At 40.0% G+C, this 57671-nt stretch carries 38 protein-coding genes, 1 tRNA gene and 5 pseudogenes (2 of these 44 cut by a window edge); 20 read left to right on the top strand and 24 right to left on the bottom strand.

Annotation, left to right across the window (positions count from 1 at the left end; translation table 11 throughout):
- The 3 genes in view from pulA to TY03_RS19290 are tightly spaced (at most 40 nt apart) and all read right to left on the bottom strand, a layout consistent with a single transcriptional unit that may run on beyond the window.
- A protein-coding gene (gene pulA, locus TY03_RS19300) for a type I pullulanase (RefSeq protein WP_042373077.1) crosses the window boundary here: on the bottom strand, positions 1-487 show its 5' portion. It extends 1514 nt beyond the left edge of the window; only the first 487 of its 2001 coding nucleotides appear in the window; the start codon lies at positions 485-487; its stop codon lies beyond the left edge, outside the window.
- Positions 488-527: 40 nt separating this feature from the next.
- A complete protein-coding gene (gene ruvC / locus TY03_RS19295; protein ID WP_042372970.1) occupies positions 528-1094 on the bottom strand; it encodes a crossover junction endodeoxyribonuclease RuvC in 567 nt (188 codons plus the stop codon).
- Positions 1091-1393, bottom strand: coding sequence for a DUF4286 family protein (locus TY03_RS19290; RefSeq protein ID WP_042372968.1), 303 nt, complete (start codon positions 1391-1393; stop codon positions 1091-1093). The genes ruvC and TY03_RS19290 overlap by 4 nt, the downstream gene beginning before the upstream one ends.
- Positions 1394-1502: 109 nt before the next feature.
- Between TY03_RS19290 and TY03_RS19285 the strand changes: the two genes are divergently transcribed.
- The 5 genes and pseudogenes from TY03_RS19285 (at position 1503) to istB (TY03_RS19265) (ending at position 5757) form a co-directional block, all read left to right on the top strand.
- Positions 1503-1576, top strand: a tRNA-Ala gene (locus TY03_RS19285).
- A 161-nt stretch (positions 1577-1737) separates the two neighbouring features.
- Positions 1738-2931 (top strand): tyrosine-type recombinase/integrase, encoded by a 1194-nt coding sequence (locus TY03_RS19280; RefSeq protein WP_042372966.1) that lies wholly within the window; start codon positions 1738-1740, stop codon positions 2929-2931.
- A 23-nt stretch (positions 2932-2954) separates the two neighbouring features.
- Positions 2955-3149: pseudogene (locus tag TY03_RS19275) on the top strand (DUF5712 family protein); the annotation flags it as partial.
- A 320-nt stretch (positions 3150-3469) separates the two neighbouring features.
- Positions 3470-5005 carry an IS21 family transposase gene (gene istA / locus TY03_RS19270; RefSeq protein WP_074434213.1) on the top strand — a complete coding sequence of 512 codons (1536 nt, stop codon included), beginning with the start codon at positions 3470-3472 and terminating at the stop codon, positions 5003-5005.
- A 14-nt stretch (positions 5006-5019) separates the two neighbouring features.
- Positions 5020-5757: an IS21-like element helper ATPase IstB gene (gene istB, locus TY03_RS19265; protein ID WP_042373075.1), complete on the top strand. Its 738-nt coding sequence runs from the start codon at positions 5020-5022 to the stop codon at positions 5755-5757.
- A gap of 115 nt (positions 5758-5872) precedes the next feature.
- On the opposite strand, the gene TY03_RS19260 is transcribed toward istB (TY03_RS19265), so the two are convergent.
- The 13 genes and pseudogenes from TY03_RS19260 to TY03_RS19200 all read right to left on the bottom strand — a co-directional run bounded on the left by TY03_RS19260 (position 5873) and on the right by TY03_RS19200 (position 23095).
- On the bottom strand, positions 5873-6589 hold the full coding sequence (locus TY03_RS19260; RefSeq protein WP_042372960.1) for a hypothetical protein: 717 nt from the start codon (positions 6587-6589) through the stop codon (positions 5873-5875).
- Entirely contained in the window at positions 6586-6891 is a 306-nt protein-coding gene (locus TY03_RS19255; protein WP_042372958.1) for a hypothetical protein, read from the bottom strand. Before TY03_RS19255 ends, TY03_RS19260 begins: the two co-directional genes overlap by 4 nt.
- 25 nt (positions 6892-6916) lie before the next feature.
- The gene (locus TY03_RS19250; RefSeq protein WP_148335725.1) at positions 6917-7627 is read right to left on the bottom strand and encodes a hypothetical protein; all 711 of its coding nucleotides are present in this window, start codon (positions 7625-7627) and stop codon (positions 6917-6919) included.
- Positions 7628-7839: 212 nt separating this feature from the next.
- Positions 7840-8224: pseudogene (locus TY03_RS19245) on the bottom strand (UDP-GlcNAc--UDP-phosphate GlcNAc-1-phosphate transferase); the annotation flags it as partial.
- A 361-nt stretch (positions 8225-8585) separates the two neighbouring features.
- On the bottom strand, positions 8586-10010 hold the full coding sequence (locus tag TY03_RS19240) for an MAC/perforin domain-containing protein (protein WP_042372954.1): 1425 nt from the start codon (positions 10008-10010) through the stop codon (positions 8586-8588).
- A 176-nt stretch (positions 10011-10186) separates the two neighbouring features.
- A complete protein-coding gene (locus tag TY03_RS22590) occupies positions 10187-10360 on the bottom strand; it encodes a hypothetical protein (protein WP_154663610.1) in 174 nt (57 codons plus the stop codon).
- A gap of 293 nt (positions 10361-10653) precedes the next feature.
- Positions 10654-11351 (bottom strand): annotated as a pseudogene (gene istB, locus TY03_RS19235) (IS21-like element helper ATPase IstB).
- Positions 11352-11443: 92 nt separating this feature from the next.
- Entirely contained in the window at positions 11444-12856 is a 1413-nt protein-coding gene (locus TY03_RS19230; RefSeq protein WP_042372952.1) for a Mu transposase domain-containing protein, read from the bottom strand.
- 662 nt (positions 12857-13518) lie between these two features.
- On the bottom strand, positions 13519-15831 hold the full coding sequence (locus tag TY03_RS19220; protein WP_042372948.1) for an alpha-amylase family glycosyl hydrolase: 2313 nt from the start codon (positions 15829-15831) through the stop codon (positions 13519-13521).
- A 91-nt stretch (positions 15832-15922) separates the two neighbouring features.
- The gene (locus tag TY03_RS19215) at positions 15923-17362 is read right to left on the bottom strand and encodes an Outer membrane protein SusF domain-containing protein (RefSeq protein WP_042372946.1); all 1440 of its coding nucleotides are present in this window, start codon (positions 17360-17362) and stop codon (positions 15923-15925) included.
- A 31-nt stretch (positions 17363-17393) separates the two neighbouring features.
- A complete protein-coding gene (locus TY03_RS19210; RefSeq protein WP_042372944.1) occupies positions 17394-18530 on the bottom strand; it encodes a SusF/SusE family outer membrane protein in 1137 nt (378 codons plus the stop codon).
- Between the two features lie 35 nt (positions 18531-18565).
- Entirely contained in the window at positions 18566-20113 is a 1548-nt protein-coding gene (locus TY03_RS19205) for a RagB/SusD family nutrient uptake outer membrane protein (RefSeq protein ID WP_042372942.1), read from the bottom strand.
- 12 nt (positions 20114-20125) lie between these two features.
- A complete protein-coding gene (locus TY03_RS19200) occupies positions 20126-23095 on the bottom strand; it encodes a SusC/RagA family TonB-linked outer membrane protein (protein ID WP_042372940.1) in 2970 nt (989 codons plus the stop codon).
- Between the two features lie 385 nt (positions 23096-23480).
- Between TY03_RS19200 and TY03_RS19195 the strand changes: the two genes are divergently transcribed.
- The 6 genes and pseudogenes from TY03_RS19195 to TY03_RS19170 all read left to right on the top strand — a co-directional run.
- Complete coding sequence (locus tag TY03_RS19195) at positions 23481-24491, top strand: LacI family DNA-binding transcriptional regulator (protein WP_042372938.1); 1011 nt, start codon at positions 23481-23483, stop codon at positions 24489-24491.
- A 149-nt stretch (positions 24492-24640) separates the two neighbouring features.
- Positions 24641-26080: an IS4 family transposase gene (locus TY03_RS19190; RefSeq protein ID WP_042366734.1), complete on the top strand. Its 1440-nt coding sequence runs from the start codon at positions 24641-24643 to the stop codon at positions 26078-26080.
- Positions 26081-26136: 56 nt separating this feature from the next.
- A complete protein-coding gene (locus tag TY03_RS19185; RefSeq protein ID WP_042372936.1) occupies positions 26137-27453 on the top strand; it encodes an SLC45 family MFS transporter in 1317 nt (438 codons plus the stop codon).
- A 199-nt stretch (positions 27454-27652) separates the two neighbouring features.
- Positions 27653-28237: a DNA-3-methyladenine glycosylase I gene (locus tag TY03_RS19180; RefSeq protein WP_042372934.1), complete on the top strand. Its 585-nt coding sequence runs from the start codon at positions 27653-27655 to the stop codon at positions 28235-28237.
- Positions 28238-28411: 174 nt separating this feature from the next.
- Complete coding sequence (locus tag TY03_RS19175) at positions 28412-28669, top strand: ATP-binding protein (protein ID WP_262482541.1); 258 nt, start codon at positions 28412-28414, stop codon at positions 28667-28669.
- Between the two features lie 84 nt (positions 28670-28753).
- Positions 28754-29229 (top strand): annotated as a pseudogene (locus TY03_RS19170) (transposase); the annotation flags it as partial.
- A gap of 31 nt (positions 29230-29260) precedes the next feature.
- On the opposite strand, the gene TY03_RS23075 reads toward TY03_RS19170, so the two are convergent.
- The 4 genes from TY03_RS23075 to TY03_RS19155 form a co-directional block, all read right to left on the bottom strand.
- The gene (locus TY03_RS23075) at positions 29261-29395 is read right to left on the bottom strand and encodes a hypothetical protein (RefSeq protein ID WP_262482538.1); all 135 of its coding nucleotides are present in this window, start codon (positions 29393-29395) and stop codon (positions 29261-29263) included.
- Positions 29396-29619: 224 nt separating this feature from the next.
- Positions 29620-33558 (bottom strand): DUF3883 domain-containing protein, encoded by a 3939-nt coding sequence (locus TY03_RS19165; RefSeq protein ID WP_042372931.1) that lies wholly within the window; start codon positions 33556-33558, stop codon positions 29620-29622.
- A gap of 222 nt (positions 33559-33780) precedes the next feature.
- On the bottom strand, positions 33781-35958 hold the full coding sequence (locus tag TY03_RS19160; RefSeq protein ID WP_042372929.1) for a DEAD/DEAH box helicase: 2178 nt from the start codon (positions 35956-35958) through the stop codon (positions 33781-33783).
- Complete coding sequence (locus TY03_RS19155; RefSeq protein WP_042372927.1) at positions 35958-36896, bottom strand: HamA C-terminal domain-containing protein; 939 nt, start codon at positions 36894-36896, stop codon at positions 35958-35960. Before TY03_RS19155 ends, TY03_RS19160 begins: the two co-directional genes overlap by 1 nt.
- 217 nt (positions 36897-37113) lie before the next feature.
- Between TY03_RS19155 and xerA the strand changes: the two genes are divergently transcribed.
- From xerA to TY03_RS19120, 7 genes and pseudogenes are all read left to right on the top strand, one after another.
- The gene (xerA, locus tag TY03_RS19150) at positions 37114-37956 is read left to right on the top strand and encodes a site-specific tyrosine recombinase/integron integrase (protein ID WP_042372925.1); all 843 of its coding nucleotides are present in this window, start codon (positions 37114-37116) and stop codon (positions 37954-37956) included.
- Between the two features lie 107 nt (positions 37957-38063).
- Positions 38064-38297, top strand: coding sequence for an ISAs1 family transposase (locus tag TY03_RS23270; protein ID WP_042372922.1), 234 nt, complete (start codon positions 38064-38066; stop codon positions 38295-38297).
- A 124-nt stretch (positions 38298-38421) separates the two neighbouring features.
- Positions 38422-38868, top strand: a pseudogene (locus tag TY03_RS23265) (ISAs1 family transposase); the annotation flags it as partial.
- An 89-nt stretch (positions 38869-38957) separates the two neighbouring features.
- Positions 38958-41270 carry a family 65 glycosyl hydrolase domain-containing protein gene (locus TY03_RS19135; protein ID WP_042372918.1) on the top strand — a complete coding sequence of 771 codons (2313 nt, stop codon included), beginning with the start codon at positions 38958-38960 and terminating at the stop codon, positions 41268-41270.
- 103 nt (positions 41271-41373) lie between these two features.
- A complete protein-coding gene (locus TY03_RS19130) occupies positions 41374-42426 on the top strand; it encodes an efflux RND transporter periplasmic adaptor subunit (RefSeq protein ID WP_042372916.1) in 1053 nt (350 codons plus the stop codon).
- 33 nt (positions 42427-42459) lie between these two features.
- Positions 42460-45492 (top strand): efflux RND transporter permease subunit, encoded by a 3033-nt coding sequence (locus tag TY03_RS19125; RefSeq protein ID WP_042372913.1) that lies wholly within the window; start codon positions 42460-42462, stop codon positions 45490-45492.
- A gap of 19 nt (positions 45493-45511) precedes the next feature.
- Complete coding sequence (locus TY03_RS19120; RefSeq protein WP_042372911.1) at positions 45512-46783, top strand: TolC family protein; 1272 nt, start codon at positions 45512-45514, stop codon at positions 46781-46783.
- A 99-nt stretch (positions 46784-46882) separates the two neighbouring features.
- Here TY03_RS19120 and TY03_RS19115 read toward each other — a convergent pair whose 3' ends face one another.
- From TY03_RS19115 to TY03_RS19100, 4 genes are read right to left on the bottom strand one after another with little or no spacing between them, the layout of a single operon-like run.
- Entirely contained in the window at positions 46883-48457 is a 1575-nt protein-coding gene (locus TY03_RS19115; RefSeq protein WP_148335729.1) for a peptide chain release factor 3, read from the bottom strand.
- Entirely contained in the window at positions 48451-49311 is an 861-nt protein-coding gene (rfbD, locus tag TY03_RS19110; RefSeq protein WP_042372907.1) for a dTDP-4-dehydrorhamnose reductase, read from the bottom strand. Before rfbD ends, TY03_RS19115 begins: the two co-directional genes overlap by 7 nt.
- Position 49312: 1 nt before the next feature.
- Positions 49313-49852, bottom strand: coding sequence for a DUF4924 family protein (locus tag TY03_RS19105; RefSeq protein ID WP_042372905.1), 540 nt, complete (start codon positions 49850-49852; stop codon positions 49313-49315).
- 29 nt (positions 49853-49881) lie between these two features.
- Positions 49882-50535 (bottom strand): LysE family translocator, encoded by a 654-nt coding sequence (locus tag TY03_RS19100; protein WP_042372903.1) that lies wholly within the window; start codon positions 50533-50535, stop codon positions 49882-49884.
- 327 nt (positions 50536-50862) lie between these two features.
- On the opposite strand from TY03_RS19100, the gene purL reads away from it, so the two are divergent.
- Together purL and TY03_RS19090 are read left to right on the top strand one after the other, a co-directional pair.
- A complete protein-coding gene (gene purL, locus TY03_RS19095) occupies positions 50863-54567 on the top strand; it encodes a phosphoribosylformylglycinamidine synthase (RefSeq protein WP_042372901.1) in 3705 nt (1234 codons plus the stop codon).
- A 223-nt stretch (positions 54568-54790) separates the two neighbouring features.
- A protein-coding gene (locus TY03_RS19090; RefSeq protein WP_042372899.1) for a hybrid sensor histidine kinase/response regulator transcription factor crosses the window boundary here: on the top strand, positions 54791-57671 show its 5' portion. The gene runs 1136 nt beyond the window's last position; 2881 of the gene's 4017 nt are visible here — the first part of the coding sequence; it begins with the start codon at positions 54791-54793; its stop codon lies beyond the right edge, outside the window.

The following is a 57671-nucleotide window of genomic DNA, read 5'->3' as shown; positions in this document are numbered from 1 at the left end:
TTTCATACAATACGATATCCGCTGCCGACTTCAAGGGCGGACGCGGATCTTGATCCCATCCTTCGGGATTGGTTGCTTTCATATCAATGATGGCCGCACGCTTTCCGTTGACTCCTACCGCACGGGCATTGATACCCGGCGTATCGCCCAACCATTTATCGTTGATCTTTACATTAAACGTGTAGAACTTGCCCAAGAGGTCTTTATCCACCTTCACCGACCAGGTTCCATTCTCACCGGGTTGCAGTGCTACGGTTTCGTAAGCATGTCCTTCGTTTCCTGTGTCGAATAACATCAGACGTACCTCATCAGCTGTTGGTGACCAAAGCGAGAATGTAGTACTCTCGGGGGTGTACTCCATTTCTGTTAAGCTTCCAGTCCGCACCGGATACAACTCATAAGACGCATACTCCTTCTTTACTGGTGCACAACTAACCATCATTGTAGCCGTTGTCACTCCTATCACCGACAGATAATTTAGTTTCATCATTTGTTATTTTAACGATTGGTATTCATAGTTTCTTGTTTTACTTTACTCTCTCGGGGTTCTTTGCAATGAAATCTTTCCACCCGTTATATCCTTTCTCTACAACGGGTCTTCCCATTTGCAGAAAGTGACAATAGGCTGCTGCCAATCCGTCGGTAGCATCCATAAAGGTGGGCATCTCTTCTTTAGACAGTTTCAACATGCGTTGCAGCATATCGGCTACCTGTTCTTTGGTGGCTTGCCCCTTACCCGTAATGGCCATTTTTATTTTGAGCGGAGCATATTCGGTTATGGGTATGTCGCGGCTCAATGCAGCAGCCATGGCTACCCCTTGTGCACGTCCTAACTTCAGCATCGATTGCACATTCTTTCCAAAAAAAGGAGCTTCAATGGCCACCTCGTCGGGCAGATAACTATCAATGATACCGAGTATCCGTTCGTGTATATGCTTTAACTTCATATAATGATTGGCCAATTTGCGTAAATCAATCACCCCCATGGCTACCATCTCGGGTTTGGTGCCTACTACGCGCAGTACACCATATCCCATAATGGTTGTTCCGGGGTCAATTCCGAGAATTATTTTTTCTTTTACCGGTTGAATCACGCTATTACCTCCATTAATGTAGGAAAACCGATCACTTTATTTTCAAATAGCTTCATTAACTCTTCATTGAGCTTTGTGCCCTGTTCCATGTGCCAACGATGCAGTAAGCTGCTGTTTTCTACTTCCCACTGTAATGAGAACGAGCTTCCTTCCGACCTATGGCTCAATATCTTACAAAACCGACTGTGCTTCAATGTCCCTTGTTTTTCTACTTCGGGAATGTATGATTCTTTGATCCAAATTACGAAGTTGTCGCAAACTTCATCATCTACCTGAAAGGTTGTATTATAGATTAGCATATTTTTTTGATTATTATTTTTGCAAACTTAGCAATTATTTCAGAATAATGCATTATATTTGCAGCACGAAAACGGAACAACTATTGCAAACGTTATCGAGGTTCTTTATGGGGGGTTAGCTCATCTGGCTAGAGCGCGACACTGGCAGTGTCGAGGTGATCGGTTCGAGTCCGATACTCTCCACTAATAGCAAAAAGCTGATTATTAGCATATTAAGTCTAAAAAAAAGATTTAATATGCTTTTTTTATTTTAATATCTCTACAAAATCACCTACACCCCAAGCACTTTCTTGCGTAGCTTGACGGTGGATGTTTACACATTGTTTACAGTAGAAATTCCAGCTATGGCACTATTTAAAACTTGCGTCAGAAACCAAAGAGCAGACAAATGCTATGTCATTTACATACGAGTGACACACAATAGAAAAGTTGCATACATCAAAACAGACAAGGTCGTTTCCTCTAAAGGAGTTAAAAAGGGAGAGATTATTGATTCTATAGTCGTTTCCGATTGTGCAATCAAAATCCGCAAATACATAGATATACTCAATTTTGAGAAGACAGAAGAGCTAACTGTACAAGAAGTGTTTAGCCTATTGGTAAATCGAAAGGAAGATATATCATTTACCGCATTTACACAGATATTTATCAATAAGATGATTAATGCCGGTAGAGAACGGCCTTCTGTTAACTATCGAAATGCGATAAGAAGTCTTTGTGCATTCAAAGGAGCCGATCAATTTTCATTTAGCGAGCTAAATTCAAAATTATTGAATGATTGGATATACAGCTTAAGAGAAACCAATAGTGCAAAAAATCAATACCCAAAATGTATCAAGACAATGTTTGATGCTGGTTGTAATGAGTATAATGATTATGATAGAGATATTATTCGGATAAAAAATCAGCCATTCAGGAATGTCAAAATACCTAGTGTCACTGTACCTGAAAAGCGCTCAATAGATAAAGAAAGTTTATTAAAGTTTTTCTCTTGCAAAGATGAAACATTGAATGAAAGAGAGCTCTTCGCCCAAGATGTATGCATGCTTTCTTTTTGTTTAGTTGGGATGAATACTGCTGACCTATTTGATGTTGACAAAGATTGTTTAAAGGATGACTGGAAACTATGTTATAATCGCAAAAAAACAAGAGACAAAAGAGGAAATGGAGCATATATAGAAATACACGTTCCTCAATTCATCAGACCAATATTTGAGAAATACAGAGGCACGAATAAACTGTTCTCATTTTCTGATAGATATAAGACTTCGGATAACTTTAATAAATATATAGACATTAGTTGCAAAAAGATTACCCAACAAGCTAAGATAGGCAAGGTAACAACTTACACATTTCGTCATAGCTGGGCAACTATAGCTCAAAACGACTGCAATGGCACGACGGAAGATGTTGCATTTTCCTTAAATCATGCTTCAGCACACAGAATAACTGAAGGGTATATAAAAACCGACTACACAAGGATTGACAGATTAAATGAGAAGGTACTAATATATGTCTTTGGATATGTGAAATTTTAAACAAAGCACAAATGTCTCCAACAAAAAAAGAAAACAAGATTTCTTGCAATCTTGATAGCAAGGCAGATAATAAGTACTCTTACAATCAGCAAAATAACGGTAGTGGGGACTCTCTATTATCTATCTTCTCATTTGGAGATAGTAATAATAATGATGCAACACTGGCAAAAGAATTGCAAACAAAGAAACTTAGGAAGAAAAAAAGACGTAGACTATAACTTCTTATGTATATCCAGTATTTTGATATTACATTAATGCAGACGAAAGCGACTGGAACAAAGTGTAAACAACAAACTGTGGGCTCTGTCCATAAAATTGTGTAAATGATAACTCGGGTCTTATTGGAAAATCCACCCCTACTTGCCCCCCTTGCTCCAAATCAAAGTGATCCCCTAAATCCAATTTAAATTGCCCCCATCTGTCCAATTCAAATTGCCCCCCTAAAACAAGATCAAAGAGTTGCTTTATAGATTTGTAAAACGTATCTTATCTGTTAAATAAGTCAAAAACAGGAAGTATGCCTAACAAATCAATTAGTATGAATAAGATTCGTCAAGTCTTACGGTGCTATGCCTCGGGAAGTGGCACTAAAAGTATCAGCAGTATGTTGAACATGTCCCGCAATACAGTCAAAAAGTACTTACATCTTTATCAAAAGAGCGGTCTTTCTCTATCGGAAGTATTATCTTTGGACGACTCATCTCTTTACTCTCTTTTTCAGGAGAAGAATCAAGCGTGTGATAACCAATCTCCACGGTATCAGGAGTTGCAATCATTGCTTCCTGATTATGCTAAACGACTTAAGAAAAAAGGAGTTACCCGTCAGCAACTTTTTTGGGAATACCAACGTACTCATCCTGATGGATATGCCCGCAGTCGATTCGGTACTTATTTCCAGGCATATTTAGCTTTATCTCATCCCATGGCCCGTCTGGAGCATAAAGCCGGTGATAAGATGTTTATCGATTACGCTGGTGATAAACTCTCCATAATAGACCATGAAACGGGTGAAATTCTTCCCGTAGAGGTTTTTGTAGCCATTCTCCCTTGTAGCCAGCTCACCTATGTTGAAGCTGTTATGAGCCAACGCAAAGAAGACTTTATCCATGCGTGTGAAGCAGCACTTCTATTCTATGAAGGAACTCCTGCAGCCATCGTCCCGGATAATCTGAAGGCGGCAGTAACCAAGCCGAGTCGTTATGAGGCCGAACTGAATGAGGACTTTGCTGCTTTTGCCGAACATTACGGATGTGCTGTCATCCCTGCCCGTGTGCGCAAGCCACGTGATAAAGCGTTGGTTGAAGGAGCAGTAAAGTTGATTTATCGCAGTATTTATACCAAACTGGAAGATCGTGAGTTTTATGATCTCCACTCTTTAAACGTTGCTATCAGGGTGGCTCTGGAATTGCACAATAACGCATTGCTCAGTGGACGTACTTACAGCCGACGTGAACAGTTTGAAGAACTAGAAAGAGATTGCATGGGACCATTGAATCCCATTCGTTTTGAGCTTAAGCAACGGCATACGGCTACTGTACAGAAGAATGGATATGTGCGTTTGGAGAGACATTATTACAGCGTACCTTATAGATACATTGGTAAGAAAGTCAATATTCTCTATACCGGCACCACGGTGGATATATACATAAAGTACGAGAAGATTGCTTCTTATGCAAGAAACCACAAACCCTATGGTTATACTTATCAGGAGGAACACCTAGCTTCCAGCCAAAGGGTTCTGACTGATTGGAACCCTGAGAAGTTCCTGCGGGAGGCAGCATCCATACACGGTGATGTAGAGAACTATATCCGCCATGTAATAGAAGCCAAGCCGCATCCTGAACAAGCTTACAAATCGTGCAGAGGCATCCTCAGCTTCGCTTCGAGAGTTGGCAATAAACGGCTTATAAACGCTTGCAGATGGGCATCCAGTTCCGGGCTTTATAATTATCCGGCGATAGAGAAAATACTCAAAAACAGGCAAGACGAACTCCCTTTGGAAGAAAGTATAGAATCGGCAGAACAACAGATGCCCACGCATGAAAATATCCGTGGAAAAGAATATTATAACTAATAATTGAAACAATGATGGAAATGAATCAGGAAACACTCGAAAAGATGCGCCAAATGCGCCTTCTTGGCATGTATAATGCCTTTAAAACAAGTATGGACAGCTTCAAGGCTGAAACAATGACCACAGACCAGTTTGTCTCATGGTTGGTTAGCAATGAATGGGACGACCGCTGTAATCGGATGATTGAAAGACTTATTAAGCAAGCCTCGTTCCGCTATAAGGCCTCTCTGGAGGAAGTCGACTATAGTCTGGATAGAGGATTAGACCGTAACCAATTACAACGCCTGGCAGAACTCTCTTTTGTTAAGGAGGCCAAAGATCTCTTTGTTACCGGAAGTGCCGGAACGGGGAAAAGCTATATAGCCACTGCACTAGGTTACAGAGCCTGTCAGAAAGGACTGAAGGTGCTGTATGCAAATACAGCCAGGCTAATGGGACAGCTAAAAGTGGCCAAAGCAAAGGGAACAATCTTACAGGAACTTAAGAAAATAGAACGAACGGACCTGCTGATATTGGATGACTTCGGTATACAGCCTTTTGATGCCGGAGGCCGAAGTAATCTGATGGATATTATAGAGGATAGGCATGGTAAGAGTTCTACACTTATAACCTCCCAAGTTCCGGTTAAGGGCTGGTATGATATTATAGGGGAAAGGACAATAGCGGATGCAGTGCTGGACAGAATTGTTCACCAAGCTGTCAGAGTAGAATTGCATGGGGACTCCCTGAGGAAGATGCAAAGTAAAAAATAAAAGAAGTATATTTGTGAAATAAACATAATGGAAACCCCGGCATACTGATAGCGTTCAGACAAGGCTATAGAGTGAAAAACTTAGCTGTTTTAGAAAATAATTTTAGGGGGGCAATTTAGATTGGACACTGGGGGGCAGTTACGTTGGAATTTCCAATATAAGCATATATCTTCTCAACATCTTCTTTGTACCCATCCGACTCCCATGAGTTTAAAGCGTTACGGACTTGTTTCTCATAAATATGGCCATTTGTCGCAAAATCTTGAACAGCCTTTGGTGTTTCAGCATTGATAGCCGAAAGTCGTTTGTTATTATAAACCATAACGGCAGCAATATACTCAGCACATTTTGCATTGTAAGCCTTAACCATTGCGCTTTCTTGAATATACTCTTTCGGCCTTTCCCTATCAAAATCATCGATATCGTACTTCACGAATTTAGATGTCAGTAGACTACGAAGTTTAACCAAATTCTTTTCTTCCTTTTCTGTCAAGTCATCCTTGGGTACCTTCGAAAAGCGAAGCACATCCTTATATACATTCCATAATACGCTTCCATGATTGTCAAATAAACCGTTAATCGTACCATTGTTTGGAATATTATTAACCACACGAGAGAATTCAAAAGCATTTCTATTCAACTCGGCAGTTTCCGCACCGTCTGCTCCATTAAGACCCTTAACAGCGAATTGCAAATCCTTTGCCTGAAAAGGTATACCTGGCAGACACCAAGCCAAATAATCACTTTCATTACCCGATACTGTGTTTTCTCCGGAAAGCACATCTTGAATCTTACCAAGAAGAGCTACTAGCAATTTGTCTTCCATAATCATTCTCCTTCTAATTTAATTTTATAAGTCAAAGTCGCACCTGTAGTGCGATAAACAGCCGTACTCTCAGACAGAGGGTTGTAAACAACTTTGGATTCAGCCTCTTTGGTAGAACCTAAAATTGCTTTTACCTCCACCCAAACTTCAGTTCCGAAATCAAGGTTATACTTGTTCAAATCAATGGTAGCCGATTGAGGATTTGGATAAGTATCAGACCAATCCGAACATTCACCTTCCCATTTCACACGAAATTCCTGAACGAACCCCGCAGAGTTCACACACGTAATTTTTTGTACTTCTTGCATAGCATTCTTTTTAAAATTAACAATATTATATCACAGTGCAAATAAATCCAATTATAGTCATATTATCATTTTTCATTTTTTCGATCAAAGATCCTTCCTTATATAAATTCAATTGAAGCTTATTTGTCAAAATCAGACCCGTAATAATAGAGCTTCCCTTCGGGAGATTTGCGTCCTGAAGATCAGTCATATTCAACCACCCACGGTCAAAATTCAACTGTCCCAAAGAAAAGTTTAATGCATATCTTATTTCTCCTTTTTGCACTTTACTGATATTTTTCCAGGAGATAGATCCAGGTGAGGGAATCATTCCTATCAAACCAAACAAATTGGCATAAGTAGCACTATAAAGCAGCTTACTTTGATTTCCAAATTTTTCTAATATTCCTCCTTGCGTATAAGAATTACCTTTAAAGATCAGAATATCGTTCATCATACGAGAAAATAGATATCCATCATCTATAACCGAGCGATTCATTGAAATTTTCTCAAAAGACAAGTCATTAAAAGTCAAAGCTTTTAAATCCAAAGCATATCCAAGTGACAATATATAGACAAACTGATCTCCCGATTGAAGTTCTGAATTGTAAGCAGGCAAATTTATTGCAGTAGTGACATTTTCTTTTAAAATACTATTGGCAGTAACATTCAACTCTTGTGCCGAAGCAATCTGTATTTGCATAGTACAAAGACAGAAAAGCACGAATCCGAATACAACATGATTAATTTTTCTCATACGTTAGTCCCTATGTTTAAAATAAAAGTTTAAAAAGGTTTCCATCTCTGACAAAAGATAGCTTTATTTGAAGTGACCAAACTTTTAATAAAGATGTATCTGACAGATGTAATGAAAACCGATTGGAAATATACAATAAAAATCTTGAACTTACAAGTAAAAAAATAAAATAAAAAAATAATTTGCGTTTAAGTACGCCAGATGTCTTTTTGGAGTGCTACAAGTATCACAAGTGAGTATCCTCCCGTTATCCCGTTTATACCATCCATAAAGTTGTATACATTGAATCCCTGTGCAAACAATCAAGGCTACCACTATCCAGTACCACGATACAGAAAACAGCCCCCATTGATAAAACATCATCGCCATCGCCGAGAAGTGAAATATCAACCGTAGCTTCTGCGACGTAGAGCAAATATCATCAACAAAGCTGATCACAGTAATCAATGTAAGTGCCAACATAAACCAAGGATATGCATAATCACTCGTCAAGAAATAAGCCAATGCACCGAAATAGAAGATAATTCCCCCACCCCGTAGCGTGATGCGTGTATGCGAGCTGCGCTCATTCGGCTTATCGATAATGTTGAACTTATCGTAAGCATCCGAGAACGTTATAGAACTAATCTCCCCAGCCATGGTCTAGACTCATGACTGGGGAGATTGTTCTTCTTAGCTTTGTTCAGGAGATAGATTGCTTTACTCTTCCATGGCATAGACTCTTTAATTCAGACGCAAAAGTAAGAAAAAGACAATACACTACGTTTAGTTATTAAAGGATTTTCTTGAAAGCTTGATAAATCTCCAGAAAGGTAGTATTTATTTCTGGATTAGATATAATTCGCTTCAAATATTGTATTTTTCAGCATATAACTTCCGGTGAATATTGTATAATGAAAAAGCCCCATTTCTCTTGGAAGTAGAGCCTTCTCGGATTACATTATCTCAATTTCTTAGATTAATCTGCTGGGTAGACATAGCCAGATATACGATGTAGCTCCCAACCAGGATAATTTTGTGGAATAGATCCGTCCGGAGTAGTATAATGGTCAAAAGCATCTTTATGGAAATAATCAAATAATGGAATAGTTTCAAAAGTGGAGTTTTTATATACATAACCTGTAACTCCTAAATTAGCCCATCCTTGTATCGTGAGAGTAGTTGTGTAATGATCGAACCCCCACTCATGGAACCATTGATTTAAGGCTATAGTTCCAGGAAGCTGATTCTTCAGAACATAGCATTCAATTCTATTTAATTCCCAACCGGGAAATTCATTAGCAATGTTTGGGGAAGTGGTAGAGTAATGATTAGCCCTATCCTTCTCGTAATACATATACAATGGAAGTAATTCTAGTATATTAATTTTAGATAATTCAATATACCTTTTTACTGCAGCTTTTATTTGCTCCTTTTTAATTGGATCAGAAATAAAATCATAAATTGGATATGTTTCTTTCCATGTAATTTCATTTAAACAGGAGTTTTGCAACGAGATCGAATTTTCCCAGTTCTGAATATCAACTCCTGTCGGTATTCCTTTTTCCAAGTCGTATTTCAAATGAGTACCATTACCGCCATAAAAGAGCACATATAACTCCTTGCTTTTATTTTCTTTCACAAGCGATTCGTCCGTAGTCTCCGTATTCTCCAGATTATAATCAAACCCAATTTTACCTAAAGACGCTTTGAATCCAGCATGTACAGTTTCTTTCTTGGTTGTAGCATTTCTACTATTTGTAATAACAGATCTAAAGATTAACTTATAGTGCCCTCCAATCATAAAATCAGTCAAAACATGGGTACCATACCTTTCGACTACCCTATCTGGGGATAGTCTGTTTAAGTCCTCTTTAAAATCATCTGATAAATATTCAGACAAACGGTTCACTTCATCATTGATGCGAATATATTTACGATTTCTAATAGCATCTAAACTTGCAAATGAATACTTATCAGAATAAGAATACTCAGTTTTAAAAAAAGAATTATTGGTAATACTCCCAGAAAAAAAAGCAGTATCTTTCTCTGCTCCACAACTCATAGTAAATGAAGCCTTTGTTTCAGTAGTAATATTTTTAATATAATCAGAAGAAGAATATCCATAATACATTCTATCGAAACCAGAAGAAGGAGTGCCCGTAATGATATGATTAGGATAATCTTTTTTGTATTTTACGATATCTAAGATTGGATTACGAACTGACATCGGATGCAAATATTCTCCTGTTACATCATATCCCATACCCAATACATCATATTCTCCATCCCCAGCAGCTCTAGTTGTCGGCTCAGATTGTCCAGTTTTTGGCAAGAAGTCATTTACTTCAGAGCAAGCACTAAAAGCAAACAGGAAACTAAACATTAAATACTTCATTTTCATAATATAATATATTTAAATTAACAATTTTCAAACTTAACCTTTTACATATTAATAAACAATTATATGCTGATGTTTATAAACATAAAACTCCGAATACAAGGATCCGGAGCTTTATGTTATTCAAGAAATTATCATGTAAGCAAAAGAAAGTCCCCGTTGGTAGACGGGGCGAAAGGTCAATAATCAGTACAATGTAAGACCCAACCTCCATAATGCTTCTCAAAAGTTACATTCACTACTCCACCAACACCATCACCTACTTTTGTCGACCAATAATCTCCATTAACTTGATTTTGCTCGGGAAGCCTTTCTGTTGCTTCGCCAATGATTTGGGATAAACTTTTTCTCATAACTAATTAATTTTAAAGTTAACACTAAGCATTGTATCAAAAAAATGCCGCAATTCCTCCATTTAAGAGATATTGCGGCACGATGGCACTAATGCATTGATGCAAATATGAGGATTATTTTATTAAAAACAAAGAAAACGACAGTATTTTATTAATGGAAATACCAATCAAACTGCCCCCCAGTTGCCAATCTAAATTGCCCCCTATCAAATTTCTGTAAAAAGTTTCTTTTGTTTCTTTGCATTTCTTCTTTTAGCATTGCTGCCTTATGCGTGATTAACTAAATATATTTTCTATAAATATAGCGATTCTTTTTTACTTTTACTCTTTCTAAGTGATTCTCCGAAGAGTTCAACCCTCAGTGTTTGATGGACGATCCTGCCCAAAACCGCATCGGCTATTGTCTTTTCTCCTATTGTCTCATACCAGTCCTTGACTGGGATTTGAGATGCGATAATTGTGGTTTTTTTACCATGCCGGTCTTCTACACATCCAATAAGTTCATCCTGGCCTGTACATCAAATGGCTGTATGCCAAAATCGTCCAATATGAGCATATCCAGCCTTTCAATTTTCTTTAGTTCTTGCAGTATGGTTCCCTTTGCCTTGGCTATTTTAAGGCCTCCCAACAGTCTGCCCGTATTGGCGTACAGAACCTTATATCCTTTTTGGCAGGCTTAATACCCTAAAGCGGTAGCCAGATAACTCTTTCCAGTCCCGGTGCTTCCAGTGATGAACAGATCTTTATGTTCTGCCACAAAACTCAACTCTGCCAGGCGTTGCACCTGGTTTTTATCCAGTCCCCGCTCAATGGAGTAATCTATATCTTCCACTGAAGCCTTGTACCTAAATACCGCTCCTTTGACCGCTCTTTCGATGGTACGATTACGACGGTCATCCCACTCATTGGTAACTAGCCAAGAGGTAAATTGGTCAGTAGTCATACTCTGCCCATGAAGAGTCTCCAGACTGGTTTTAAATGCGTGATACATCCCTTGCAAACGCATCCGGGACATCTTTTCTAATCTTTCTTTGTTCATTTCCATAACAGTTTTCTTTTTAAAGTGATTGATTTACTTGTGGTTTATTGATAATATTCTTTCCCTCGTATATTCTCATGGCAAGGCAGAACCTTCTCTTGGACTGTTTCCGTTTCCAGAGACACTTCGTCCTGCCGATTATGAAGGATCTTCTCTATGGCAGGGTAATTGTATAGCCCATAACTATCTGCCCAACGACAGGCATTTATCAACCGCTGGTGGCCTACACGACGGGCGAAGCTCAAGATGCCTGAACACGACTTGTAACCTTGCTCGGGGTGAGTCTTCTCTTCCAGTACTCTTTTGATGTAAGCTCCCACGTCGGCATGGATAGCTAAGGCCTCGTTTATAAACTTCTCAGGATTCCAGTCGGTGACATACTGATGGCAGGAGGCCTGGTGGTCGCTATTGGTCGTATAACGATACCGAATCAGGCTACGGGTATGGCTAGCTATCTTCTCATAATGCAGATAGATGTCCACAACTGAGCTGGTATACTGCAAGACCACTTTCTTGCCGATGTGCGCACAGGGCACGCTGTAATAGTGGGCACCCTCACCCAGACGGACATGCCCGCTCTTCATCACAGTGACATTATACCGTTTTTTAAGCTCGTAGCGGATAGGATTAAGACGTCCCAGACAAGAGCGCTCGATCTCCTCAAACTGATCCCTGCGGCTATAATTACGCCCGGAGAAAGGAGTGTTGTTATGAATCTCCAAAGCCACACGGATGGCGGCGTTCAGCGAGGAAAGGTCATGGAAGACACGATCATCAAGTTTGGTGTAAATACTGCGGTAGATGAGCTTGACAGCCCCCTCAACCAGAGCTTTATCCTTAGGCTTATAGGCTCTAGCGGGAATCACAGTAAAACCATAATGCTCCGCAAATGAAGCGAAATCATCATTGATGATAGCTTCGTACCTGCTGGGAAGAATAGAGACGAAAACCTCAACAGGGATGATTTCACCGCTCTCTTGATCAACGATGGAGCGTTTATCTCCAGCAAAATCGATGTAAATCTTTTCACCGGCTTTGTGTTCCAAGTGCATCACAGGACGACTACGATCCAAATGACACTGAATATAAGTACCGAAGTGGCTGCGACCATAACCATCAGGATGAGTAGCCAAATACTCTTTATGAAGCAGCTGACAGGTAACGCTAACTTTTTGAAGGCGCTTGCAATAGCCGGGAAGCAACGCTTCCAAATCATCCCAACGCTGATTGGCAACGGCAGGCTTCTCATCAACCGAAAACAAGGCCGATAAAGCCGAGTCACTCAGCGACAACAACTCATCGTAACTCTGGTCCAGTTTTTGAACAAGCTGTAAATACTTCTTAACGGTGTTACGAGACATACTTAAAAGGCTACCAATAGATTTGGTTCCTTTTCCCTGAGCATAAAAACGCAAGACCTGACGAATCTTTTGCATACTGATTAAATGATTAGGCATAAGAATGATTATTTGTTTTTAACAAAGAAGATAATCATTTGAAAGAGAATAGGCAAGGATTGGAAACTATTTTACGGGGGCAATTTCAATTGGCACAAAGGGGTCAATTGAAATTGGTAAAGGGGGATCACTTTCGATTGGTGAAGAGGGGGCAAGTTGGGGCGGTTTTTCCACTTTATTCCGTTAAAGATAAAAAAATAATTCGAATCTATAAGACCCGAGTTATCATTTACACAATTTTATGGACAGAGCCACATAAAATGCAAAATACAGTCTCATAGACTATTATTGAACATCTTTTTTCTTTTCTCCAAAATTCATTTTTAATAAAAAGATGATTTATTGTCCACTTTTGGACATAATCACGAATCTAAAACATAACCTTCGCGTTATTTTCTTATCCAAGCTATATTCTACCATTATTAATAATTGGAGCTCTACTAGCTAGATGCTGCAAAACTAAGCCCACCCGGATAATATCATTTAATAATGACAGAAGGCATCCCATGTCAACCTATCAAAATAGAAAACACCTTTATCATCCCAGTAAAACAAGAAATAAGATTCTTTTTACATTCATATCATTTACCAATCAAGGAGGGTGAACTTTACGAATAAAGACGCACCCTCCTTGCAAACCAATCTAACCTAAAAAACCATTTCTATTTATTTTTTGCAAAGTTCGAATACAACCGAAATTCATGAGCAGGTATAGTGATACTCTCTCCTGTTTTGACTTGCGATCCGTCTCCAAGGTAATTATACCATATACCATCCGCCGGAGTAGTATAGTTGATAGCCGCAGTCGTAAAATTGCCAAACACACGAATCTCTTTTCCATCTACCGATTTCAACGTAAGCGTACGTCCGTTGTTCCAATCGTTCACTCCCACTTTCCAAGTCAATGAAGCACCGCTTGCAAAGAGTGATGGATAATCATTGCGCAAAGCAATCAGTTTCGTATACGTATCGACCAACACTTTATTCTGCGTTTGATACTCCCAATGCAGTGGTTTCTTACCGGTACGTCCATTCACATCGATAGATACGTCATAAGCCATTTCACCAAACTGCCAGATCATTTTAGGACCCGGAACGGTAAAGAAGAAAGCTGCATTGGTCGATAAACTCTTCAGACGATTGACTAGATTTGTTTTCAAGTCGCCATTACCGTAAGTTAGCACCTTGTATCCTACCCGTTCTTCATCGTGACTTTCCATATACCCCATATAGGCTCCGAACGTCATGGCATTGGTACCTGTATACAGCCTAGAGAAATCACTGTTTTCGGACCAGCTCATACCCGACTGGCAATACGCATTGTTCAGGTTACGCCATACTTTAATACCATCCAGCGAAAGTTCTTTTTCTTCCTTGTCGTCACAGAAGTGCTCCATAATAACGACAGCTTTATCATTCACGGCCTTTATCGCTGCATTGTAATCTTTCAGAATGGCAATACGGCTGGCATCATAAGCAGAAGCGGTAGACTCGGTACTACTCTTTTGTGTAAACCCTTTCGTGAGGTCGAAACGGAATCCATCGAGATGATATTCATCGAGAAGAAACTTCAGGTTGCGTTTCACAAACGTACGTACCAGTGGAGACTCATGGTTAAAATCATGGAATACACTATACGGATGAGGTGCATCTACATTGAACCACGGATTATTGGAAGCTGTTTTATTGACTTTGCTATCCCAATAAAGCTTGGCAAACGGATGGCTGCCGGTAGCGTGATTATAAACCACATCGAGTATCACGGCAATATCCTTGGCATGGCAAGCGTCAATAAAGTCTTTATACATTTTATCCGTACCATAGGCTTTGTCCATGGCAAAGAAGAAGCACGGATTATAGCCCCAACTATCGTTACCGTCAAACTCTTGCACAGGCATTAATTCAATGGCATTGATTCCAAGTGATTTTAAATAATCTAATTTACTCATCACTCCATTCAGGTCTCCTGTGTCGGTAAAGTCGCGAACCAACAGTTCATACACCACTAGGTTATCTTTATCTTTTACACTAAAATTATTCACCTTCCATGTATAAGAATCTTTTGCCGTTTTAAATACAGATACAATGCCAATTCCTCCTTGGGGATAATCTTTCTTATCAGGATAAGTAGAAGCAGCAATGAATTTATCATTATCCGGGTCGAGTATCTTATGGCAGTAGGCATCGGCCAGACGAATGGTTTCTCCGGCTTTGGTACCCACGTAGTACTGGAAAGCGTATTCTTTAGTAGGATCGAGCCCTTCTAACGTAATCCACCAGCATCCCGATGCATCATCACGAAACATCTGACTGCTCTTATCGTTGCTCAGTTTCCACTGATTGAAGTCGCCTACAACGTGAGCAAAGTCTTTGTGGGCACCGTTCTTATCTTTGTCATAAAGCACCAGCGTTACGGTCGAACTATTCACCACATTAATACCTGCCTCCACTCCGTTGGGCAGTGGAGCATTCTTAATCGCTGCCGGCACAAATCCGGTATACTTGCTATCGGTTACCGTTACAAACGAATCCTCCGTCAGTCCTTTTTTTGTTCCGTCGGCACTCCGAATTACAATCCCCAGTTTCTGAACGGATGTTTCGCCCGAAGCAAACCATTGACGAATAGAGGGAGACAATGTTATGCTCCATGTATTATCAGCTACTTTGGTCATTTTACATTTATCCAGATTCTGATCCCAGGCAGCCGGTACATACATCCATGTACCCTCGGCAATCACTCCCGTATGAATATATACATTGCCCGCATAGCCATACAGCGCAGACGATGAAGCTGCTTTAAAGGTTATGGTTAACTCTTTATCAGCATCAGGAGCCTCGGGCAAATAATTAAGCCCGTCTTTGATAACAACAACAGGTGGTTCGGGAATGGGTATTATCGGTTCATTTTTTGAGCAAGAGGCGAATAATACGGATGCAACAATCCCGATTAGAAATAGACTCTTTATTTTTTGCATAATCTTCAGTTTAAGTAAAAAAGTCACTTATATATGATAATAGAAGTGACTTTTTTATTAAAAAAACAATTTATTTTACTCTAAGCATAACTTAATTTTTCGTTAGCGTACAGTAGCTGCTTTCATCATTGGTCAGATAAAGTTTTACGGTATAATTTCCGGCTGCAGCTATTTGCAGATTGGTTCCATTGTTAAATGTCAACTTCTCTGCCGTACCTCCCATATTGATGCCCCAATCTTTGTTTGCACGGAATTTGAATTCTCCGGCCAAAAGATTGGTTGTTACACTCCAACAATTGGTCGTTTTATCGTATGACATCACAACATCGTTTGCTGGATCCCATCCGCCTACGGCAGCACCAATGATGCTCCATTCGGTCTTGGCTGCCTCGATTGCTTTGGTTCCCATGTTAGATTTCACATAATAGAAACCTTCGGCTACAGCCAAATTGCCACCATCATCAGTGATATTGTTTGTCAGGGTATTGAAATAGCTATATCCGTAATCAACACCTACGCCACCACTTGGCCAAGAAGGTTGTCCGGTTAGTTTAAAGCCACCATTCAAATAGAGGTGTCCCGTGTAAACCATATCCATATTGGCAGAGTATAGTTTAGGAGCTTTATCCGGTGCCCAACCTTGATGATTGCCCGGTACCCACAAATAAGGAGAAATTTCGCCCAAGGCTTCTACTTTATAAGTATACTCCATCATATTCAAGGTAATTCTTACCCAACCTGCAGCTTCAATTTGCATCGCTTGAGGATCGGCAGTAATCAATTTACCTTCTGCTGACGTATCACCATTGATAGCACAACCCAGTACACCATCTCCCCAAACATTAGAAGAGGTACCTGCATTCAGTGCATCGACGCGAGATTGGGGTATCACTTTCCAATAGCAAGCTGCCGGTACTTTCAATAATGCGGTGAAGATCGGATCATCGTAAACATCGTTACCACTGTGAACCAGCTTGATTAATTTAGATGCATCGGCATCTGCCCAACCATTCATGTTGCCAATCAGGTAATAAGCCGATTCGATCAATGGTGCTTTCGGTGTCACTGTGACATTCAAGTTGCTACTTTGTGCTTTAGAAACTTGTTCTTTTGGAGTGGCTACATAAGCATTCACACGTATAACCAGCGATCTGGCCTCCGGACGCTTTCCATATAGCGTTTCAACCACTTTTTGTAAATCGGCTTTTGCTATTTTCAAATTGCCGTTTGACAAAGTGGCGGGGCATTGAAGTTTTGCTGCAAAGTCGGCCGCTTTATCTATCTGGATATCGTAGGTAACTGTTGTCTCCGCATCATTCGACAGCTTCGTCTGTTTGGCAAGTTCAATCGAGTCTGCACTGATAGTAGCCAAATCAAAAGAAGTGCTTGTATTGGCTACTTCGAACAGCAAACTTTTGGCATCTTCAGGTTCGTTGGTCTGTGGTGCAGCCCAGTCTTCAAAATTCTCATTACAAGCAGTAAATGCTGCGATTGTAAAAAGAGAGATGAAATATAATGATAGTTTTTTCATTGTCATTCTTTTTATTAGATTTATCCTATAATTATTCTACACGACCGGCTCCTTTGGAGAAGTCCAGATAGACTTTCTTACCAGCCTCTGCCTGAACACGATCCTGGTCATCGCCATTGGCACGATACTCTATTTGACCACCGAAGAAGATGAATTCTGTATGCCACCATTCATGTTTAGGCAATACAACACAAAGTCTCAACTCTCCACTGGCGGTGAGTGCCGGTGATACGAATTCGCCATCAGCAGTTGTAGGAGTCGTAAATTTCAGTCCATCAGCTCCCCATTTATCACCTACAGTCGGTCCGCAAACATACACAGTTGGTTCAAGAAAATCGACAGCATAAGTATAACTACGGCCTGCAATGGTTGTTTTAACAGCCACAATGTACCAGCCCGGGTTCGATATCTTTATGTTTCCGCCGTTATCTCCGATGCCTGCATTGGCTTTATCATTAATAACCGTGTTGGTAAATCCAAATTCAGTACCATCCCAAGCTTTTGACATATTGAACTTAATCTCATCGTTTGCAGCAAAGTATTTCATAATCCAGAACTCTCCCGAAGCTTTAGGATAAACTGAAACCATTGGATAAGCCTTCGCCCAATCCCATCCGCAAATACTTCCTGTCATGTACATCTTATCAGGCATTACCATCGGATCAAGTGCAAAATAGCTCAATACTTTAGGCAATTCAATTACATTGGAATAAATAGGCTTCATGCCACCGTTTACCGAAGCATGCAAACGAACATACACTTTAATAGGATCTTTATAGAACTTATCCTCTTCTGTGATTCCGGATAGATTGACAATAGCTACTGCCAACTCCTGAGCATCTACATTCATTCTTGCAGTAGTGTGTACTGTCGGTAGAGATTGATAGGTAGCCGGGGTGTTTTTATCAGCAGCTTCTTTAAACTCTCCGGTCAAAGATACCTGAACCGTGTAATCGGTAGATGCTGTAAAGCCATAATCGGGTTGAGAGCAAGCAAACTCTAGGGTTTTGGAGTGCTTCAAATCATATACAGTAGAAGCATAGGCCGGTGTATTTAGCGTAAAGGTAGTAGGATCTAGTAATACCGGATTGCTGTCTCTATCCGACTCGCAGGAGCAGAGGCCCAAAGCTCCCAACATCATCCATACCATTATATTTAATTTTTTCATCTTAATCTTGTTTTAATGATTATATATCTTTCGAATCAATATCCGGTATTTTGAATCAGCTTCGTATTGGCTGTGAGTTGACTAATTGGAATAGGCAACAGTTTCAAATAATCGGGAAGTGAAGTACCTTCGGCAACTCCGCCTTTCCAATCCCAGATGTAGTCGGAAGTAAATTTATTGAAACGGATCAAGTCTACACGACGTTGTGCTTCAAAGTAGAACTCACGCGATTTCTCATCCAGAATAAAGTTCAATGTCAAGTCAGATTCACCGATAGTGGTGGCCTTGGCACGATTGCGCAATTCGTTGATAGCATTCACTGCTTCTGCTTTGCTACCACCGGCTCTCAATGTAGCCTCAGCAAATGTCAGATTGGCTTCAGCCAAACGGAACAAGGGGAAATCCATATCAGGGAACTGCTTGTTAGGGTCGCTACCGATTTTACCGTCTTTGGTCAAATTCTTGAACTTAGCAACGGTATATCCCTGAGTGAACTCACTTGGTTTCTCGATAGCCAACGTACGATCTTTTGTCCAGAACATAGCTCGCTGATCTTTTACATTGGTCAGATTTCCATCGTTTGCAAATTTCTTAACCAACGCTACTCGGGCTCTGTTTCCACCCCAACCCTCTTTTGTTCCGAAGTTGGCTTCCAAATCCATATCACCTGAGATAAAGCTACATACAAAGAACATTCCGCTCCATGAGCGAGCATAAACACCGTCAAAACAGATCGGCATAATCATCTCTTGTGAGTTGTTGTTGTCGGCTCTGAACATATCGCCATATACAGGCTCCAATGTATAACCGGCTGTCATTACCTTCTTTGCATACGTAGCAGCATCAGCCCATCTGGCAGTTCCTGTATAAACTTCTGCATTCAGATACAAGCGGGAAAGCAACATCCAAACAGCAGCCTGGTCGGCACGTCCGTATTCATTGCTCCGGGGTGCTTTCAGTGCAGGTTCTATCTCTTTCAACTCTTTTTCTACATAAGCGAACAAGTCGGGACGAGTGATTCTTTCGGGCACATAGGCACCAATACCTGTTACTTCATCTACAAAGGGTACGTTTCCATACAAATCGACCAGATAGTAATAATCTAAGGCGCGGATGAAACGAACCTCGGCACGCTGCAAAGCAGTCTTCTCATCCGAAAGTCCGGCAGTTTGTATCAAGAAGTTGTTGCACTGGGCAATCTGAATATACAAACGGTTGAACATATTCAGTACTACACCATTGGATGGAGTAAACTTGGTAGAGTTCAACGGAAACACATCCGTATCTCCCGTCCAGGCACAAATGGCTTCATCGGTAGTCAATTCATTTATATTGAACATCATACGCATTAAACCGGAAGCACCTTCGTCGGTATCGGCAATATCGGGCTGACCGGCAGGGCCTTGATTACCGGTAATGGCCAATCCGGCATAGATTTTAGCAAAATTAGCGTCTTGATTGAAGACCACATCCAGGTTGGGATCGATTGGCGACACATCAAGGTCTCCAATACATGATGTGAAATTCATCATCAAAGCCAGAGACAAAGCTGGAATTATATGTTTAAATATCTTAGTATTCATAGTGGTTATTATTTAAAAGTTTAGACTTAATCCGAAAATACCTACGAACGGACGGGGGTATACGTTTTTATCAATACCCGAAGTCTTATCTGCTGCATTTGAAACTTCAGGATCCAATCCGTCGTATTTGGTAATTACGAATGGATTTTGAACTGTACCGTAAACACGACCGTTCAAACACTTAAATAAGTTCTTGAAAGAATAACCCAACGTAATGTTATCGCAACGCAGGAAAGATGCGTTCTGTACATAATAATCAGACAGCACATTTAAGTTCTGGAAATTTGTATCAAAGGCAGAGAAAGGTCTGTTTGACAAGTAGCCTTTGTTGTTAATCCAACCTTCGCTAAGAGGTGCATTGAAAGATGCCACATTATTATATACGTAATTATTCAAGTTGGCTCTCAAAGAGAAGCTGAAGTCCCAACTCTTATAAATCAGTTTAGAGGTGAAGCCCATGGTTACATCGGCTGCCGGTTTTTTGTAGAAATACTTATCGCTTTCGTTTACCTGACCATCGCCATTGCGGTCTACATACAAGCCTTCAATCGGTTTGCCGGCTTCGTCATACACTTGTTGGTATACATAGAATGAATTGATCGGATTGCCCACTCCCTGTGCTTGTACCATCGTACCTGTACCACCATCTACATAGCCGGTAGGAACGATTGTTGCCGCATTGTCCTGAGCAGTAAGTTGTGTAATCTCTGTATTGTTCCAAGCTACATTGAATCCTAAATCCCACATCCAGTCTCTGGTTGAGATGGGTTTTGCATTGATCGAGAACTCAAGACCTTTATTTTTCAACGAACCGATATTACTTACAATACGATTTTTGAAGTTTGTACCGGCCGGTACGTCAATCACATTGATCAAATCTTTCGTTTCACGATAGTAATAATCAACAGCAGCAGTGATGCGGTTATTGATAAATCCGAAATCCAATCCGGCATTCCATGTGGTGGTTTCTTCCCATTTCAAATCGGGATTAAATCCATTGGGACGAGAAATAGCGATCTGTTTATCCGTACCAAATTGATAGTAAGCACCGTCTTGTCCGGCAAAATAGGTAGGCATATAAGGATAATCACCCTGCTGAAGATCTTGCTGACCGGTAATACCGTATCCTAAACGCAATTTTAAGTCAGAAACAGCATCTACGTCTTTCAAGAAAGCCTCTTCTTTTACTCTCCAGCCCAAAGCTACCGATGGGAAAAGTCCCCAACGATGATTCTTAGCAAAACGCGATGTACCATCGTCACGTAAGGTAGCTGTTATCAAGTATTTGTTCATAAATGAATAGTTCAGACGTCCGAAGAAAGAAACCAAATAACTTTCTGTCTTAAAGATGTAAGAAGTTGGGTTTGAATTATCAAGATTATTATAAGCATTCTCTACCGAACGGTGAAAATGTTGCCAAGAGTAACCAGCCATTGCATCAAAATGATGCTTTTCATTAAAATCTTTTGAATATTGAAGATAGAAGTCCAACAAAAGATTGTATTTATCGATTGTTTCGGAACCTGTTTTTCCATTTTCAATATAACCGATAGGAGATTCTTTGGGATAATAAAGATCCTGCGTTCCGGAAGCCAAATCCATACCCAGATTCAGATTAGCTTTCAAATCGGGAAGGAAATGAAATTTATAATCGAACTGAGCGTTCGCCACTAAGTTCTTAGAGTTTGCCGTTTCCTTTTTCTGCTCGAGCATAGATACCGGATTCTTTGAGGCAATTGAAATAAACTCACCCGAAATTGGATTTTCCCATGCAAAATAGCCACCATATTTAGGATTGCCGTTCATAACCACCTGAGTCGGATCGAATGCAAGCGCAGCACCTACCGCACCTGTATCGGCAAAGCGGCTGTTGGCAATCATCCCCTTAGCATTCAAGTTAATATTCAAGTGTTTATCGAAAAGGCTTGGGTTTAAGCTAAACGAACCGGTATATCTTTCGAAGTTGGATGTTTTAAGGATACCGTTCTGATTGGTATAACCCAATGATACACGATAAGGCATATTTTTCAAACCTCCCGAAACGGTTACGTTATGGTCTGTTCCGAAAGCCGTTCTGAAAATCTCTTTTTGCCAATCGGTATTAGCATTTCCCAATAGTTTGGCAGCCCCCGAATCGGCACCGAAAGTTCCAATTACGAAATCACGGTATTGATCGGCACTCATTACTTTGATCTCATTGATTTTAGCACTAATCGATGCATTGCCATCATACGTAATACGGGGACGAGAGTTTGCCTCTCCTTTTTTCGTAGTGATGATGATAACACCGTTTGATGCACGAGAACCATAAATAGCAGTAGCCGAAGCATCTTTCAACACCGTAAATGTTTCAATATCGTTGGGGTTGATGGAGCTTAACGGATTGGATACGCCTTTGATTCCGTCATTATCAATAGGAAGTCCATCAATAACAATCAACGGATTATTGCTGGCAGATAGAGAAGAACCACCACGTACACGAATCGTAGCACCACCACCGGGAGCACCACCATCCGAGGTAACATTGACACCGGCAATCTTGCCTGTGATCATATCTGTTGCAGTCGTTGTTAAACCACGGTTCAGCTTATCGGGCTTAATAGCCGTTACCGAACCGGTTAGGTCATTCTTCTTCACTGTACCGTAACCGATAACCACGACGGCTTCAAGCACCTGTGCATCATCCTGCAAGGTAACCACCACCGAAGGAGCTGCTGCCACCTCGGCCGTTTTATATCCAACAAAAGTTACTGTAATGATTGCACCTTTAGGAGCATTCAACGTGAAATTACCATCTAAATCGGTAATTGTACCGTTCGTAGTACCTTTAACCAAGACATTTGCACCAATGACAGGTTCACCTGCTGCATCTTTCACATATCCCTTTACAGAGATCTGCTGTGCAAAAGCGCTTAATGACAAGAGTAGCCCAAATAACAAGGGCAGAATCATTCGATAGATTCTTAGATTAACTTGCTTCATGCATTTTAAAAATTAAAGTTAACAATATAAATTAATATGATTTTCTAAGGTTATCGCAAGAATAATAGATCTTACGCCAAGTATCTTTCTTACGACGAAACAAAAATATACTTATCGGTATGAATAAACATAAAAAAAAAGAAAAATTCACTCTTACACCTACGCAATCGTTTGCACCCCCCGATGTAATAAAATAGATGCGCCTACATGAACATTTCTTATATAAGTGCAATCGTTTGCACAGCCTATCTACCAGAAACGTAACACTCGATCTATAGAATGCTATGGATTACACTATTTTTGCATATAGAAACAAAACTTGGATACTATATGTTTTGTCTTTTTATCGATTTATTTTACCTTTGACTGAAACTAATATTGTGTTATGAATAAACCACAAATCACCATTAAGGATATTGCTCGCGAATTGGGAGTGTCTCCCTCTACCGTATCCAGAGCGCTGAAAGATAATCCGGACATTAGTTTGGAAACGCGAGAGATGATTCATAAGTACGCACGCGAACATAACTATAAACCCAATGCATTAGCTTTGAACCTACGCACAAGCCGTTCCAACACGATTGGGGTCATTATTCCTCAGTTAGTGCATCACTTCTTTTCGTGCGTATTGAGTGGCATCGAAGAGACAGCTGCCAAAGCCGGATACAACATTTTGGTAGCACAAAGCAATGAGAAGTACGAGCAAGAGGTGAAGATTGTTTACTCCTTTTTAGGAGCTCGAGTTTGCGGAGTTATTACTTCACTTGCCAAAGACACGGCACAATACGACCATTATCAGGAGTTACTTGATAACAATATTCCCATTGTGTTTTACGACCGTATCTGTACGGGTATCAATACCGAACGGGTAGTAGTCGATGATTATGCCGGAGCATTTGCCGCTGTTGAGTATATGATACAGACCGGATGTAAACGTATCTTCTTTTACAGTGCCGACCCACATCTGGAGATTACGAAAAACCGGAGAAACGGATACCTCGATGCCATGAAGAAATACAAAATTCCGGTAGACAATAGCATGATTAAATTTTGTGATAGCCGCGAGCAAGCCATTGCCATCACTCCCGACCTGTTGGAGCAACCCAACAGACCGGACGGGTTCTTTGCCATCAATGACGAAACAGCTTCAGGCATTCTGTACTCATGTAAACTAATAGGACTGAGGGTGCCCGACGAGGTATCCATCTGCGGATTCACAGATGGGGCCATCGCACAAAGTACCGATCCCAAACTAACCACCGTCGAGCAACATGGCGAAGAGGTAGGCAAAAGTGCCATCACCTTGTTGATAGACAAAATAGAAGGCAATAGCGAGATGAAAAGTTCAAATAAAATAGTACGAACCAACCTGGTTGTGCGTGGCACGACCAAATAGCCTACCGACTATAAAATAATTAACTCAAGTTTCGGATTTAGGCTGACATCCTAATTCTAGACATAAAAAAAGCTTTGAGACTTTCCGTAAATCTCGGAAATTTAGTAAATTAGCAGTGACCAAACAACTAATTAACCATTCTCAAAGCCATGAGCAAAATTACTAAAATTCCGTCAGAAATCCGCAATATTTTGAGTGAAAAACGCCGTTGCTCTGTGATGGACTCATTTTCAGGACTGTTAGAGTCTCTTCATCTTGACAGCCGTTGTCTTGGAGGGAACAAACGTGAAAACTGTCAGTTGACCAATCTTCAGCTGTTTCAGATTCTTGTCCTGATGCCGTTTTTCGCCATAAAAGGTTTTTCCCATTATCCTGATTCGGCTTTAAGTCGAATGTTCGGCGGCAAGAAGGATGTCTTGTATTCGTTTATGTCACATGATAATATCAACTGGCGCAATCTGATATACCGCATTGTTGTCAAGCTGATAGCCAAAGTGACTAACCGTCAGGATTTCAAGAAGAGTCATCTTCCTGTAGTACTCATCGCTGATGACTCTGACTTGCCTAAAACCGGAATGCGTATGGAGTCTATCGGCAAGATATTCTCACATGTTCATCAGAAATGTATTCTTGGGTATAAAGCGCTTATGCTGTGCTGGAGTGACGGGCGCACCCAGTTTATGCTTGACTCATCTCTGCATGGAGAGAAAGGCAAGGTAGAGGGTAAGGAACAGGGGTTAAGCGCAAAGCAACGACAGAACCGTTATAATAGGAAACGAGATGAGAACTCCCATGTGGCCAAACGTAAAGAGGAATATTTCATGAGTAAGGGAAAGAAACTCATTGAAATGGTCAGACGCGCCATCAAAGCAAAGATTCCTTTTGAATATCTGCTTGTTGACAGTTGGTTCACTTGTTCCGGGCTTGTCGATTTCGTATACAACAGTCATAAGAAGTTTCACTTGTTAGGGATGGCAAAGATGGGTAATACCAAATATCTCACCAAAAAGTGGGGTGAACTGACGGCAAAAGCCATAATCAGTAAGCTGCTGGGCTCTAAATCTGTGATATACAGTAGACGGTACCGTTGCCACTATGCGTCGGTGGACGTGATGCTCGGTGGGCGCAAGGTGCGGCTGTTCTTCTGTCGCAGAGGAAAGAGAGAGGGATGGAAAATATTGCTGACAACCAATGTAAAACTTGATTTCTTGCGGGCATATGAAATCTATGCAATGCGTTGGGCTATTGAGGTTTTCTTTGCCGATAGCAAGCGATTGCTTAATCTTGCAGGATGCTCGGCAAGAGACTTTTCCTCGCAGATAGCGCACGTATCACTGGTTATGATACGCTACAATTTGCTTGCCTCGGTAAAAAGGAGTCTGGACTACGAAACAATCGGTGGGTTGTTCAACGATATTTTTGCCGGAGTACACGAACTGACTGTTATGGAGAAGATATGGGCAATCATATTAGAAGTAGTGGCAGTCGTGGCTGAACTCACAGGGGCTGATGAAGAGCAACTGATGATACAGATCATAGAAAATGACAGACGACTTGCAGCACTCCGAGCGTACGCTCAAACGGCTTGATTTCTAAATCCGAAACTTGAGTAATTAAAAATCATATTTTCAACCCTTTATCTATCATGAAAGTAAAACCCGATTTAAGTTTTTGGAAGCTCTGGAACATTAGTTTCGGTTTTTTCGGTGTGCAGATAGCCTACGCACTACAAAACTCCAACATCAGCCGTATCTTTGCTACACTTGGAGCCGACCCACATAGTCTGAGTTATTTCTGGATACTTCCACCACTGGCAGGTATCCTTGTACAACCCATTATAGGATCGGCCAGCGACCGAACCTGGACACGTTTTGGCCGACGGATTCCTTATCTTTTTGTGGGCTCGATCGTAGCCGTTATCGTGATGTGCCTGCTGCCCAATGCCGGAAGCTTTGGCATGATGGTAAGCACAGCCATGGTTTTTGGTGTGCTCTCATTAATGTTTCTCGATACCTCGGTCAATATGGCCATGCAGCCATTTAAAATGTTGGTAGGCGATATGGTCAACGAAAAACAGAAGGGACTCGCCTACTCTATCCAAAGCTTCCTTTGCAATGCAGGCAGCTTGGTGGGCTATCTGTTTCCATTCATTTTCACTTGGGTCGGTATTAGCAATACGGCCGATAAGGGTACAGTGCCCGATTCGGTAATCTACTCATTCTATATCGGGGCAGCGGTATTGATTGCTTGTGCGGTTTACACCAGCGTCAAAGTAAAAGAGATGCCGCCTAAAGAATTTGAAGAGTTTCACGGAATTACCGCAGATGAAAAGAAAGAAAAGGCCGACTTCTTCTCACTGCTGAAACATGCACCCAAAGTATTTTGGACGGTAGGCTTGGTACAGTTATTCTGTTGGGCAGCCTTTATGTATATGTGGACTTATACCACCGGAGCCATTGCCGATACGGTATGGCATACCACCGATGTTCAGTCGGCCGGATACCAAGAGGCCGGCAATTGGGTCGGTATTTTATTTGCCGTACAAGCCATCGGTTCGGTTCTATGGGCCATTGTTCTGCCCATGTTCAGTGCACGCAAGTTGGCCTATTCCTTAAGTTTGGTTTTGGGAGGTATCGGTTTTCTTTCCATCTCTTTCTTTGACGATGCTTACCTGCTGTTCATCTCCTACTTCCTCATCGGCTGCGCGTGGTCGGCAGTGCTGGCAATGCCCTTCACCATCTTAACCAACTCTGTTTCGGGCAAGAACATGGGTGCCTATCTCGGCTTATTCAATGGTACCATCTGTATCCCGCAAATTCTGGCAGCAGTTATTGGCGGTGGCTTGCTACACCTGGTAGGCGGGCAACAAGTACATATGCTAACCCTGGCCGGTGTACTTCTTTTGGCAGGTGCACTTTGTGTCTATTTTATTAAAGAAACAGTAGCACATACAAAGCCCTGATAGAGCAGGAAATTCTGTATTATTATCATTGATTAAAAAAGTACGTACTCCTTGCTGCATTAATATACTAGTTAACAGTGAGTTAAATACGTACTCTTGGCATAGAAGAATACGTATTCTTTTAACAACTGATAATCAAACAGTTAAACAAAATCTATTGTAACGATATGACTTGTATTATTTGTAATTCATTCTGATTATGGAAGATATAGTAAACGGACGCTGCGGTTGGTGCGGAACTGACGAGTTGTATGTGCAATACCACGATAATGAGTGGGGAAAGTTAGTAACCGATGACCAAACACTCTTTGAGTTTCTTGTATTGGAGAGTGCCCAAGCCGGATTGAGTTGGATAACTATTCTCAGAAAGCGTGAGGGATATCGCAAAGCATTTTATAATTTCGATGCCGAACGAGTGGCACAAATGACTGATGAAGATGTTGAGCGACTGATGTTATTCGACGGGATTGTGAAGAACCGCCTGAAAATCAAATCGACAATCACGAACGCTAAATTATTTCTCGCCATACAAAAGGAGTTTGGTAGTTTTTATAACTACACGCTTTCGTTTTTCCCCGACGGGAAACCGATTATCAACAACGCCCGGTCATTGCAGGATGTTCGGGCATCTTCCGCCGAGTCCGATGCGATGAGCAAGGATATGAAAAAGCGAGGCTTCAAATTCTTCGGAACAACCATTTGTTATGCCCATTTGCAGGCTGCGGGCTTTATCAACGATCACCTGATGGGCTGCATTTGTCGAAAAAATAAATTCAACAAATAGGCTGTTTAACGGGGCATTACATCATTTGCTCGTGTATACGTTAAAAAAGGGATCAGGGTCAACGCATTTAAAAGTAAAAAATATATTGGTTATCAACAATTTTCCGTTCGCTGTGTTTATAACTTGTTTTGTGTAAGATGTTTAGTAGGTATACCTTTGTGGTCAAAAATGTAGATACTAATTGAAAGGTGCGCCAGTCTTCCAATTGAAAAGTGCGCCACCATGTTACTCTTCAATCACCTATCACTCAGAGCAGGGAAAAAGGCTACAATCATTACCACAAACCTTGCATTTAACAGGTGGAATGAAATTATTAAAGACAAAGTACTGGTGGCGGCAATGGTAGATAGGTTAACTCATAAAGCATACCTGATAAACATGAGTGGACAGTCCTACAGATTAAAAGAAACGCAGAAAATGAGGGAGAAATAAAACAAATAATAACTTAATATTTTACTTTTGCACAGAATTATGAATGGATCAATTTTCAATTAGAAAACGGCGCACTTTTCAATTAGTATCTACACTCAATCGACCACTCAGATATGCGTAGTGCATCAAATACGTAACTCCTGCCGATATGTGGTATGGAAGGATTTAAAAGAATTTACCTCTGATATGAAAGAGATTTATACCTCCGTCAATCGAGATCAAGCAGCCATTGCATTGGAGCATTTTGAGCAAAAATGGGGCTCTAAATATCGCCATGACGTACAAAGCTGGCATCGCAACTGGAACGATTTGACTGCTTTCTTTGATTTTCCGGTAGAGATACGTACGATCATTTATACAACCAATTTAATTGAAAATCTGAATGGCAAGATACAGAAATATACCAAAACAAAATTATCTTTTCCTACTGACGATGCCCTCAGAAAGTCCGTTTGGTTGGCTATGGGGAGATTGAAAAGAAATGGACGATGCCTATTAGAAATTGGGGTATTGTGATGAATCAATTTTTAGTTATCTTTGAAAACAGAATCGAGCTTTAGCACTCGACTAAAGCTCGAACCCGAATAGAGTTTACACAGAATTGGGGACAGTGCCTCCTACATAGTCGCTAACTTTTTTTAGGTACTTAATTCCTGTTTCTTCTTGCTCTTTTTTGTAGTCTTTTTGGAAGTAATTCCAATATCCTTTTTCAATATTAATTTCCATTGTATCTGTCTTGGTTACGTTGGTCTTATAGAATTACCGCTAACGTTTTGGTGCTTGGCGAAGAAGCGGATTTCGAAGCACTAATCTGTCAACCCAGCACAAAAGTTGATACGAGATAGAATGCTCAATTAACCACTTCACCCGCTTTTTTGCCAAACGCCTGTTATAGCCAGTGGTTCTTGTCGTCCGTTCGTGGAAAGCCTTGTCTATGTTAAGTTATCGTGTCATACTCGTAATGCAACTTGAATTGAACCTTGCTCAATATGTTGACTTGGATTTTCTATGATTTCAGGAAAAACATTTGTCTGACCAGCGTTGTAAACTCTTATCAGAATGTAATTATCCTTTTGCTCAAACATTAAATTCCATTCGTTAGATGAAAGATAGATAAGGTCTTTCTTGGAAGATGGTGTTCCTTTTACTTCAATGAATTTTGCTTTTCCGTTCTCTACAAGTTTGAAGTCATAGGGTTTCCCGCTTTCGTCAATTTCGTTTTCCCAAACTATTTCTGAATAGTTACCCCAGTTATGCAGATTCTTGAAAACAAATTCCTCACTCCATCTGCCAATTGCAAAGCGAACTTCATCGTCTGCAATTTCTTGATATTGCGGTTGCTTTATTGAATTGTCAATTACAGATTTTTTACGTCTTGGTTTGATGTATGTTGCATCAATGTCTTGTGCTTTAACTTCGGGTTCAAAACTTTCGGGCTGTGAAACTTCAATATACTCTTGATTATCTTCTTCTAGTTCTGCAACTTCATTTTCTGTGGTGGTTGTAGTTTCAGTTTTTGCTGCTATTTCTATTTTAATTTTCTGTTTCGCTTTTTGGTATTCGGGCTTTGTCTTGATGTCGGGAATGTCGTAACCTAAATCTGTCAGCCATTCAATAATCTCAGCTTCGTCAAGTTGTAATAACAGTCGTAACTCATCATTTAAACCAGTTACTTCTAACAACGAAGAAAGCTCAGGAATCAAAGTAAACATCGTAATCGGGCTTCTCCATCTTCCTTTGAAATAAAAACCATTCATCTCTCTGAAAACATTTAGCGAGGCTCCCTCAATAGTTTCTTCTTGATAATTGAAAGAAAGTTTTATTTCTGCTGCGTTGAAGAACTCGGTTTTTGTTACAACGGAAAACAGTCGGTCAAATTCTTTTGTGTATTCCGCATATTGTTTCTTCTCAATGATAGCAACGAAATAGGGAAGAATATTTTGAAGTTTATTCTTTAATTCGAATTCTTTTTTCTCATTTTCAAAAGTGGGAATGAATTTGTTAATTATCTGAACTTGAAAAAGTGAAATGAGTTCTTCAAATGTTTTTGAATTTATGTCGCAATTTTCGGGAAACCGAATAATTTTTAGTTTCTCGGATGCGGATGTAAATCCGTCAATCTTAATCCACTTGAGTTCGTTTGTATTTTCAAATTTTCCATTAGCTGAAAGTAATTTACTTTCATCAGCCCAATTCTTAATAGCTTCTTTCTTTTCTTCCGAAAAATTTGGAAGTAGAGAAGCAAGTTTGTTATAAATCAAACCGATCTTTTTGCGGTTGTATTTTCTTAATATTTCATCTTCCCCTGCTTGTTCCGCAATCTTTTCAAGAACGGTCAAGTAATCATTCAACTCTAATCTATCCTTGAAAGGTAAAAGCGTTCTCCACTCATCAGGTAATGGTTCATCATAGTCAAATACAGGTAAATATTTCCCTGCTATGTCGGTAATTTCTTTGTCGTTAATGAACAACTCTTTTGCAGTTAAACATTCCTTTGTTGAAGAAGGGAATATTTCCGAATTTTCTATGCTCCAGAAAAAATAATTCTTGATAGCTTCTTGACTACCGTAATACCCCCAAGGCATATAAGCATATTGTCGAATAGAACTAATCTGAATAGTTTTAATTGCTTGTTGCCAAAACACTTTTGAGAATTTGTAATCAACTGCAAATTCAGAATAGCGAATCTTGTCAAGTGTAATTGAGTTTGATGAACCTACTAAATGCGGATAACTATGCCCTTGCTTTGCTTCATTGCCAACTTCAATAAAATATTCTTTTTCAATTCCATTATTGCTGTTTATACTCGTTTTTATTCGAATCATTGAAATGTTTTCACTGATTCCGATTTTCAGGAAAAGAGTTTTCCATTCACTGATTAAATCCTCGGGCTGTTTGTATGTTTCTGAAACATATTTGCCTACTTCGTTTACCTTCTCTAATTTAAGAGAAGGCTCATAAAAATCTGATAAGTAACATTCGTTTGCAGGTTTGAATTCCTTGCTTTTCGTAAATATTCTGAGGTCTTGAAGTTTATCAAAATGCCAGTCGGTGAGCAACGACTTTTTATGTTGATTGAAAAGATACCTTGTTACTCGTAGATAGTTGTCTTTGTTTATACAGTTATCAATGTTGCCGATAATTTCATTTTCAAGATATGCTGAGTCGGAAGGTTCTTTTACACCAAGTTGTTCAAGCCAGTTTTTAATCTTGCTGTTATTTTCAATCTTTGGATAAACTTCGCTGTGAATTATAGTAACCCCATCTCCAAATTCAGTTTCATAAATTACAGATGGAAAGCAAACGGTTTGCGGGCTTTTTATTTTCTTACCTTCTGCATAAATGAATGAAATGGCTTTCAGTTTTTCATTCCATTCTCTACTCTCGTCTTTGTTTGCTTTGGTATAGAAGTATTCTATCAAAGAAAAATTTTCTGACGGTTGATGGTTGTCTTTGAAAATAGGAGAGAGAAAAAATGATTCAAGATTTTCTGCATCAAAAAATTTTGCACCGAATGAACGAAGTTTATCAGTGCGTTGCAATTTGGAGTTTACAAACGAATCATTCTTGAAAGTTGTGCTTTCTTTTTGATTGATAAAATCAATAACTGTGTCAGGCGAAATAAAACTTAAATCTGAAAGTCCTGTCTTGTCAATGATTAGTTCTGATGCTTTTTTAAGTTTCAATGATTTTGATGGAACGAATGCTTTTTCTTTTCCCGACTTGTCTAAAGAAGTGTCAAACGAATTTTTTAATTCGTTTGACACTGTGTTAAACTTTTGCGGAAGCAAGTGAAGAATATGAAACTTGAATTTGCTTGAAGCAAGTATTTCTAACCAGTCGAGTATTTTTTCAGCTACTAACTTGAAAAGCCATTGATTCCAAATTCTGTCTTCGTGAAGTCCTTCTCTTGCTGCATTAGTGATGAAACTTCCGTTTACAAGAAATGGAAATTCAAAGTCAGAAACCTTTGTTGGTAGGTATGTGAAAATTAAACTCTCCTCTTTTTTCAAAGGTTTAATTTTTCCTTCTTCAATCTTTGCAGCAAATGAAATTTCTGTAAATTCTGCTTCTTTAAGTTTTTCAGGCGTCTTGTCATCTTGATTTAATGACTCTTTTGTATCGTTTGAAATAGGAATCTTTTCAAATGACTTTGTAAGCCACGAACTGATTTCCTTTCCGTTTTTTGAAAGAGTTATTTCATTGAAAGCAACATCTTGACTGATAACTTTCTTTTCTATTGAAGAAATATTTTTTCCGTTTTGAGACACGGAAATTTTTGAAATCCTTCTAAGGAATAATAGTATTTGTCCGTTATTTAGTAATTCATTTAAGTCGGAAAGCAGCGAATCTGCTTTTTTAGCTTCAATGACTGTCGAAACATTGTATTCATTTTTCGCAATTCTATCTTGAATTTCCTTTGTCAAATCGTTTGGCTCTGTCCATAATGGAATTATTTGCCAAGGAAGTTTTGATTTATGAATTGCTTTGTCAAAACGAAATTGATAACCGTCTGAAAAAATTGTTACTCGTTCGGATTTACCGAATACCGATTTGAAACCGATTCCTTTGTAACCTGTCTTTGTCGGGTCTGCTCTTTTTGTGCTTGCTCCAGCACCGGTCAAGGAAATAATATCACTTTCGTCAAATGCCTTTCCGTTGTGAGAAACAATTAAGCAGTTTGGTAGAAAGTCAAAATGAACTTCGTTATTTGTCGTATTTGCCGAATCGTCTGCATTTTGAATTAACTCAAATACAAATCGCTGGCTCTCCGAATAAATGTCACTTGAAACAGTGTCCAGTAAATTAGCTACCATTTCAGCCTGTCTTGTCGAACTGAAAGTTGAATTCTCTTTACATAAGTTGTTTATAAAAGTTTCTTTGGTCATAATTTACTCTTTGTCGTTTGTCAGTGGTCAAAAGGATTGTTTTTCAGGTCGGTCATTTGTCGCTTGAACGGTCGTCCTACCATTGGCTATAACGTTTTGGGGCTTGGTGAAGTGGGGGAAATAGAAGCACAAATGTTCAATAAACCACTAATGTTGATAGAAGTACAAATGTTCAATTTAGTACTTTTGCCCCCATTTTGCCAAACCCCTGTTAGGCGATGTTTAGTTATTTTTTAGTTTATTCCTTTCATATTCTATAAATATCTTATTGTCAAAAAGTCTTTCTGATTTAATAATTTTCATTACTTCTTCTTGAGGGGTTTTAGCGGAAATGATATCTTCTAGTTTTCTAATTGCAGAAGTCGGTATACCATATTCACTAAGGATTACTAAATTTTCTCTTATAAAATCATTCTCAATTAGATTGGAAAAATAGGTGTAGTTTCCTGGCTTTAAACCACTTTCATTACAAACGAATTCCTGAATTGAATTTATTACAGATAGCCATTTAGGAACTTTGTATTCTAGCCAATGTTTTAAGACTTGAAAGCTATCTCTTATTGCTTCATCCATTATTTCATTATCAGGTAAGCTTTCAAATTCCTTAAGTCCTTTAAAATAACTAAAAGTGCTATTTACTAGATTCCAAATATTCTGATTATATCCATAAATTTGAGTCACCGTTACTAATTTATTTAGAGTCATTGGTCTCACAGTTTCATTTGGTTTTAGTAAATTGTTCCAAGCTAAACCTAGAATATATTCTAATTGTTGTTTAGTAGGGTAATTACTCCAACTGATTAAGTGGTACTTCGATTTAAGTTCAGTTCGTATTGTGTCAATGATATTTTTTTGTCCAAAAACTTGTACTCCATTTTGCTTTATTAAATTTCTTTCATTTGGAGGTAACTCATTAATTCGATTTAATTGTTCTTTATTTGAATCTTTGACTTCTACATCTTCAAGGTTAATTAACACCTCGTCAGAAATAGGATTTTGCTCAAAAAAAGGTATATCTATGACAACTTGGTTGTTTTCTGGTATTTCATTAAAATTATATATTTTGCCAATATAATGAACCATTAATCTACCAGCTCTACCTTTGATATTTGAATAATCAAAAAAATCAATTGGTGTTCTTCTTCCTTTTGTAGAGTCATAATAAATAATGTTTTTTGCACTTGTGTTTACACCTTCTATTATTGTCGAAGTACAAAACAGATACTTTATTTTTTGAGTATTGAAATAATCAATAATAGTCGTTGTAATATGTTTTTGTAATGCACCATCATGTATACCTATCTCTAATGATAGTAAATCCAAAAGACTCCATTCAGCAGAAATATTTATTTTAATCCATTCAATAATATCTAAATTATCATTTGTTTTAGGATAGTCTTTTTCAATTAAGTACTTTAAAAATTGGCTCGATAAATATCTGACTCTTGCTGGAGATGAACAATAAATTATTGATTGTTCATTTTGTAAACTAATCAATAAATCAAAAAGGATATTTTCTTTATACTCTTTGAACTTAATTGGTTTGTCGAAATAATCCTTATGTTCAGAATAAATATCTATTGACTTTGTGTCTACTAAGGAAGATTTTGTTTTGTAAAATATAGCATTATACTTCTCAGTAAATCCCTCTGAAATGGAATCTATATTTGGGCCTAAAAGATAAAATTTAGGATTGAATGTTTTTAGAACATAATTGAAAGCGTTGTTAAGCGAGTCTGCCCTTTCATCATCTCTTTTTGCACTCAACTTATAAAATTCGTCAATAATAATAAGGTCAATTCTAGGAAGATTCTTAAACTCATTGACTCTTTCTGCTGTAAGCAAAAATAAGTTTCCTTTTTCAATACTCGGCTCTTGTGAAGTTCTGACTATTAACTTATATCTATCATCATACTTCATCAACTTTCTTCTTGTTTCATCAAGTAAGGCTAAAGTTGGTTGAATAACAATAATATTCTCGAATTTGCTTGTTGCTACAATTTCCTCGATAAGTAGACTTTTCCCAAAACTAGTTGGGGCACTTACAATTACATTTTTGTCTGAATTAATTAATGAAAGTAGGTATTTTTGGTCTTCATGCAGTACTTTATCAAGATTATCAGATTGATGATAAGCGTTTCGGATTAAAGCGTCAGTAGAAGTAATTTTCAAATCTTCTTTTTTGATATAAGGATAAAATCCTACCCCTTCAATTAAGTCGGCTAAGACAAAATCTAAATGGGGTTCAAATTTTGATTTGTTACTTAAAATATTAACTAAAAGTTTTTGAGCCTTTTGCTCATCTTCAACGATTAGAGCAGAACAATACTTGTAAATATTGAAAGTGGATTCAAAGTTTATTTTATCAGTGCTTTCAATGTAGTTGATAGTTTCTTCCATTATTCACCAAGTATTTGTAATAATGAGATTTTATTATGCATTGCCTTAACTAACTCTGTTTTATTCTGTACTGGAAATAATATTAGGATAATGTTAAGGTTTGCTTTTAATGGATGGTCATTTTTCCCATCAAAATAATTTTTTATTTCATTCATTTCATTCACGTAGGCATCAATGAATTCTTGTTTAGTTTCGTCATCGTGAATTGAGAACAAATCACATTGGTAAGTACATAAAAGTGGAATATTTATAGTTGTTAGTCTTTCTTTTAAAGTTCTTGAATCTGTTAGAAGGTCTAACCAATAATCTTTTTGAGGAATATTATCTAAATGTTTTAATTTTTTAGAAATCAAAATAAACTCTGAATCTAGATAATCTGATTTAAAATGCTCCTTTATATCATTTACAAGTTCTTTTACTCCTCTTTTGCCATCAGTATATATCTTGGATTCGCCAAGCCATAATGTTTGCGTTTCTTCTTGAATATGAACTGAATCAAATCCATGAACTGCATGTCCTAATGAATCTTTAAAATAAATTTTAGATAATAATGGAATTGTTTTATAAAAATCTCTTAAAAGTAAATGCAAAATTAATTCTCCAAATTCTCCTCTTCTTAGATATTTATCTTCTAAATCATCATCAATTGCACCATTGTTATCATAAATATCTTTTACTTTCTGAAATGAGTCAATTTTGTAGATTGATTTTGCGGCATCAGTTAGTTTGCTTAGTGTTTCTGTATTGTCCGTTTGTGTATCTTCATGGAATCCAAAAGCAAATTCATGAATTACATGAGTTAATTTAGTTACTAATGACTTTATTCTATATTCTTTTTCGCCAAGATCATTTAAATCAAATCCGACAAGAAAAGTACTAAAGTCAACATTGTTGATTTGTTGAATGATTATTTTTTCAGAATTGAATGGTGTTGCCATATGGTTTGTTTAAATATCGCCTAACGTCTTATTTACGCAACAAATATACAACATTCGTATATATAAAGTTTATAACATTCGTATATGAGTTTTTAATAATACGCCATATATAAACTATAAGTAATTATCAAATAGAAGAATAAAAACACAAATTAAAACATAAAATAGTTGCATATACGAATGTTTAACTTATCTTTGCAACCAAAGGTAAATTGCTATGAATATCGAAGAACTCCTTTTAGAATTTAAACGCAAGCTTATCAGTCAAAGATATAGCCATAATTCTATTCAAAATTACACAAGCGCCCTCCATGTTTTTTTGCAAATAGCTGCAAAGAAATTTAATACTCCTGAAGAGTTAACGGAAATTGAAATAGAAAAATATATATACTGGAAAATTGAGAAACACGGAATCGGTAGCTCTTACCAACGAATGATTGTGGCTTCAATCGATAAATTCTATGATTCGGTGGTCGGGCGTAAATTAAGCATAAAGCACCTTTATCCGTCACGCAAGCAAAAATTGCTTCCGAAATATTTGACAATCAGAGAAATCAGAAATCTAATAACCACTACTGATAACCGAAAGCATAGTTGCATTGTGAAATTATTGTATGGTTGTGGCTTGCGATTGAGTGAATTACTGCAACTTAAACTGTCGGATATAGATTCACAGAATCAGGTCATTTTAATCCGAAATGCAAAGGGGAATAAGGATCGCGTTGTAATGTTATCTCCATCACTATTGAATGATTTGAGGGCTTATTTTGTAGAATATAAACCAAAAGAATTTTTAATTGAAGGCCAAAGAGGTGGAAAATATTCCGAAAAAAGTGTGCAGTCCGTGGTAAAAACGGCGGCACGCAAGGCCGGTATCAAGAAGAATGTTACTCCGCATGTATTACGACATAGTTTTGCCACGCATTTACTCGAGAATGGAACGGACATAAGATACATTCAAGAACTGTTAGGTCATCAATCACTTAAAACAACCGAAATTTACACACACATCACCGATGTCTCGAAGTCGAAAATAATAAGCCCGTTGGATTTACTTTGAGTAATTCTTCTACAAAGCTAAACATGGAGGTATAGAACAGGGTAAACGCATTTATAACTTGTTTTGTGTAAGATATTTAGTAGGTATACCTTTGTGGTCAAAAAGCCATGCTTATTCAAAAGACATCCCTTCACACATATTTTGAGACTATTCCTGACCACAAGATAAACAGAAACAAAAAGCATTTGCTTTGCGACATCATCATTTTATCTATCCTGGGCGTATTGTGCGGAGCAGAATCGTGGAATTCCATTGAAACGTTCGGGAAAACCAAACTTGACTTTCTGAAAACATTTCTTCGCCTACCTAATGGTATCCCTTCGCATGACACCATCAATTGAGTCTTTTCGTCCATCCGCCCTAAATACTTTGAACAGTTATTTGTCCGCTGGGTTGATGCTCTAAAAAATGAGGAGATAAAAAAAGAAGTCATTAGTTTAGACGGCAAATGCATCAAAGGTTCCAGTTACCATTGATGCTATCAGTACACAAACGGCAATAGCCGAAAAGATCATCGACAACGGGGCTGATTACATCCTTTCGGTAAAAGGCAACCAGCCAGAGCTTCTCAAACAAGTGGAAAGCCGTTTCAATAAACAAAAGCCGGCGGATATGGATGAGGTAACCGAAGTCCGTTACTACATCAGCAGCGCAACGGACGATGCCAAAACATTCAACGCCAATATCCGCAAGCATTGGGGCATAGAAAACAAGCTGCACTGGACGTTGGATGTAATTTTCGATGAAGACCGTCAGCACAAAAGGACAAAGAGCGCGGCACAAAACTTTTCATTTATCCGAAAGATAGCTTTGAATCTCTTAAAACAGGACAAATCGAAAGGATCGCTCGTTACAAAAAGGCTAAAAGCCGGATGGGATGACAAATTTTTGATCCATTTATTGAAAATTTAAATGCGTTGACCCTGAAAAAGGGATGCATCTATAATGGAGTGCATTCTTTTTTTTGTATCTTGCCATCGTTATATCAACTTTGAAACACCATGAAGAGATTCCTTAAAACTGATGAGTGGAACATCATCGAAGAGAGTTTTCACGCGGACCAACAGCGTGCATCTGAAAGCATATTCAGCCTTGGCAACGGGCGATTTGGACAACGGGGAAATTTTGAAGAAACCTATAGCAGCGACAGCTTACAAGGATCGTATGTGGCAGGCATCACTTTTCTTGACCGCACACGGGTGGGTTGGTGGAAAAACGGTTATCCGCGCTTCTTCTCACGCATCCCCAATGCACCCAACTGGAGTGGTATCTACCTTCGGCTGATTGATGAAGAATTGGATCTGGCACAGTGGGATGTAGAAAGCTTCGAGCGTAAACTCGATATGAAAGAAGGAATTTCTTACCGCGACTTTGAAGTGATCTCTCAGAAAGGAAATGCACTTAAGGTTCATGTTGAACATATCAACAGCATGGCCAATCAGAATCTCTGTCTCATTAAATACAGCGTGACTTCTCTCAACTACGAAGGAAAAATATCTTTTGTACCTTATATTAATGGAGATGTGAAGCATGAAAGTGCCAACTTCGACGAAAAAATGTGGAACATTCTACGAGCCGAAACATCCAACGAACACGCTTACCTATGGACACAAACCAAACGAGAAGATGCACAGCTATGCAGTGCCATGACCTACCAGCTTTTTAAAAACAGTAAAGAGTTAAACATAAGTCCCATCAAAGTTGAAAAAGAAAAATTAGTAGGATTCAGTGCTGGAGCCGATGTAAAACCGGGTGAGCGGTTAACGTTGATTAAATATACCGCACTGACCTCTTCACTCTATTACGATAGGCAACAGCTGGTAGAACAATCCATAGCCGAAAGCAAGGAGGCCAAACGCAAAGGATGGGATCAGTTGACAGAAGAACATAAAAGTGTATGGAAACAGATTTGGACAGAAACCGATGTAGTCATTGATGGCGACCCTGAAGCTCAACAAGGCATTCGCTTCAACATTTTCCAACTAATGCAGAGCTACCGGGGAGATGATTCTCGCCTGAATATCGGTTCTAAAGGATTCACCGGAGAGAAATATGGCGGCAATACGCAATGGAATAGCGAATTGTGTTGTGTGCCCTTCTTTCTGTTAGCAAGTTCGGAAGAAACCGCACGCAACCTTCTTTTGTACCGCTACAATCAACTCCCCAAAGCTATTGAAAATGCTGCAAAATTAGGATTTAAGGAGGGTGCAGCCTTATATCCGATGGTTACACTCAATGGAGACGAATGTCATAATGAGTGGGAAATTACGTTTGAAGAAATTCACCGCAACAATATCATCGCCCACGCCATTGTACAATATACCGTCATGAGCGGAAAGATAGATTTCATCCTCGACTACGGTTTGGAGATGATGATCGCCATCTGTCGCTTCTGGAGTCAAAGGGTTTCTTACTCACAACCGAAACAAAAATATGTCATTTTGGGAGTAACGGGTCCCAATGAGTATGAAAACAATGTGGATAATAATTGGTATACCAACTATTCGTGTGTGCAAACACTAAAAGCAACCATGCAATACTTGAATATAGCAGCACGCGAATACCCCGGCAAATACTCCGGCATCTGCCAAAAAACTTCTTTTGAAATAGAAGAAACAGCTCACTGGCAACAAATTGTCGAACAGATGTACCTACCCGAAGAGAAAGAACTAGGCATTATCGTTCAGCAAGATGGTTATCTTGACAAAGAATTAAATGTTGTAGCCGATATACCTACGGAAGAACGACCCATTAATCAACACTGGTCTTGGGATCGGATTTTACGCTCTTGCTACATCAAACAAAGCGATGTGCTCTTAGGCATTTATCTCTATCATGCTCACTTTGATCCCGAAACAATTCGTCGCAATTTTCAATTCTACGAGCCACGTACTTTACACGAGTCGTCGTTATCGCCCTATGTACACTCTATTTTGGCATCGCGCATCGGTGATATAGAGAAAGCTTATAGGCTTTTTTTACATGCCACACGGTTGGATTTGGACGATTACAACAACGAGCTGGATCAAGGATTGCATATAACCAGCATGGCAGGTGGATGGCTGGCCATCGTACAAGGATTTGCAGGAATGCATATCATCAATGATATGCTCTGCTTTCACCCCGTAATACCCGAAAAATGGAATCGTTACCAATTTAATCTCAATTTCCGCGAACGTACTTTACAAGTAACAATTGAAAAAACAGCTGTAAAAATAGTCTTGTTAAAAGGAGAAATGCTGAACATACAGGTTAATAAAGTTGTTTATGATGTGAGTAAAGAAAAAGAATTAACGATATTCACAAGTTTATAGTTAATTTATCTCAATATATAAACTAGGAAACTGAATTTAGTTTTGCAGTTTTATATCTTTGCGCCCTTAACTAAAAGAAACACTCTTTCAACAATAGCTTAAAATGAAAAAGAATTATGTTATCGTCATGCTGGTTGTACTGGTAGTATCGGCATGTGGACAAAAGAAATCGGACAAGGAAACCACTGTTCGACCAGTAAAAACGACACTTGTAGAGTCGAAATCGGAAATTAAAAAGGACTTCTCGGGTATCGTAGAAGCTGTTGATTATGTAAAACTTGCATTCCGTGTAAGTGGACAAATCATCAATCTTCCCGTTATCGAAGGACAAAAGGTGAAAAAAGGAGAACTGATCGCTGCCATTGACCCAAGAGATATCTCGCTACAATATGCAGCAGATAAATCGACTTACGAAACAGCTTCGGCACAATTGGAGCGTAATAAGCGTTTGCTGGCTCGTCAAGCTATTTCTGTACAAGAGTATGAGATTAGCATGTCAAACTATCAAAAGGCGAAATCGAACTATGAGTTATCAACCAACAACATGCGTGATACACGTCTGACGGCTCCGTTTGACGGATCTATCGAAAAAAGATTGGTAGAAAACTTTCAGCGCGTCAATTCGGGCGAAGGCATTGTACAGTTGGTCAATACGCAGAAGCTTCGAATTAAATTCACCATTCCCGATACTTATCTGTATCTGATTCGTGCAAACGATAAGAAATTTAAGGTTCAGTTCGACACATACAGTGGTGCTCAGTTCAATGCCAAACTAGAAGAGTTTCTGGATATATCGACCGATGGAACCGGTATTCCGGTAACCATCACGATTGATGATCCCGCTTTCGATCGCGTACTATACGATGTGAAACCCGGTTTCACGTGCAGTATTCACATGTCGGCCAATGTAGGCCCGTTGCTCGAAGAGAACATGACAATGGTTCCGCTGAGTGCCGTATTTGGCGAAACCGAGGGAAAGAAAACCTATGTATGGATAGTAAATGGCAATAAAGTAGAACGCCGTGAGGTAACAGTGATGTCGCCAACAGGCGAAGCACAGGTAATGATCTCCAGCGGTTTGAAAGCCGGAGAGAAAATCGTTACCGCAGGTGTATACCAACTGGTAGAAGGAGAAACCGTAAAAGAACTCAATTAAATGATTATCACGAATCATTAATCCTATAGACATATGAACATAGCCAAATACTCATTAGATAATACAAAGGTTATCTACTTCTTTCTGGCCGTATTATTGATTGGGGGTATACTCTCCTTTAGCAATCTGGGAAAGAAGGAAGATGCACCGTTTGTAATCAAGTCGGCCGTCATCATGACGCGCTACCCGGGAGCTGCACCCGCTGATGTGGAGCGACTCATTACCGAACCTATCTCACGCGAAATACAGAGCATGAGTGGGGTGTACAAAATTAAATCGGAGTCTATGTATGGCATTTCGAAGATTACGTTTGAAATGCTTCCTTCCTTGCCTGCCTCTTCCATCCCTCAAAAATGGGACGAATTACGACGCAAAGTACTCAACATACAACCCATGTTGCCTAGTGGTTCATCGGTGCCTATCGTATCCGATGACTTTGGCGATGTGTTTGGTATCTATTACGGTCTAACTGCCGATGACGGATTCAGCTATGAAGAGATGCGCAACTGGGCCGAACAGATCAAGACACAGGTTGTTACGGCAGATGGTGTTATGAAAGTGGCACTGTTTGGCACACAAACCGAAGTCATCAACATCTTTATTTCGGTAAACAAGCTGGTAGGTATGGGTATTGACCCCAAACAGCTGGCCAGCCTGCTTCAATCGCAGAATCAGATTATCAATACAGGAGAAATTGCTGCGGGCGAACAACAACTGCGCGTGGTAGCCAATGGTATGTATACCACTGTCAACGACATACGCAATCAGGTGCTTACCACCAAATCGGGGCAGGTTAAACTGGGAGATATTGCCGTTATTGAAAAAGGATATATGGAGCCGGCCAATACCATCATGCACGTAAACGGAAAACGTGCCATTGGTATTGGCGTATCGACCGACCCCGAAAAGGATGTAGTGAAAACAGGTGAAATGGTGGATGCCAAACTGGCCGAGATACTGCCGTTAATGCCGGTAGGTCTGCAACTGGAAAGCCTCTATCTTGAAAACGTGATTGCCAACGATGCCAATAACGGATTTATTATCAACCTAATAGAGTCGATTCTTATCGTTATTGTCATCATCATGTTGGTGATGGGACTGCGAGCCGGATTACTGATCGGTTCCTCACTGATATTCTCTATCGGCGGAACATTGCTTATCATGTCGTTCATGGGGGTAGGATTGAACCGGACATCATTGGCGGGATTTATTATCGCCATGGGTATGCTGGTCGATAATGCCATTGTGGTAACGGATAATGCACAGATAGCCATTGCACGAGGAGTCAATCGACGAAAGGCATTGATAGATGGAGCCACAGGACCTCAGTGGGGACTGTTGGGAGCTACCTTCATCGCTATCTGTTCCTTCTTACCACTCTATCTGGCACCTTCGGCAGTAGCCGAAATTGTGAAACCGCTCTTTATCGTATTGGCCATTTCACTGGGATTAAGTTGGGTGTTGGCTTTGACGCAAACAACCACTTTCGGTAATTTCATTTTGAAAGCCAAAGCCAAAGACGGTGCCAAAGATCCTTACGACAAACCCTTCTACCATAAATTCGCTTCGATCTTAGCAGTCTTGATTAAGAAAAAGGTGCTTACCATAGGTGCTATGATTGTGCTCTTTATTGGCTCATTGGTAGTCATGGGAACGATGCCTCAAAATTTCTTCCCATCGCTCGATAAGCCCTACTTCCGCGCCGATGTATTCTATCCGGATGGGTATAGCATCAACGATGTGACTCAACAGATGAAAACCGTAGAAGCTCACTTACTGAAACAACCACACGTAAAACGTGTATCTATTACTTTTGGTAGTACGCCGCTTCGATATTATCTGGCATCCACTTCGGTAGGACCGAAACCGAACTTTGCCAACGTATTGATTGAACTTACCGATAGCAAATATACCAAAGACAGCGAAGAGGAGTTTGATAATTACATGAAAGCAAACTTCCCGAATGCAATTACGCGTACCACACTCTTCAAATTATCGCCTGCCGTAGATGCAGCTATCGAAATCGGCTTTATCGGCAACAACGTAGATACGTTGGTCATGCTTACCAATCAGGCATTGGAAATTATGCACCGTAACCCCGATTTAATCAATATACGTAACTCATGGGGAAATAAAGTTCCTGTTTGGAACCCTATTTTCAGTCAGGAACGCGCGCAACCGCTGGGTGTATCTCGCCAAGGAATGGCACAAAGTATTCAGATTGGAACCAACGGTATGCCTTTGGGCGAATATCGCGAAGGCGACCAAGTATTGCCTATACTCTTGAAAGGCAACAGTGCCGATTCGTTCATGATAAACGATCTGCGCACCTTGCCCGTATTTGGTACCGGTCAGGAAACAACCAGCTTGGAACAGGTGGTTTCTGATTTCGACTTCCAATATCGGTTCTCGAATGTGAAAGACTATAATCGCCAGATGGTTATGATGGCACAATGCGACCCCCGCCGTGGTGTAAACTCAATCAGTGCTTTCAATGCTGTTTGGAAACAGGTACAGAAAGAGATCAACATACCCGAAGGATATACATTGAAATATTTCGGAGAACAAGAGAGCCAGGTAGAATCGAATGAGGCTTTGGCAGAGAATTTGCCATTGGCATTTTTCCTGATGTTTGTTACACTGCTTCTTTTGTTTAAGACATATCGCAAACCCACTGTTATTCTGCTGATGCTGCCACTTATCTTTATCGGTATCGTATTGGGATTGCTGGTGTTGGGCAAGTCGTTCGACTTCTTCGCCATCCTCGGATTGTTGGGACTGATCGGTATGAACATCAAGAATGCCATTGTTTTGGTCGACCAGATCGATATCGAATCTCAAGCGGGTAAACAACCACTAGATGCGGTAATCAGTGCAACGGTTAGCCGTATCGTACCGGTAGCAATGGCTTCGGGTACCACCATTTTAGGTATGTTGCCACTCTTGTTCGACGCCATGTTCGGTGGTATGGCAGCTACCATCATGGGTGGTTTGCTGGTAGCATCAATATTGACACTGTTCGTATTGCCGGTAGCCTACTGTGCTATACATAAAATTAAAGGATAACTTGATTGACAATCTAAAAATGAAAAAAGGAATCATTACGATATCACTGTTGCTCCTCGGCCTTGGTGCCGAGGCACAACAATCTCACATGACTCGTGAAGCTTATCGCGATAGTGTAGAAGCCTATAGCCAAATATTGAAACAGCAGAAGCTGAAAACAATGGCTAGCACCGAAGGACGCAAAATAGCTTTTACCGGCTATTTGCCGCAAATAAATCTGGAAGGAGAAGGAACGCTGAATTTGAAAGAACTCGATGCGTGGAGCGGACCGGAAGGACAATACCGCAACAATACGTATCAAGGCATGGTTGTGATAGCACAGCCTCTGTACACCGGTGGCGCACTGAGAGCACAAAATAAAATAGCCAAGGCCGATGAGAAGCTCGATCAACTATCGGAGGAACTGACACTCGATCAAATTCACTACCAAAGTGATGCCATTTACTGGAATGCATCGGCTGCCCGGGCAGGACTTGATGCTGCAGCCGCTTACCAAGGGGTAGTACAGCAACAATACAACATCATTCAGGATCGTTTTGAGGATGGAATGATTAGCCGTACCGACTTACTGATGATTTCGACCAGACAAAAGGAGGCAGAACTTCAATTCATCAAAGCTCGCCAAAACTATACGCTGGCCTTGCAGAAGCTAAATATCTTAATGGGCAAAAGCCCGAATGCGAAGGTAGACAGCTTATGCCCCATCGGAGTTATATGCGAACCGATGACGATCTTGACGCTCGAAGATGTATTGCAACGCCGTGCCGACTATGCCAGTACCGAAATAAGCATTGAAAAAAGTGAAGCGCAACGCAAGGCAGCCATGAGTAAATACAATCCGCAACTCAATATGTATGTATCGGGTGGATGGGCTACCGGAGTACCTAATATGGGATACGACTTGCAATTCTCTCCTATCGTAGGTGTAAATGTCAGTATTCCGTTGCTTCGCTGGGGAGCTCGTTTCAAAACCAATCGGCAACAAAAGGCTTATGTAGGCATCCAAAAACTACAGCAAAGTTACATAACCGATAATATCAATGAGGAACTTTCGGCTGCACTGACCAAACTGACAGAAACGGAGTTTCAGGTAAAGACAGCAAAAGAAAACCTCACGCTGGCCGATGAGAACTTAAGCCTCGCCACCTTCTCGTACAATGAAGGAAAGGCAAGCATGGTAGATGTGCTTTCGGCACAGTTATCGTGGACACAGGCACAATCGAACCTGATCAATGCCAACCTGGCAGAAAAGATGGCAATAGCAGAATACAGAAAGGTCATCAGCGAATAAGCCAAGAACCGACCTCTATAAAAAAAAACCCGCTGCGTAATTCTTTATTAGAAACGCAGCGGGATTTTTTTATATAAGAGAAACGGGCAATTGATCTATTTAGAACTCACTTGTAAAGTGGAAGCGAATCTTTTTAAAATCGATCTGTGCCATTTGAAGTACATAGTTGGAATCGGCCAGGAATACATCGCGTCCATCGCGATCTTTGGCCATATACTGATACTTACGCTTCTTGAAGGCATCCAGTTCTTCAGCGTCATCACTTTCAACCCAACAGGCCTTATACAGGCTAAGTGGTTCCCAACGACATGAGGCGTTGTACTCATTGAGCAAACGGTACTGAATAACTTCGAACTGCAACTGCCCTACCGTACCAATAATCTTTCGTCCATTGAACTGGTTAACAAACAGCTGTGCCACACCCTCGTCCATCAACTGATCGATACCTTTGGCAAGTTGCTTCTGCTTCATCGGATCGGCATTTTCAATGTACTTAAACATTTCGGGCGAGAAGCTCGGAATGCCACGGAAGTGTAATAACTCACCTTCGGTCAGCGTATCGCCAATCTTAAATGTTCCGTTATCGGGCAAACCGATAATATCGCCGGCATAAGCCTCATCGATTGTTGTTTTGCGCTGAGCCATAAACTGAGTAGGCGAAGAGAAACGCATTGTTTTACCATGACGCACATGCAGGTAAGGCGCGTTACGCACAAACTTACCCGAACATATCTTGCAGAAAGCAACGCACGAACGGTGATTGGGATCAATATTGGCTGTAATTTTAAAGACGAATCCGGTAAATTTAGGTTCATCAGGAACTACCTGCCGCTCTTCGGCTTGTATCGGACGAGGAGCCGGAGCAATCTCCACAAAGCAGTCGAGCAACTCTTGTACACCGAAGTTATTCAATGCCGAACCGAAAAAGACGGGTGCCAATGAACCTTCGAGGTAGTCTTCCGAGGAGAATTCAGGATATACACCTTCGAGCAGTTCAAGATCGTCACGTAACTTATCGGCCAAGGTCTTTCCTATTTGGTCGTCGAGTTCCGTACTATGAATATCAACAGCCACTTTCTCGGTCACAACCTGTTTAGAGGGTTGATAAAGATCCAACTTCTTTTCGTAGATGTTATACACTCCTTTGAAACGGGCTCCTTGCTCTATGGGCCATGAAAGCGGACGAACGCCGATCATCAGTTCTTCTTCCAGCTCATCAAGTAAATCGAACGGATCTTTACCTTCGCGGTCCATCTTGTTGACAAAGATAATAACAGGCGTATTGCGCATACGACATACCTCCATCAGCTTACGAGTCTGACTCTCGACACCTTTGGCACCATCGACTACGATAATTACACTATCGACAGCAGTAAGTGTACGGAAGGTGTCTTCGGCAAAGTCTTGGTGACCGGGCGTATCGAGAATATTTATTTTATAATCTTTATAATCGAACTCCATCACCGACGTAGTAACCGATATACCACGTTGCTTCTCGATCTCCATCCAGTCGGACGTGGCTGTCTTCTTAATCTTGTTACTCTTGACGGCTCCTGCCACTTGAATCTGCCCTCCGAAAAGTAACAGTTTCTCTGTCAAAGAGGTTTTACCGGCATCCGGATGGGCGATAATGGCGAACGTACGCCTTCTTTGTATTTCTATATTGCTCATAATTCTGTTGAAAGTTGAGAAATGCACTGTTTAAGACTCGTTTCCCAATGCGGAATTTCTATATTGAAAGTGGTTTTAATTTTTGTTTTATCGAGCACAGAGTAATGTGGGCGAGCTGCTCTCGTAGGATAATCAGCCGTATGTATCGGGGTTACCTTGCACGAATCTATACCTGCCAACCGATGGATGGCTACTGTAAAGTCGTACCAAGAGCACGCACCTTCATCGCTGAAATGATAAACGCCCCGTACAAGACCGTTACGAATAATGGCATAAATAGCACGAGCCAAGTCATGGGCATAGGTCGGAGTACCGATCTGATCGAAAATAACACCAAGAGATTCGCGTTCGCGACCCAGACGAATCATCGTTTTGACAAAGTTATTGCCATAAATGGAGTAGAGCCAAGCCGTACGTATCACTACCGCCTTTTCGCAATGATCCATTACATTTTGTTCGCCTGCCAGTTTCGTAGTACCATACACAGAGTTAGGACAAGTCTCCTTCTCTTCGGTGTAAGGAACATGAGCTGTTCCGTCAAACACATAATCAGTAGATATCTGTATAATGGCTGCGCCTCGACTTTGAGCAGCACGAGCCAGATAACCGGGAGCTATATTGTTCAGTTTATTGCATAAATCGAAAGATTCTTCTGCTTGATCTACAGCCGTATAAGCTGCACAGTTCACAATCAGATCAATCTTAGAATCGTTGACATAGGCCATAACAGCCTCTTCGTTGCAAATATCGAGTTCTTGTACATCAGTGAAGAAATAAGTATGCCGGGCATTTTCTTTGGAAAGCACACGCATTTCATTTCCTAATTGACCGTTCGCTCCGGTAATCAGTATGTTCATGTTAATCAAATTTTAATTCTCCTTGTTTATCTTTCTCGTAGTAATTGGCCAACATGGAAAGAAAACTACTGATGGCTTCGATTGCTTTGGCTGTTTCGACCGTAATCTCTTTCTTTTGAAGACGCAATAACATAACGCCATAAAGAGCCTCAAAACAGGTTTCTAATTCGGGTTCTTCTTTTTTCCCATTCTTACTACGCAATTCTACGATAAAAGGGAGTGCCTTAAAGTAAGCTGCAGTATAAAAGGGAAACTGAGGGGAAGCCAATAATTGATTATTAAGTTCAATCAGGTTTTGAAGTACATTGCGGTTAATTTGCAAATGTCCGCTCTCCCGAACATTCTCCTCATACATCATCGTAATAAGATTGCCATACCACTCTTTAAGTGTAGCGCGGTCTTCTTCCGGAAAACGAGAAATAATCTTCTCCTCCACCCGATCCAAGTCACAACCGTTGGCACGAATCATGTCTTCTACCTGCCACATATAAATAAGGTATTCGGCTATGTTTTGTTCTTTCAGTAAACGAGCTATATTCATCTTACTTCTTTCCTCTAATTATATATGAGTTAATAAAGCGATTCACCCAAAAGGGTATAAATTAATCCAACGACAGAAACGATCATCACAATACTACCTATGACACGATTCAAAATCCAAATACCGCGAACATTAAACTTTGTGCGTACCTTGCTTACAAAGAAGGTAATGCAGAACCACCAAGTCAACGCACCCAAAGCGATGGCAAAATAGCCGGTAATCTTCTCGAATACGAGTACACCGGGTTCTACAAACGCAAAGCGGGCAAATAAACCGATAAATAGAAAGATGATTAAAGGATTGGAAAGCGTTACAACAAAAGCGGTAATGAAGTTATGAAAGTAAGACCCCTTATTGGCCGAAACCGGACGTATGGATTGTACCGGATTACTACGAAAGGTATAAATGCCGAAAAGCAATAGCATAATACTACCAAGTAGCTGTAGGTAAAAAATATTTTTGTTGATGTAGTCGAAAACAAAACTCATGCCATAGCCTGTTAATAATGCATATGCAATATCACTCACAGAAGCTCCTAATCCTGTCATAAAGCCATACCAACGCCCTTTATTCAAAGTCCGCTGAATACAAAGAACTCCCACCGGACCTAAAGGTGCAGACACCACGACGCCGATAATAAAGCCCTTCAATAGTATATCGAAAATTGTTCCTATCTGAATCATGGCACAAATATCGCATTTTTTTGTGAGACCAAAGTAGCTTGTTAACGTTTTTTCGGCTCTTAGCTTACAAAACGCCCCGGTTTGATTTAAAATAATTTAAAAACGACTATTCCATCCGGCAATAAGCCAGAAGCCTAACAGCTATACCCGGAAAATTGTTCGTTCTTACTGCATTCATCTATCTAATGAGAATAAAAGAAAGATAAAAAGCAGTTATAGCAGATTGCAAGAATGTTTATGATAAGTGACATTCTTTTTTTGCGCATTTCTATTTTATTTTGACTATCTTTGCGGCTTAAAAGAAACGTAAAATCATCCATATACAACATGATTCTTTTTTTCAGAACCCCTTCCAAGAGCGTGATTGCCGTAGAGAGCAACCACCCGCTCACCCCGGACGATAGTAAGAAACTCTGCTGGCTTTTTGGTGAAGCTGTGACGGAAAGTGAAGATAACCTGAAAGGCTGCTTTGTTGGTCCACGCCGCGAAATGATTACTCCATGGAGTACCAACGCAGTAGAAATAACCCAGAATATGGGACTTGAAGGTATCGCCCGTATCGAAGAGTATTTCGCCGTGAAAGACGAAAACGCAGACTACGACCCTATGCTTCAACGCATGTACAAAGGGCTCGATCAACATGTATTCTTGACGAATCGCCAACCGGAACCCATCCTTTACATAGAAGATCTCGAAGCCTACAACGAAAAAGAAGGTCTCGCTCTCTCAAAAGAAGAGATGGACTACTTAAAAAAAGTAGAAAGTGACTTAGGTCGCAAGTTAACAGACTCGGAAGTGTTTGGTTTTGCGCAAATCAACTCAGAACATTGCCGTCACAAAATTTTTGGTGGTACATTCATCATCGATGGTGTAGAACAGGAATCATCGCTCTTCCAGATGATCAAAAAAACCACGCAAGAAAATCCAAATAAAATTATCTCGGCCTATAAAGATAATGTGGCCTTCTCGGAAGGACCGGTAGTAGAACAGTTTGCTCCGGCCGATCACTCCAAACCCGACTTCTTCCAGATTAAAGACATCAAAAGTGTTATCTCTCTCAAAGCCGAAACACATAACTTTCCCACAACCGTTGAGCCGTTCAATGGAGCATCAACAGGTACGGGTGGCGAAATACGCGACCGTATGGCAGGTGGTAAAGGCTCATGGCCTATTGCCGGAACAGCTGTTTATATGACTTCGTATCCTCGTACGGACGAAGGACGCGAATGGGAGGAAATTCTACCCGTACGCAAATGGTTGTATCAAACTCCCGAACAAATACTCATCAAAGCATCTAACGGCGCATCCGATTTTGGAAACAAGTTCGGACAGCCGCTTATCTGCGGTTCGGTACTGACATTCGAACACACCGAAAACAACGAAGTATATGGTTATGACAAAGTTATCATGCTGGCAGGTGGTGTTGGTTATGGTACACAGCGTGACTGCCTGAAAGGTGCGCCTGAAGCCGGTAATAAAGTAGTCGTAATCGGTGGTGACAATTACCGCATCGGACTCGGTGGAGGTTCGGTATCATCGGTAGATACCGGTCGATACAGCAGTGGTATTGAGTTGAACGCAGTACAGCGTGCCAATGCCGAAATGCAAAAACGCGCCAACAACGTGGTTCGTGCACTTTGCGAAGAAGAGAATAATCCGGTTGTATCCATTCATGATCACGGTTCGGCCGGACACGTAAACTGTCTGTCGGAACTCGTCGAAGAGTGTGGGGGTATCATCGATATGAGTAAATTGCCTATCGGAGACACAACTTTATCAGCCAAAGAAATTATCGCCAACGAATCACAGGAACGTATGGGTCTCCTTATCAAAGAGGAAGCCATCGAACACGTGAGAAAAATTGCAGAACGCGAGCGTGCTCCCATGTATGTAGTAGGCGAAACAACCGGAGATCACCGCTTCTCTTTCCAACAGGCAGACGGTGTTCGTCCGTTCGACTTGGCGGTTGACCAAATGTTTGGTTCATCTCCCAAAACTTACATGATCGACAAAACGGTAGATCGTCCTTACGAAATGCCGGTATATGAACTGCCCAAGCTCCACGAATACCTCACCAACGTACTTCAACTTGAAGCAGTAGCCTGCAAAGACTGGTTAACCAACAAGGTAGACCGTTCGGTAACGGGCAAAGTAGCCCGCCAACAATGTCAAGGTGAAATTCAGTTGCCGTTAAGCGACTGTGGTGTGGTAGCATTGGACTACCGCGGCGAAAAAGGTATTGCAACCTCTATCGGGCATGCACCTCAGGCAGCATTGGCTGATCCGGCTGCCGGCTCTATCCTTGCAGTAAGCGAAGCGCTGACCAATCTTATCTGGGCTCCACTGGTGGATGGAATGGATAGTATTTCATTATCAGCCAACTGGATGTGGCCTTGCCGTTCGCAAGAAGGTGAAGATGCTCGTCTGTACACCGCTGTAAAAGCATTGAGCGATTTCTGTTGTGCACTGCAAATCAATGTACCCACGGGTAAGGATTCTATGTCGATGACACAGAAGTATCCCGATGGCGAAAAAGTAATTTCTCCGGGAACGGTCATTGTATCGGCAGGTGGTGAAGTGTCAGACGTAAAGAAGGTTGTTTCGCCGGTTCTGGTAAATAACGATAAAACAACCCTTTATCATATTGACTTCAGCTTCGATTCATTCAAACTAGGTGGCTCTGCTTTTGCTCAATCACTGGGTAAAGTAGGTAGCGAAGTACCTTGCGTGCAAGATGCCGAATACTTCCGTGATGCATTCCTGGCCGTTCAGGAGTTGATACAGAAAGGACTGATTCTGGCAGGACACGATATATCGGCAGGTGGTTTGATCACAACATTGCTTGAAATGTGTTTCGCCAACGTAGAAGGTGGACTGGAAATTGACCTTGACAAAATGAACGAAACAGACATCGTAAAGATTCTGTTCGCGGAGAATCCGGGTATTGTTGTCCAGATTTCCGACAAACATAAAGAAGAGGTAAAGAAGATACTTGAGGAGGCTGGTGTAGGCTTCATTAAGTTGGGAAAACCAACTGACGAACGCCACATTCTGGTATCGAAGAACGATGCAACTTATCAATTCGGTATCGACTATATGCGCGAGGTATGGTATTCTTCATCTTACCTGCTTGACCGCAAACAATCGATGAATGGTTGTGCCAAAAAGCGTTTCGAAAATTACAAGATGCAACCATTGGAGTTCCACTTCATGCCGGAATTCAAAGGTAAGTTCTCGCAGTATGGTATCGATCCCAACCGTCGCACACCGACCGGCATCCGCGCAGCTATCATTCGCGAAAAAGGAACCAATGGCGAGCGTGAAATGGCCTATACCCTTTATTTAGCGGGTTTCGACGTAAAAGATGTAACAATGACGGACCTAATTAGCGGACGCGAGACACTTGAAGACGTAAACATGATTGTATATTGCGGTGGTTTCTCTAACTCCGATGTACTAGGGTCGGCCAAAGGCTGGGCAGGTGGTTTCTTATTTAACGAAAAGGCCAAAACAGCACTTGACAATTTCTATGCTCGCGAAGACACCCTATCACTAGGTATATGCAATGGATGTCAGTTAATGATGGAGCTAGGCTTAATTACCCCCGATCATCAGAAGAAGGGTAAAATGCTTCACAACGAATCACATAAATTCGAATCTACCTTCGTAGGAGTAACAATTCCGACTAATCGTAGCGTTATGTTCGGTTCTCTGAGTGGCAGCCAAATTGGCGTATGGGTAGCTCATGGAGAAGGTAAATTCTCATTACCTTACGAAGAAGACAAATACAATGTGGTAGCAAAATACAACTACAATGAATATCCAGCTAACCCGAATGGGTCAGATTACTCGGTAGCAGCTTTGGCTAGTACAGACGGTCGACACTTGGCTATGATGCCTCATCCCGAACGTGCTGTATTTCCATGGCAAAATGCTTATTATCCAAGCGATCGCGTAAACAGTGATCAGGTAACTCCTTGGATGGAAGCTTTTGTAAATGCACGTAAATGGGTAGAGCAAAAAGTCAAATAAGTAGGCATTAAAATTATAATTCATCCGAAAGGCTGTTACTCAATAAAAGTGACAGCCTTTTTTATTTAAACAGACACAAAAGCCTGTTTACTTCAAGTAAACATCATCAAAAGCTAAATGCTATAGTTGGAAAAAAATTTGTTATATTAAAAATAGTTCTTAATTTTGTGAAATGAATCGTTCTTCGGAAATTTAAATACATCATTCTAAAAGTCTTAACTATATGATAAAGTGGCTTTTTCTTTTTTTACTGTTTCCGATAGTGAGTATCGCGCAAACATATAAATACATTGGAGTAGAAGATGGATTAAGCAACAGACGCGTATATAATATCCCAAAAGACCACAAAGGGTATATGTGGTTTCTGACTCATGAAGGCATTGATCGATACGACGGTAGTGAATTTAAACATTACAAACTATTTGACGGCATAGATGAACTAAATTCATCCATCGGATTTAATTGGCTATATATAGACAAAGAGGGAGTATTATGGGAAATTAGCAGAAAAGGTAGAGTCTTTCAATACGATAGTGCGCGTGATTTATTTACTTTGACTTATAAGCTACCCAAACTTGACGAATTTAATAACCCGTCTCCGGTTAGCTTTAGCTTCATTGACAATCACAACAACATTTGGCTCTGCAATAGAGATTTTTTGTTTCTATACAACACCCGGACTCAAAAGATTAGTCGCCTTATTAATAACATTAAAGAAGAGATCACTTGTATCAAACAAATTGATGATACTCATTTCTTTGTTGGAACGGGAGTGGGCATTCATTATGCTGAACTGGTAAACCAAAAACTGGAATTACAACCATGTGAAGAACTGGATAAGCTGAAAATACAAGTCAACGAGATATACTTCCATAGTGCATCGAAAAAGCTTCTCATCGGTACTTTTCAACGTGGTATTTTTATCTATGACATAAAGCTTAAAAGAGTAATAAAGCCAGAGATAAGCCTGGAAGATTTAAGTATATCTTGTATTAAGCCGCTTTCCATGAAAGAGTTACTAATAGCAACTGATGGAGCCGGAGTTTACAAGATAAATATAGCAACACATCATATCGACCCGTATATCATAGCAGATTATGATAAAAACAATGCAATGAACGGGAATAGCATCAATGATATTTATGTGGATCAGGCTGAGCGAATATGGTTAGCTAATTACCCTATCGGCATTACGGTACGTAACAATCGTTACTCAAGCTATAACTGGATTAAACATGCCATAGGTAATAAACAATCACTTATTAATAATCAAGTCAATGCAATTATTGAAGATAGCGATGGAGATCTTTGGTTTGGAACAAATAATGGCATCAGCCAATATAACCCTAAAACTAAAACGTGGAATTCATTCCCGGCAGAGTCTTCTTCAGGCATAAAAGACAAGAATAAAATCTTTATTACTTTATGTGAAGTATCTCCAGGTATTATTTGGGCAGGTGGATATAGTTCGGGATTCTATCAAATAGATAAAAGGAATCGATCGACTAAATACTTCACCCCTACCGACTACAATCCCAAAGACACACATCCAGACAAATATATCCGTGATATAACAAAGGATTCTGAAGGAAATATCTGGTCGGGAGGATATCATTATCTTAAAAAAAGAAATCTAAAAGAGAACTCTTTTCGCATCTACAATGGGGTTACCTCTATAACAGCCATTCTTGAGAAAGATAATCAACACATGTGGATAGGTAGTGCCTCCGGATTGTATTTACTAAACAAGGAATCCGGAGTTGCCAAGTATATCAAGCTACCGATCGAATCAAGTTATATATATTCGCTTTATCAAGCAAAAAATGGCTTGCTTTACATCGGAACAAGTGGCTATGGGTTATTAATTTATAATCTGAAAACCAAACTTTTCACTCATTATCATACAGAAAACAGTGCTCTAATTTCAAATAACATCTATTCTATCTTATCGGATCATGATGTAGATATACTTTTGGGAACAGAGAATGGACTCAGCAGTTTTTACCCGAAAGAAAAAATCTTTCATAATTGGACCAAAGATCAAGGATTAATGACTATTCACTTCAACTCAAGTTCGGGTGTGCTGCGTAAAAATGGACATTTTGTAGTTGGCAGTTCAGATGGTGCTGTCGAATTCGATAAAGACATGAAGATACCTAGAAACTATTCCTCTAAAATGGTCTTTAGTGATTTCAAACTCTTTTATCAAGAAGTTTATCCGAATGATAAAAACTCACCATTGACTAGTAGTATTGATGACACTAAAATACTGAAGCTAAAATCAAATCAAAATATATTCTCATTAAAAGTTTCGTCAATAAATTACGACTACCCGTCAAATATCTTATATTCATGGAAACTAGAAGGCTTTTATGACGAATGGAGTCATCCGGGTAAAGAAGACGTAATTCGATTCACAAACATTGACCCTGGAACATACACATTGCGTGTGCGTGCTATTTCGAGTGAGGATAAACGTGTAATTATCGAAGAACGGAGTATCCAAATAGAAGTAGCCTATCCCTTTTGGTTAAGTATATGGGCGATACTTATCTACATTATTATTATTGGGCTGATTGCCGTTGCTGCTCTTCGGGTAATCATACTAAGTAAACAACGTAAAGCCTCAGATGAAAAAATTCACTTCTTTATTAACACCGCGCATGATATCCGAACTCCGCTTACCTTGATTAAAGCACCACTAGAAGAACTGGAAGAGAAAGAAAGTTTAAGCCAAGATGGAGTAAGCAATATCAACACAGCACTACGCAATGTCAATGCTTTGTTACGTTTGACAACTAACCTTATAAACTTTGAGCGTGTTGATACCTATTCGTCCGAACTGTTTATTGGAGAATATGAAGTAAATATGTTTATGTCAGAAATATATGATGTATTCAGACCCTATGCAGACATTAAGCATATTAACTTTACATACGAAAGCAATTTCCGCTATTTGAATGTATGGTTTGATAAAAATAAGATGGATTCAATCCTCAAAAACATTGTTTCGAATGCACTAAAGTATACGCCGGATAATGGCAACGTAAGCATCTTTGCGAGTGATAATGGCGACACATGGAGCATAGAAGTGAAGGATACCG

This window comes from Bacteroides neonati (genome assembly GCF_000499785.1).
GTDB lineage: Bacteria > Bacteroidota > Bacteroidia > Bacteroidales > Bacteroidaceae > Bacteroides > Bacteroides neonati.
This window is presented reverse-complemented; position numbering and strand designations above follow the sequence as displayed.

Excerpts from the sequence above, each read along its gene's own strand:
- istB (WP_042373075.1), top strand. The coding sequence starts at position 5,020 with ATGGAAATGAATCAGGAAACACTCGAAAAGATGCGCCAAATGCGCCTT.
- TY03_RS19240 (WP_042372954.1), bottom strand. The coding sequence starts at position 10,010 with ATGAAAATGAAGTATTTAATGTTTAGTTTCCTGTTTGCTTTTAGTGCT.
- TY03_RS19180 (WP_042372934.1), top strand. The coding sequence starts at position 27,653 with ATGGAAGATATAGTAAACGGACGCTGCGGTTGGTGCGGAACTGACGAG.
- TY03_RS19250 (WP_148335725.1), bottom strand. The coding sequence starts at position 7,627 with ATGAGAAAAATTAATCATGTTGTATTCGGATTCGTGCTTTTCTGTCTT.
- TY03_RS19185 (WP_042372936.1), top strand. The coding sequence starts at position 26,137 with ATGAAAGTAAAACCCGATTTAAGTTTTTGGAAGCTCTGGAACATTAGT.
- purL (WP_042372901.1), top strand. The coding sequence starts at position 50,863 with ATGATTCTTTTTTTCAGAACCCCTTCCAAGAGCGTGATTGCCGTAGAG.
- TY03_RS19230 (WP_042372952.1), bottom strand. The coding sequence starts at position 12,856 with ATGCCTAATCATTTAATCAGTATGCAAAAGATTCGTCAGGTCTTGCGT.
- TY03_RS19130 (WP_042372916.1), top strand. The coding sequence starts at position 41,374 with ATGAAAAAGAATTATGTTATCGTCATGCTGGTTGTACTGGTAGTATCG.
- TY03_RS19190 (WP_042366734.1), top strand. The coding sequence starts at position 24,641 with ATGAGCAAAATTACTAAAATTCCGTCAGAAATCCGCAATATTTTGAGT.
- TY03_RS19100 (WP_042372903.1), bottom strand. The coding sequence starts at position 50,535 with ATGATTCAGATAGGAACAATTTTCGATATACTATTGAAGGGCTTTATT.
- TY03_RS19125 (WP_042372913.1), top strand. The coding sequence starts at position 42,460 with ATGAACATAGCCAAATACTCATTAGATAATACAAAGGTTATCTACTTC.
- TY03_RS19135 (WP_042372918.1), top strand. The coding sequence starts at position 38,958 with ATGAAGAGATTCCTTAAAACTGATGAGTGGAACATCATCGAAGAGAGT.
- TY03_RS22590 (WP_154663610.1), bottom strand. The coding sequence starts at position 10,360 with ATGAGAAAAAGTTTATCCCAAATCATTGGCGAAGCAACAGAAAGGCTT.
- TY03_RS19280 (WP_042372966.1), top strand. The coding sequence starts at position 1,738 with ATGGCACTATTTAAAACTTGCGTCAGAAACCAAAGAGCAGACAAATGC.
- TY03_RS19210 (WP_042372944.1), bottom strand. The coding sequence starts at position 18,530 with ATGAAAAAATTAAATATAATGGTATGGATGATGTTGGGAGCTTTGGGC.
- TY03_RS19165 (WP_042372931.1), bottom strand. The coding sequence starts at position 33,558 with ATGACCAAAGAAACTTTTATAAACAACTTATGTAAAGAGAATTCAACT.
- TY03_RS19260 (WP_042372960.1), bottom strand. The coding sequence starts at position 6,589 with ATGATTATGGAAGACAAATTGCTAGTAGCTCTTCTTGGTAAGATTCAA.
- TY03_RS19120 (WP_042372911.1), top strand. The coding sequence starts at position 45,512 with ATGAAAAAAGGAATCATTACGATATCACTGTTGCTCCTCGGCCTTGGT.
- rfbD (WP_042372907.1), bottom strand. The coding sequence starts at position 49,311 with ATGAACATACTGATTACCGGAGCGAACGGTCAATTAGGAAATGAAATG.
- istA (WP_074434213.1), top strand. The coding sequence starts at position 3,470 with ATGAATAAGATTCGTCAAGTCTTACGGTGCTATGCCTCGGGAAGTGGC.
- TY03_RS19220 (WP_042372948.1), bottom strand. The coding sequence starts at position 15,831 with ATGCAAAAAATAAAGAGTCTATTTCTAATCGGGATTGTTGCATCCGTA.
- TY03_RS23270 (WP_042372922.1), top strand. The coding sequence starts at position 38,064 with ATGCTTATTCAAAAGACATCCCTTCACACATATTTTGAGACTATTCCT.
- TY03_RS19155 (WP_042372927.1), bottom strand. The coding sequence starts at position 36,896 with ATGGCAACACCATTCAATTCTGAAAAAATAATCATTCAACAAATCAAC.
- TY03_RS19105 (WP_042372905.1), bottom strand. The coding sequence starts at position 49,852 with ATGAATATAGCTCGTTTACTGAAAGAACAAAACATAGCCGAATACCTT.
- TY03_RS19160 (WP_042372929.1), bottom strand. The coding sequence starts at position 35,958 with ATGGAAGAAACTATCAACTACATTGAAAGCACTGATAAAATAAACTTT.
- TY03_RS19205 (WP_042372942.1), bottom strand. The coding sequence starts at position 20,113 with ATGAATACTAAGATATTTAAACATATAATTCCAGCTTTGTCTCTGGCT.
- TY03_RS23075 (WP_262482538.1), bottom strand. The coding sequence starts at position 29,395 with ATGGAAATTAATATTGAAAAAGGATATTGGAATTACTTCCAAAAAGAC.
- TY03_RS19290 (WP_042372968.1), bottom strand. The coding sequence starts at position 1,393 with ATGCTAATCTATAATACAACCTTTCAGGTAGATGATGAAGTTTGCGAC.
- xerA (WP_042372925.1), top strand. The coding sequence starts at position 37,114 with ATGAATATCGAAGAACTCCTTTTAGAATTTAAACGCAAGCTTATCAGT.
- TY03_RS19255 (WP_042372958.1), bottom strand. The coding sequence starts at position 6,891 with ATGCAAGAAGTACAAAAAATTACGTGTGTGAACTCTGCGGGGTTCGTT.
- TY03_RS19200 (WP_042372940.1), bottom strand. The coding sequence starts at position 23,095 with ATGAAGCAAGTTAATCTAAGAATCTATCGAATGATTCTGCCCTTGTTA.
- TY03_RS19195 (WP_042372938.1), top strand. The coding sequence starts at position 23,481 with ATGAATAAACCACAAATCACCATTAAGGATATTGCTCGCGAATTGGGA.
- TY03_RS19215 (WP_042372946.1), bottom strand. The coding sequence starts at position 17,362 with ATGAAAAAACTATCATTATATTTCATCTCTCTTTTTACAATCGCAGCA.